We start from the raw sequence: 56,966 nt of genomic DNA on the forward strand, positions 1-56,966 counted from the left end.
TCTGGCGGCATCGCGGATCAGGCGTTCCTCGTCGGTCAGCTGGTCTTCCAGCCGGAACGCGTCTTCCCAGTTGAACGAGCCGAGATCCGGCGCCGTAACATCGCCCATCATATCACCTTCCATGTTCTCATTGGCGGCATCGGCCGCAATCCCGAAGCCCGCCAGGCGGGCCCCGCGCACAAAAGCAACGCCGGTCGCGGCAAGTCAATGACCTGCGATCACGATTTTCGGACAATCCGGCAGGCGCAGGCGACCGGGACCAGCCGCCCCGAAAACTCGAATGAGGTCAGCCTTGCGGGCAGGTCCGGGCCAGGAACGGGATCAAGCCCGATCGGCATCGCGGATGCCCCGCGTCAGCGTGTTCTGGTCGACCATGAACTTGTCGAACAGCGGCAGGCTCGCCGCGCCGATGACGCGCGCTTCCGCGCCGACGATGCCTTCCTCGACGACCGGCAGCCTGATCCCCTCGGCATCGAGTTTCGTCATCGCCGAGCGCACTTCTTCAACGAGGCGCGCGCGGACTTCGACCGGCATCCAGCCGTCGATCACCGCAAGCTCGAACTCGATGACCGCCGAGGCGGACACGATGGCCTGCGCCAGCGGCGGCGCACTGGCTTCCAGCCAGTCGTCGAGCGCGGTTCCGAGGTCGCCCCAGTCCGCAGGCGACAGCCAGATCGGGGCGGACTCTCCCCCCGCCTCGGTCACCAGCTTGTCGAGCGTGTGCAGCGACGCGAGCTCGATCAACTGGCGCGGCTTGCCGTTCTGGTCGGTGACGAGGATCGACCCCAGCGCCCCCGCATTGCCGGTTCGCCCGACAAAGAGGCTTCCGTTCAGCACGACGCCGCCGCCGATGAAGGTACCCAGATAGAAATACAGGAACTCGGAATTCGCCTGGCGCTCGGCGAAGACGAGCTCGGCGCCGCAGGCCGAGGTCGCGTCGTTTTCCACATAGACCGGAAACGGATAATTGGTGCCGAGTTCGGCACGGATATCGGTCTGCCGCCACGCATCCATCTCGTCCTGGCGCGCGCCGATGATGTCGGCCCAGTTCCAGATTTCGAACGGCATGCCGACGCCGAGCCCCGCCACCAGCTTGCGCTTCGACTCGGTCAGGCCGGACAGGATGGCGACGATGCTTTCATTCGCGAACCGGAGGATCGCGTCGGGCACCGGATAGGGGTAGATCAGCTGGCGATGCTGCAGCGGCTTGCCGAGGAAGTCGATCAGCACGACTTCGGCGCTGCGCCTTCCGATCTTGAGGCCTAGAAAATAGGCGCCTTCGGGATTGAGCGAGAACGGAACCGACGGTTGCCCGATGCGGCCGCGCACCGGCTCTCCTCGCACGACCAGCGCGTCCTTTTCCAAGCTGCGCATGATCACCGACGTCGTCTGCGCCGAAAGCCCGGTCAGCCGGGTGAGGTCGGATTTCGCCAGCGCGCCGTTCCTGCGCAGAAGCGTCAGGATCAGCTTCTCGTTATAGGCGCGCATTCCGCTCTGGTTGGTTCCGCGCATCTGCGCCGGACCGCCATCGGCCGGTGAAACGTCGCGCGCGTCTGGCTGTATCGTCATGCAGCCTCCCACTGCCCTGCCCCGGTAGACACGCCGGCTCCTAGCACACGGCGTTGTCCCTGGCGGCAGTTTGTCTGCAAACCGGCGCTTCTGTCAATAATTAAATAAGAGTGAATTAGTTATTGACACGGTCATTTTGTTGGTGTTCCCTGAAGGCAGGTTCGGGCAATGGACGCGTGATGAAGCACCGTCCGCCCGCTTCCTGGCCGGCCCTGACCAGGGGCCGGAAATGTCAACTCTGGGAGGAAAATCGTGAACAAGACCCTTCTCGCAACCACCGTTGCTGCGCTCGCTATCGGCGCCGCCTCCATCGTTCCCGCCAGCGCGCAGGACAAGGTCGGCGCATGCCTGATCACCAAGACCGACACCAACCCCTTTTTCGTGAAAATGCGCGAAGGCGCCACGGCAAAGGCCGAGGAACTCGGCATCGAATTGAACAGCTACGCCGGCAAGGTCGACGGCGACAATGAAACCCAGGTCGCGGCGATCGAAACCTGCATCGCCAATGGCGCCAAGGGCATCCTGCTGACCGCGTCGAGCACCTCGGCGATCGTGCCGTCGGTGCAGAAGGCGCGCGACGCCGGCATCCTCGTGATCGCGCTCGACACCCCGCTCGATCCGGTGGACGCGGCCGACATGACCTTCGCCACCGACAACTTCAAGGCCGGCGAGCTGATCGGCCAGTGGGCAAAGGGCAAGCTCGGCGATGCGGCCGCCGACGCCAAGATCGCCTTTCTTGACCTCGACGTGTCGCAACCGACCGTCGGCGTGTTGCGCGACCAGGGCTTCATGACCGGCTTCGGCATCGACACCAAGGACCCCAACAAATGGGGCGACGAGGACGATCCGCGCATCGTCGGCCACGACGTCACAGCCGGCAACGAGGAAGGCGGCCGCAAGGCGATGGAGAACCTTCTCGCCAAGGATCCGTTCGTCAATGTCGTCTACACCATCAACGAGCCGGCCGCCGCGGGCGGTTACGAGGCGCTCAAGGCCATCGGCCGCGAGGGCGACGTCCTGATCGTGTCGGTCGATGGCGGCTGCCCCGGCGTCCAGAACGTCAAGGAAGGCATCATCGGCGCGACATCGCAGCAATATCCGCTGCTGATGGCGTCCAAGGGCATCGAGGCGATCGCCGCCTACGCCAAGGACGGCACCAAGCCCCAGGCGACCGAGGGCAAGAACTTTTTCGACACCGGCGTGTCCCTGGTGACGGACCAGCCGGTCGAAGGGGTCGACTCGATTTCGGTCGATGAAGGCCTGAAGCTCTGCTGGGGCTGATCGCCGGTTGATCCGGGAGGGCGCGATGCGCCCTCCCCTCGCACCTCGCGACAATTCGCGACAGATCTGTCATTATCCGGCACAGCCGGCGGGACCTGGGCACCTGCCGGAAGGGAGGATGTTACATGTCCACGCCAACCACACATACGGAAAATTTCGAGGCCGCGGCGGCCGGTGCGTCGACCGATGTCGCGGCGTTCGAGGAACGTCACAAGGGCCTGGTGGGCCGCTTCCATGAAGTACTGCACTCGACGCCGGCCATCGTGCCGCTGATCGTCCTTGTTGCGGCCACGCTCATTTTCGGACTGGTTCTGGGCCACAAGTTCTTCTCGCCCTTTGCCCTGACCCTGATCCTTCAGCAGGTCCAGATCGTCGGTGTGCTGGCGGCGGCGCAAACCCTGATCATCCTGACGGCCGGGATCGATCTCAGCGTCGGCGCCCTCGCCGTGTTGTGCTCGGTGATCATGGGACAGTTCACATTCCGCTACGGGCTCCCGCCGCACCTCGCGGTGGTCTGCGGCCTCGCCATCGGGACCGCTATCGGCGGGATCAATGGCTGGCTCGTTTCCCGCGTGAAACTGCCGCCCTTCATCGTCACGCTCGGCATGTGGCAAATCGTGCTGGCGGCGAACTATCTCTACTCGGCAAACGAAACGATACGCTCCCAGGATATCGAGCAACAGGCTCCGTTCCTGCAGTATCTCGGAAACACGGTCAAATTCGGCGGCGCGACATTGACGTTCGGCGTGCTCCTGATGCTGATCCTCGTGCTCGTTCTCGCATACGCACTGCGGTCCACCGCCTGGGGACGGCACGTCTATGCCGTGGGTGACGATCCCGAGGCCGCCGAACTCGCCGGCGTGAACGTGCACAACACGCTGATGTCCGTCTACATGCTGGTGGGCTTCATCTGCGGTCTCGCCGGCTGGGTGATGATCGGCCGCTACGGCTCGGTGTCGCCGTCCGCGACCACCGGTGTCATCGGCAACATCCAGTCGATCACAGCCGTGGTCATTGGCGGCATCTCGCTCTTCGGCGGACGCGGTTCGATCCTGGGCGCCTTCTTCGGCGCGCTGATCGTCGGCGTCTTCGAACTCGGCCTGCGCATGGCAGGCGCCAACCCGCAATGGACCTTCCTGCTCATCGGCGCGCTGATCATCGGCGCCGTCGCGGTGGACCAGTGGATCAGAAAGGTATCGGCATAATGGAACCCATTCTCAAAGCACGCGGTCTCGTCAAGCGCTTCGGCAGGGTCACCGCGCTCAACAGATGCGATTTCGATCTCTATCCGGGCGAAATCCTGGCCGTGATCGGCGATAACGGAGCCGGTAAATCGGTGATGATCAAGTCGCTGTCGGGCGCCGTTCAGCCGGATGAGGGCGAAGTCTGGCTGGACGGCAAGCCGACCCGCTTCGCGTCTCCCATCGAGGCGCGGGGCGCGGGAATCGAGACGGTCTACCAGACGCTCGCCATGTCTCCGGCCCTGTCGATCGCGGACAACATGTTCATGGGCCGCGAAATCCGGCAGCCCGGCGTGATGGGCAAGTGGCTGCGCAGGCTCGACAAGCAGGCGATGGAGAAGTTCTCGCGCGAGAAGCTCTCCGAATTGGGACTGATGACGATCCAGAACATCAACCAGGCGGTCGAAACCCTGTCGGGGGGCCAGCGCCAGGGTATCGCCGTGGCTCGCGCGGCGGCCTTCGGATCGAAGGTCATCATCCTCGACGAGCCGACGGCGGCGCTCGGCGTCAAGGAAGGCCGAAGGGTGCTCGAACTCATTCTCGACGTGCGTTCGCGCGGTATCCCGATCATCCTGATCTCGCACAACATGCCGCATGTCTTCGAGGTCGCCGACCGCATCCATGTCCACCGGCTGGGGCAACGCCTGTGCGTGATCAATCCGAAGGACTACACCATGTCGGACGCGGTGGCCTTCATGACCGGCGCCAAGGAACCGCCCGAGGCCGCGATCGCGGCCTGAATCAGACTGTCGGGAAAACCGCGCAAGCGACTCCGGAACAAGCAGAAAGGGCGGGACCGCATCGCGGCCCCGCCCTTCCCTTTTCGGATCGTCGGCGAACCGGCTCTTACTTGAGAGCCTCGTCGGTGATCGCGTGCGTCCAGGCGCCGGTCGGCTCCTTTTCGATGATCTTCTGGTCGAGAAGAGCCTGGGCGGTGCGCTCGTAGACGTCTTCCTTGAGCACGCCCGAACCGTCGCCGATCAGCTTGGCGACTTCGCCCATCATCCGCTTCTGGTGGTTCTCGTCCTGGCCGCCATTGTCCATGACGATCCCGGCCGCTTCGTCCGGATTTTCCAGAGCGTATTTCCAGCCCTTCATCGAAGCGCGGACGAACTTGACCATGTTTGCCTTGAAGGCCGGATCGGCGAGCTTGTCTTCCATCGCATAGAGGCCGTCCTCGAGCAGATCATTGCCCATTTCCGAGTAGTTGAAGACGATCAGGTCTTCCGGCTTGTAGCCGGCGTCGATCAGCTGCCAGTACTCGTTATAGGTCATGACCGAGATGCAGTCGGCCTGCTTCTGGATCAGCGGCTGCACGTCGAAGGACTGCTTCAGCACGGTCACGCCGTCCGGTCCGCCGTCGGTTGAATAGCCGAGCTTGTTCATCCAGGCGAAGAACGGATATTCGTTGCCGTAGAACCAGACGCCGAGCGTATGGCCCGGGAAGTCATCGGTCGACTTGACCGGTCCATCAGCCGGGCAGACCATTTCCATGCCAGCCTTCTCGTAGGGCTGGGCGATGTTGACCAGCGGAACGCCCTTCTCGCGGGCGACCAGCGCGCCACCCATCCAGTCGACGATCACGTCGGCGCCGCCGCCGGCGATCACCTGTTCCGGCGCGATATCCGGGCCGCCCGGCTTGATCGTGACGTCAAGGCCTTCCTCGTCGTAGAAGCCCTTGTCCTTGGCAACGAAGTAGCCGGCGAACTGCGCCTGGGCCACCCATTTCAGCTGCAGCGTCAGCTTGTCGGCGGCCATCGCCTGTACGGTTGCGAGCGACATCGCACCGACCATCAGGGACATCATTATTTTCTTCATGTCTTTACCCTTTTCGCCTTTCCCTCTGCGTTGTTCCGCGAACCCGCGGGAAGCGGGAACACGATTTGCGTCTAGCCACCACGGATAGACGGATGCCAGAATGTCGTTGCCCTTTCGGCAAGGGCGACGGCACCATAGAAAACCGAACCGGCAAGCGCGGCAACCGCGATCTCGGCCCAGACCATGTCGAGGTTGAGCCGGCCGATTTCGGTCGAGATGCGGAATCCCATGCCGACGATTGGCGTGCCGAAGAATTCCGCGACGATCGCGCCGATCAACGCCAGCGTCGAATTGATCTTGAGGGCGTTGAAAATGAACGGCATCGCCGCCGGCAGGCGCAGCTTGAACAGCGTCTGCCAGTAGTTGGAGGCATAGGTGCGCATCAGGTCGCGCTCCATGTGGCCCGCGGCGGTAAGCCCGGCCACCGTGTTCACCAGCATCGGGAAGAACGTCATGATGATGACGACGGCGGCCTTCGACTGCCAGTCGAAACCGAACCAGATGACCATGATCGGCGCGATGCCGATGATCGGCAGCGCCGAGACGAAATTACCGATCGGCAACAGCCCGCGTCGCAGGAAATCGACGCGGTCGGCGAGGATCGCGACGACGAAACCCGCCCCCGAGCCGACCACGTAACCGAACAGCACCGCCTTGAAGATGGTCTGGCGGACATCGGCAGCCAGAACCGGCAGCGAATTGGCGATACGCGCGCCGATCGCCGACGGCGGCGGCAGCAGGATGAAGGGAATGCCGAACCCGCGCGTCGCCGCCTCCCAGAGGATCAGCACCCAGGCGCCGAAGATCGCCGGAATGAGCAACCGGACAAGCGTGGCGGCCTCGCGCGATTCAGGGCGGAGCGCGGAGAGCTGGGTGACGCAGGCCCAGGCAAGCAGCCAGAGCGCGGCGATCAGCAGGAAGAACGGCGCGCGCGCCTGCCCCTCATTGCCCAACAGGGCGGAGAACAGAAGCCAGGCGCCGGCATGAGCGGTCACGAACAGGATCGCGGCGACGGCCTGCCTCTTCGACACCAGCAGGGCCGAAAAAGCGCCGATGAGGGCGAGGATCACGACTATAGCCAGCGTCGCATTCCCGGGCGGCGTGGTCGCGCCGTCGCCGAACATCGGCAGCCTGATCAGCGCCAGGACCGTCAGGATCACGGCGGCGACGGCCTGCCAGGAGCGTAGCAGCATGCTCATGCCGGCCTTCCCCCCATCATGCGGTTGACGACCCGCGAGACGATGTCGACCGAAAAGACAAGCAGCGCCGCCAGCACCGAGCCCATGACGAGCGCCGCCCACATGTCGACGGTCTGGCTGTAATAGGAGCCGGCGAGCAGCTTGGCGCCGATGCCGGCCACGGCGCCGGTCGGCAGTTCGCCGACGATCGCGCCGACCAGGCTCGCGGCGATCGCGACCTTCATCGACGTGAAGAGATAGGGCACCGACGCCGGCACGCGCAGCTTCCAGAATGTCTGGCCGAGGCTCGCATTGTAGGTCTGCATCAGGTCGAGATGCATCGCCTCCGGCGAGCGCAGCCCCTTCACCATGCCCACCGTGACCGGGAAGAACGACAGATAGGTCGAGATCAGCGCCTTCGGCACGAGGCCGGTGATGTTGATCGCGCCGAGCACCACGATCACCATCGGCGCGATCGCCAGGATCGGCACGGTCTGCGAGGCGATGATCCACGGCATCAGGCTGCGCTCGAGCGATTTGACGTGCACGATGCCGACGGCGATCGCGATGCCCAGAACGGTGCCGAAGGCGAAGCCGGCCAGCGTCGAGGAAAGCGTCACCCAGCCATTGTAGACGAGGCTGCGGTTGCTGGTGAGTTTGCGCTGAAACGTGTTCTCGAAGAAATTGACGGCGATCTGGTGCGGCGCGGGCAGCGTCGGCTTGGCCTGGCTCATGGTCTTTTCGACCAGTTGCCAGGTCGTCGAGGTAACGCCTGCGCGCTTGTCCATGTCGCGCTGCACCGGCGCGTTCATGAACACGGCGGCGACGTACCAGATCGCGACGATTGCCGCGACGACGGCGAGGACGGGGAAAATGCGTGACTTCAGCATGTCGGCGTCGCCTCACTCGTCATAGGCATGCCCTGCCCTGAGGCCCTCGCGCACCCGGTGCGCGATTTTCAGGAATTCCGGCGTCTCGCGGATGTCGAGCGGCCGCTCGGAGCCGAGATCGCAATCGATGACGTCGTGGACGCGGCCCGGGCGCGGGCTCATCACCACGATCCTGGTCGACAGGAAGACAGCCTCGGGGATCGAGTGGGTGACGAAGACCACTGTCTTCTGCGTCGCCGCCCAGAGCTTGAGGAGCTGTTCGTTCAGGTGGTCGCGCACGATCTCGTCGAGCGCGCCGAACGGCTCGTCCATCAACAGCATGTCCGGCTGCACTGCCAACGCGCGGGCGATCGAGGCGCGCTGTTGCATGCCGCCCGAGAGCTGCCAGGGATATTTCTTCCCGAATCCGGCGAGATCGACCAGTTCCAGATTGTCGGAGATGCGCTTGCGGCGCTCGTCGCCGCTCAGCCCCATCACCTCCAGCGGCAGCGCGATATTGTCGGCGATGGTGCGCCAGGGAAACAGCGCCGCCGCCTGGAAGACGTAGCCATAGGCCCGCTTCAGCCGCGCCTCCTCGGGTGTCATGCCATTGACCGTGATCGTGCCACCGGTCGGCTTTTCGAGATCGGCGATCACCCTGAGCAACGTGGTCTTGCCGCAGCCCGACGGACCGATCAGCGAAACGAACTCACCCTTCTCGATCGCGAGATCGATATCCGACAGGGCATGCACCGGCCCGTCATTGGTCTGGAAGGTGAGATTGAGTTTGTCGGCCTGGATGACGGTGTTCATCGGTCTGTCCGGTGCAAGCATGCGCAGGTCACACCCCGCTCGCCGGAATACCGGTACGCTCGACCGGGCGCGGCGCGACCAGTTCCTTCCAGGTCGACAGCGCCTTGTTGACGGCCTGGAACGGCTCGCGCCTGACGAATTTGCCGTGGCCTTCCTCGGTCTTCACCGCGCCGTCGTCGACGACCAGCTTGCCGCGCGAAAGCGTGAACCGCGGCAAGCCCTTCACATGCTTGCCCTCGAAGACGTTGTAGTCGATCGCCGACTGCTGCGTCTTGGCCGAGATGGTTTTTTCCTTTTCCGGATCGAGCACGACGATGTCGGCGTCCGCGCCGACAAGGATCGCACCCTTTTTCGGATACATGTTGAGGATCTTGGCGATGTTGGTCGAGGTAACGGCGACGAACTCGTTCGGCGTCAGCCGGCCGGTCTCGACACCGTAGGTCCACAGCATCGGCAGACGGTCTTCCAGTCCGCCCGTGCCGTTCGGGATCTTGGTGAAATCGCCGACACCGTAACGCTTCTGATCGGTGGTGAACGCGCAGTGGTCGGTAGCCACGCAGGACAGCGAACCGGACTGCAACCCCGCCCACAGCGAATCCTGGTGCTGCTTGTTGCGGAAGGGCGGGCTCATCACGCGGCGCGCCGAGTGGTCCCAGTCCTTGTTGAAATACTCGCTCTCGTCGAGCGTCAGGTGCTGGATCAGCGGCTCGCCATAGACCCGCATCCCGTTCTGGCGCGCACGGCGGATCGCCTCATGCGCCTGTTCGCAGGACGTGTGCACGACATAGAGCGGAACGCCCGCCATGTCGGCGATCATGATGGCGCGGTTGGTCGCCTCGCCCTCGACTTCCGGCGGCCGCGAATAGGCGTGGCCCTCCGGGCCGTTGTTGCCCTCGGCGAGCAGCCTGGCCTGCATCTGCGCGACGACGTCGCCGTTCTCGGCATGGACGAGCGGCAGCGCGCCCAGTTCCGCGCAGCGCTGGAACGAGGCGAACAATTCGTCGTCATTGACCATCAGCGCGCCCTTGTAGGCGAGGAAGTGCTTGAAGGTGTTGATGCCCTTCTCGCGCACCACCGTCTCCATCTCGTTGAAGACCTGCTCGCCCCACCAGGTGATCGCCATGTGGAAGGAGTAGTCGCAATTGGCGCGCGTCGACTTGTTGTCCCACATCTGGATCGCCTCGAGCAGCGACTGGCCCGGCGACGGCAGGCAGAAATCGACGACCATCGTCGTGCCGCCGGCAACCGCCGCGCGGGTGCCGCTCTCGAAATCGTCGGAGGAATAGGTGCCCATGAACGGCATTTCGAGATGGACATGCGGGTCGATGCCGCCCGGCATGACGTAGCAGCCGGTCGCGTCCAGCTCGTGATCGGCATGGAGGTTCGGGCCGATCTCGGTGATCACCCCGTCCTCGATCTTCACATCGGCCTTGTAGGTCAGGTCGGCGGTAACGACGGTTCCGTTCTTGATAATGGTGCTGGTCATCGGCTTTCCCCGTATTCGATTGATCTTGCGCGCTTCCTCAGTCCGCGTAGGACGGATCTTCGTGATCCAGGATGCGCTTCATTTCCGCAAAATGGGCGTGTTCCGCCTCCTTGTAGACGTCCCACTCGCCAGCGGTCGCCTCGGCGAGCGCATCGTCCATCACGTTGAGCTCCCGGCCGGTCGAATAGGCGAGAACCATCGTCCGAGCCGCGCGCTCGAGGTGATACATGGCGTCGAAAGCCTCGGCGACGGTCTCGCCGACGGTGGTGACGCCGTGATTGCCCATCATGACGGCGCGATGGTTGCCGATGGTGGACGCGATCCGCTCGCCCTCGGCTTCCCCGGTGGCAATGCCGCCAAAGGCATTGTCGACGGCAAGGCGGTTGAAGAACCGCGCCGTCACCTGGTCGATCGGCTTGATCGTCGGGTCCTTCAGCGTCGCCAGCGTCGTCGCGTAGGGCGGGTGCAGATGCAGCGCCACGCGGGCATGCGGCAGGCGGCGGTGGATCGCCGAATGGATCGACCATGCCGACGGGTCCGGCGCGTCCGGACGCTTCATCGTGTCGGGATCGTCGGCGTCGACCAGCAGCAATTCCGAGGCCTTCGCCATGGAGAAATGTTTCCAGCGCGGATTGACGAGGAACTGCTTGCCGTCCGCCGACACGGCGGCGGAGAAATGGTTCGCCACGCCCTCGTGCCAGTCGTATCGCGCCGCCAGGCGCAGTGCTGCCGCGAGGTCGATCCTGAGCTGACGCTCGTCCGCAAGCCCGAGCGGGACGACGTTGGATCGCGTCAATTCACTCACTCCGTGATCCCCGCCGTCTCGACCACCGCGTGGAACAACACGTCCGCGCCGGCGCGCGCCCATTCGAGCGAAATGTCCTCGGCCTCGTTGTGCGACAGCCCGTCGACACAGGGGCACATCACCATCGCCGTCGGCGCGACGCGGTTGATCCAGCAGGCATCGTGTCCGGCACCGGAAATCAGGTCGCGATGCGAGTAGCCAAGCCGGTCGGCGGCGTCGCGCACCGCCTTGACGCAGTCCTCGTCGAAGGTCACCGGATCAAACCCGCCGACCTTCTCGAACTCGACCCCGAGGCCCATCTCGTCGCAGATTGCCTTGGCGCCGATCTTCAGGCGCTCTTCCATGTCGGTGATGACGGCGAGATCCGGCGAGCGGAAATCGACCGTGAACACGACCTTGCCCGGAATGACGTTGCGCGAATTCGGGTAGACGTCGATATGGCCGGCCGCGCCGACGGCATGCGGCGCGTGGCTCCAGGCGATCTCGTCGACGAGTTCGAGCACCTTGGCCATGCCGAGCCCGGCATTCTTGCGCATCGGCATCGGCGTCGAGCCGGTATGCGCCTCCTTGCCGGTGATCGTCACCTGCGTCCAGGAAAGCCCCTGCCCGTGCGTGACGACGCCGATATCCTTGCCCTCGGCCTCGAGGATCGGCCCCTGCTCGATATGCAGTTCGAAAAAGGCCTTCATCTTGCGGGCGCCGACTTCCTCGTCGCCCTTCCAGCCGATCCGCTCCAGTTCGTCGCCGAAGGTCTTGCCCTTGGCGTCCTCGCGGTCATAGGCCCAGTCCTGCTCGTGAATGCCGGCGAAGACGCCGGAGGCGAGCATGGCGGGGGCAAAGCGCGTGCCTTCCTCGTTGGTCCAGTTGGTGACGACGATCGGGTGCTTCGTCTTGATGCCGAGATCGTTGAGCGTGCGCACGATTTCGAGACCGGCCAATACGCCAAGCACGCCGTCATATTTTCCGCCGGTCGGCTGGGTATCGAGGTGCGAACCGACATAGACCGGCAAGGCGTCGGGATCGGTGCCCTCGCGGCGCATGAACATGGTGCCCATCTGGTCGACGCCCATGCTGCAGCCGGCATCCTCGCACCATTTCTGGAACAGCTTGCGGCCCTCGCCGTCCTCGTCGGTCACGGTCTGGCGGTTGTTGCCGCCGGCCACGCCCGGGCCGATCCTGGCCATTTCCATCAGCGAGTCCCACAGCCGGTCCCCGTTGATCCTGAGGTTTTCTCCCGGTGCCGCCATGTCTCGCCCTTTCTTCTGCTTATTTCATGCTCGGGAACGTAAAGACCGCTCCCTCGTGGATGTCGTCCGGCCAGCGCGTCGTGATCGTCTTCAGCCGCGTGTAGAAGCGTACACCCTCCGAGCCGTAGATCGAATGGTCGCCGAACAGCGACCGCTTCCAGCCGCCGAAGGAATGATAGGCCACCGGCACCGGGATCGGCACGTTGACGCCGACCATGCCGACCTCGATGCGGTTGGCGAAGTCGCGCGCCGCATCGCCGTTGCGGGTGAAGATCGCGGTGCCGTTGCCGTATTCGTGCTTGTCGATCATGTCGACGGCTTCGTCGTAGGAATTGGTGCGCACCACCGACAGGACCGGCCCAAAGATCTCTTCCTTGTAGATGCGCATGTCGGTCGTCACGCGGTCGAACAGCGTGCCGCCGACGAAATAGCCGTTTTCGTAGCCCTGCAGCGAGAAACCGCGCCCATCGACGACCAGCTCCGCGCCTTCCTTGACGCCCTGGTCGATATAGCCGAGCACCTTTTGCTGGTGCTGCCTGGTGACGACCGGCCCCATCTCGGCATCGGAGTCCGTCGACGGACCGATCTTCAGCGCCTCGACCCGGGGCTTGAGCGCGGCGACCAGCTTGTCCGCCGTCTCCTCGCCGACCGGCACCGCGACCGAGATCGCCATGCAGCGTTCGCCCGCCGAACCGTAGCCCGCGCCCATCAGCGCGTCGGCCGCCTTGTCGATATCGGCGTCCGGCAGCACCACCATGTGGTTCTTCGCGCCGCCCAGCGCCTGCACGCGCTTTCCGGCGGCCGTGCCGCGCGAATAGACATATTCGGCGATCGGCGTGGAGCCGACGAAGGACACCGCCTTGATGTCGGGATGGTCGAGGATCGCGTCGACGACTTCCTTGTCGCCGTGCACGACGTTGAGCACGCCGTCGGGGAAACCCGCTTGCTTGAACAGGTCGTAGACCAGCATCGGCGCGGACGGATCACGCTCCGACGGCTTCAGGATGAAGGTGTTTCCGCAGGCGACCGCGACCGGATACATCCACAGCGGCACCATGGCGGGGAAGTTGAACGGCGTAATGCCGGCGACGACGCCAAGCGGCTGCCGGTCGGCACAGGTGTCGATCGCCGGGCCGACATTGCGCGAGAATTCGCCCTTCAGGAGATGCGGGATGCCGCAGGCGAACTCGACCACCTCGACGCCGCGCGCCACTTCGCCAAGCGCGTCGTCATGCGTCTTGCCGTGTTCCTTCGAGATCGCGCGAGCGATGTCGTCGGCATGCGCGTCGAGCAGTTCCTTGAACTTGAACATGAAGCGCGCGCGCTTCAGCGGCGGCATGTCGCGCCAGGCCGGCAAGGCGGCTTTCGCCGCCTCCACCGCTTCGTTGAGTTCCGCCGCCGTCGAGAGCGGCAGCACCGCCGCCTCCTCGCCCGTTGCCGGATTGAACACCGGCTGCGTGCGCGAGGACGACGAGACTGCCAGATTTCCGTTGATGGCGTTGCGGATCGTTTCCATGTTCTCCTCCCGAAAACGTCCTACTGGATCGACTTGAGCACGGTGCGCAGCGTGTCGATCAGGACGTCGATCTCGCCCTTTTCGATGATCAGCGGCGGCGACATCGCGATAATGTCTCCGGTCGTGCGGATCATGATGTTGCGCTCATAGGCATCGAGGAACGCCGAGAAGGCGCGCTTGGTCGGCTCGCCGGCGATCGGCTCCAGTTCGACGGCGCCGATCAGGCCGAGATTGCGGACGTCGATGACATTCGGGCAATCCTTCAGCGAATGCACCGCATCTTCCCAGTAACCAGCAAGCTCCGCGCCGCGCGTCAGCAGGCCTTCCTCCTCGTAGGTGTCGAGCGTGGCGAGCGCGGCCGCGCAGGCCAGCGGGTGGGCCGAATAGGTGTAGCCGTGGAACAGCTCGATCATGTTTTCCGGCCCGGTCATGAAGGCGTCGTAGATCGTCGACGAGCAGAACACCGCGCCCATCGGCACCGTGCCGCTGGTGATCCCCTTGGCGGTGGTGATCATGTCGGGAACGACATCGAAATAATCGGTCGCGAACGGCGTGCCGAGGCGGCCGAAACCGGTGATGACCTCGTCGAAGATCAGCAGGATGCCGTGCTTGTCGCAGATCTCGCGCAGGCGCTTCAGATAGCCCTTCGGCGGGATCAGCACGCCGGTCGATCCGGCGACCGGCTCGACGATGACGGCGGCGATGGTCGACGGATCGTGCAGGTTGATCACGCTGATCAAATCGTCGGCGAACTCGGCGCCATGCTCCGGCTCGCCGCGGGTGAACGCATTGCGTGCGATGTCATGCGTGTGGCGGATATGGTCGACGCCGGTCAGCATCGTGCCGAAGGTGCGGCGGTTGGCGACGATGCCGCCGACCGAGATGCCGCCGAAGCCGACGCCGTGATAGCCGCGCTCGCGGCCGATCAGGCGCGTGCGCGTGCCCTGGCCGATCTGGCGCTGGTAGGCGAGCGCGATCTTCAGCGCCGTATCGACGCTTTCCGAACCGGAATTGGTGAAGAAGACGTGGTCGAGCGGAGATGGCAGTTTCGCCGCCAGCCGCGCCGCCAGTTCGAAGGCCTTCGGATGCCCCATCTGGAACGCCGGAGCGTAATCGAGTTCGGCGGCCTGTTTCTGGATCGCCTCGACGATCTTCGGCCGTCCGTGGCCGGCGTTGCAGCACCACAGCCCGGCCGTGCCGTCGAGCACCTTGCGACCGTCCGAGGTGAGGTAATGCATGCCTTCCGCGCCGACGAGCATGCGCGGGTTCTTCTTGAATTGGCGGTTCGCCGTGAACGGCATCCAGAATGCTTCGAGATTGTTCGGAGCCACTGCTCGATCTGACATTATTTTCACCTCTGACCCGTGACCGGGCTCTCTGTTGCTTTACAGATCGCTTATACCGCCGATCGACGCGTTTGGCTCTGTCGAAAAGCGTCACACAATTGCTTGACCGTTTGGTCAAAATGAACGCTAAAAGAGCTTTCGAAGCCGGTCAAGTGGCTTTACATTCATATGACAAGCCGCGAAGAAGGGGGCGAATGAAGATCGACATGCCCCAGAGCAAAAACAAAGCCGTAAAAGAGGCGAAACCCCTTTCGCGCATCCAGGAAGCCAACCGCAAGGCGATCCTCGACGCCGCGGTGGACGTGTTCGCCGTGTCGGGCTTTCGCGGCGCGACCATCGACGAGATCGCGTCGCGCGCCGGCATGTCGAAGCCGAACCTCCTCTATTATTTCAAGAGCAAGCAGCAGATCTACCAGCAGGTGCTGGAGCAGACGCTGGAGGACTGGCTCGCGCCTTTCGCCGCCATCGATCCGGAAGGCGATCCCATCGAGGAATTGCGCCGCTACATCACGGCCAAGCTGGAAATGTCGGCGAAGCGGCCCGAGGCCTCCAAGCTATTCGCCAACGAGATCATCCATGGCGCGCCCGTCATCGGCACGTTCCTCCAGACCACGCTGAAGGATCTCGTCGACGAGAAGACCAAGGTCATCCGCCACTGGGTCGGCCAGGGCAAGCTCGCGCCGATCGATCCCTACCACCTGATCTTCCTGATCTGGGCAACGACCCAGCATTACGCCGATTTCGACGTCCAGATCCGCGCCGTCGCCGGCACCCAGGCCGGCCGGCCGGGCTTCGCAGAACAGGCCGCCCAGGCCGTGCTGTCGATCATCCTGAACGGCATCCGGCCGCGCTGATCAGCCATCCGGCGCGAGCGCCAGGATCGCCAGCCCCGCGACGATCACCACGGCGCCGGCGAGCACCGCGCCGCTCGCCCAGCCATGGCCGAGCAGGCCTTCCAGGACGATGATGAAGGCCGGGGTCAGGTAGCCATAGGCAAAGACCTTCGCCGCCGGCAGGCGCAGCGAGGCGAATTGCAGCAGGAAGAACGTCGTCGCCGTCGCGAAGATCGAGAGATAGCCGATGGCGAGCCACACGACCGGCGGCATTGCCGTCCAGTCGGTCGCGACAATCTCGCCCGCGCCGTAAAGCGCGATGCAGACCGTGGTGAAGAAAAGCACCCAGAACGTCGAGACGATCACCGGTTCGCCGCGCGCCATGCGCCGGAACAGCGGCGCGTAGAGCGCATGGCAGGCGACCCCGACCGAGAAGATCGCCTCGCCGCGGCCAATCCTCAAGCCCAGAAACGCTTCGAGATCACCGCGAAAGATCACCCACAACGCGCCGGCGCCGGCAACGAACAGGCTCGCGATCACCACCGGCCGCGCCCGCTGCCCGAGGACGAACACGCCGAACAGGGCGGCCAGCAGCGGATTGAGCGTGAAGACGGCGCCGACCGAGACCGGCTTCGCGATGCCGAGCGCCACGAACATGGTAACGAAATAGACCGCCATCAGCGCGCCGAGCACGAGATAGCGCCAGGGCGCGTCGGGAATGCGCACGGGCTGGCGGCGGACGCCGAAGGCGATCACCGCGATGACGGCGGCGGCGAGCGTGAAACGCACCGCATTGAGCGGCGCCGAGCCGATATGCGGCGCGGTCAGCGCGCCGAAAGAAAATGATCCCGCGATCAGCAGCGCGAACGACACCATGGCGAGATGGCCGAGAAGTTTCTCCCGGCCCGTCGCATGCGTCGTCCTGGACAGGATCGCGCCATTGCCCGACCCCGTGACCGCCCCCTGTCCGCGCAACGCCCTTGCCTATTCCGCCGCCTGTTTCGACCAGACCGCCGGATTGTTCGGATGCGTCGTCCAGTTGGCGTAATCGGGATCGATCGGTTTTTTGGTGCGCGGATCGACGCCGGAGATCGGCTCCATGGTGATGCAGTCCTCGACCGGACAGACATTGACGCACAGGTTGCAGCCGACGCATTCCTCCTCGATCACCTCGAAATGGCGCTGGCCGTCGACCATGCTGGTGATCGCCTGGTGCGACGTGTCCTCGCAGGCGATATGGCAACGTCCGCACTGGATACAGGCTTCCTGGTTGATCTTCGCCTTGGTGACGTAATTCAGGTTGAGATACTGCCAGTCGGTGACGTTCGGCACGGCCATGCCGCGGAAATCCTCGATCGTCGCGAAGCCCTTCTCGTCCATGTAATTCTCAAGCCCGGCAATCATTTCCTGCACGATCTTGAATCCGTATGTCATCGCCGCGGTGCAGACCTGGACGGTGCCGCAGCCGAGCGCGATGAACTCGGCCGCGTCGCGCCACGTCGTCACGCCGCCGATGCCGGAGATCGGAAGTCCCTTCGTCTCGGGATAGCGCGCGATTTCCGAAACCATCGAAAGCGCGATCGGCTTGACCGCCGGGCCGCAATAGCCGCCATGCGATCCCTTGCCGTCGATCGACGGCTCAGGCGAGAACGTGTCGAGATCGACTGCGGTGATCGAGTTGATCGTGTTGATCAGGCTCACAGCGTCCGCGCCGCCGCGCATCGCGGCTTCGGCGGGCTTGCGGATGTCGGTGATGTTCGGCGTCAGCTTGACGATCACCGGCATCGAGGAATGCTGCTTGCACCAGCGCGCCACCATCTCGATATATTCCGGCACCTGGCCGACAGCGGCGCCCATGCCGCGTTCGCTCATGCCGTGCGGGCAGCCGAAATTCAGTTCCACGCCGTCGGCGCCGGTCTCCTCGACGCGGGCCAGGATCTTCTTCCACGGCTCTTCCTCGCAGGGCACCATCAGCGACACGACGACCGCGCGGTCGGGCCATTTCTTCTTCACCTCGGCGATCTCGCGCAGGTTGATCTCGAGATCGCGGTCGGTGATCAGCTCGATATTGTTGAGACCGAGAAGACGGCGGTCGGCGCCCCAGATCGCGCCGTAGCGCGGGCCGTTGACGTTGACGACCGGCGGCCCCGCCTCGCCCAGCGTCTTCCACACGACGCCGCCCCAGCCCGCCTCGAAGGCGCGCTCGACATTGTATTGCTTGTCCGTCGGCGGCGCGGATGCGAGCCAGAACGGGTTCGGCGACTTGATGCCGAGGAAATTCGTCGAAAGATCAGCCATGGCGCGTCCTCCTTGCCACGTGGTGTCCGTCAGGCGCCGAGCGCGCGGTGAATGCTTTCGGCCGCGTCGCGGCCCTGCGCGACAGCGGTCACCGTCAGGTCGTCGCCGGCATTGACGCAGTCGCCGCCGGCCCAGACCCTGGCCATCGAGGTCTTTCCTTCGTCATCGACCCTGATGCGCCCGCCATCGAGCGCGATGGCCGCACCCGAACCGTTCAGGCTCTCGGCGGCGAAGGACTGGCCGATCGCCTTCATCACCTCGTCGCAGGCGATCGTCACCGTCTCGCCATTGCGGTCGAATTCCATGCCGGTGACGGCGCCGTCCTGGGTCAGCATGCGCATCGGGTTCATGTTGTAACGGATCGTCACGCCGCGAATCTTGGCGAGTTCCTGCTCGTAGTCCGACGCCTTCATGCGCTCCTTCGGGCCACGATAGCAGATCGTCACCTCGTCGGCGCCGAGCCCCTTGGCCTGCACGGCCGCATCGACAGCAGTCATGCCGCCGCCGATCACGACCACGCGGGAACCAACCGGGATCTTGGAAATATCGGCCGCCTGGCGCAGTTTCCCGATCCACTCCACCGCATCGAGGCTGCCTTCGGCCTCGGCGTCGGCCGCGCCGAGCGCGTTGACGCCGGCCAGTCCGGTGCCGAGGAAGACGGCGTCATAGTCGCCGGCCAACTTCTCCAGCGAGATGTCGCGCCCGAGCGCCTTGCCGTAATGCATGGAAATGCCGCCGATCGCCGTGATGTAATCCACCTCTTTCTGCGCGAAACCGCCCGGCGTCTTGTAGCTGGCGATGCCGAACTCGTTCAGCCCGCCGGGTTTCTCGCGCGCCTCGAAGACGTCGACGTCATGGCCCTTCATGGCGAGACGGTGCGCACAGGCAAGGCCGGACGGCCCTGCCCCGACGACGGCGACGCGTTTGCCGGTCGACGCGGCGCGCTCGAAAAACTGCTTGCCGGCCTGCATCGCGGTGTCGGTGGCGTAGCGCTGCAGCAGGCCGATCTTGACCGGCTTGCCTTCCGCCGTCTCGCGCACGCAGACTTCCTCGCACAGCGTTTCGGTCGGGCAGACGCGGGCGCACATGCCGCCGAAGATGTTCTGGTCGAAGATCGTCTTTGCCGCGCCGAGCGGATTGTCGGTCGCGATCTCGCGGATGAACATCGGAATGTCGATCGAGGTCGGACACGCCGTCATGCAGGGCGCGTCGTAGCAGAAGTAGCACCGGTCCGCCTCGACCCGGGCCTCGTGATGATCGAGCGGCGGATGAAGGTCCGAAAAGAGTTCGCCATAGGCTCGCGCATCGAGGCGGCCCGCCTTCACGTCCCGGACACTTTGTTTGGCGTTCATGCGGCACTCCCTCCACACCATGTTGCCCTGCGGCCCTGTCCGCGCCGCTATAAAAAAGATGACTGAATTTTATCAAAAGGTCAAATTTGAAAATCGCGCCGCGAGAAATCGCCAAACGCCTGTCACGCGCCACTGTCAGGGTTGCGGCGAACGAACGTATTTTCGCTTCCCGGCGGGAACGGAACTGCAACTATTATCTGAAAGAAAGAAGCGGGCGAAGGTCGACACCGCCGCCCCGGAAAGCGATCGAGATTGCCGAGACGAAAGCGAATGACGATTTACACCAATACGCCTTATGACAAGCTGACCGTCGGCATGGAGGCCGAAATCAAGCGTCTTTGCCGGACGGAGGATTTCATCATCTTCGCCAATTCGTCGGGCAACCACAATCCCGCACACCTGCCGCATGAGGATTACGACGGCGACGGCGTCCCGGATGAAGCCGTCGCCCCGTCGATGTGGGTCGCATCCCTGATTTCGGCGGTGCTCGGAAACCAGCTCCCCGGGCCGGGAACGCTCTACAAGAGCCAGACGCTGCGTTTCCTGGGCCGCACGCGTGACGGCGACGAACTCACCGCGAAGATACGCCTGACCGCGAAGGAGGAAGGGCGCATCGCCCGTTTCGACACCTGGATCGAAACGTCCGATGGCCGCCGGATCGTCGAGGGCGAAGCCGAGGTGATCGCCCCGGAGCGCTGCTTCACCTTCGACGGTGACGATCTGCCCGGCCTGACCGTGCGCCGCCACGTGCATTTCGACCGCCTGCTCGAACTCGCCGAACCGCTCGACCCGATACCGACCGCCGTTGCCGTCCCGGAGGAGGAGAATGCGCTTGCCGGCGCCCTCCTCGCCGCCAAGCACACGCTGATCAAGCCGATCCTGGTCGGCGACCGCAAGAAGATCGCGCGTGTCGCAAAAGCGCTCGACGCCGATCTCACGAATTACGAAATCATCGACGTCCCGGATCATGACCAGGCGGCCGCCGAGGCTGTCCGCCTCGTCCATGAGGGCCGCGCCAAGGCGATCATGAAGGGTCACCTGCACACGAACCAGTTGCTGCATCATGTCGTCAAGCGCGACGGCGGGTTGCGCACGGCACGCCGCATCAGCCATGTCTTCATCATGGACGTGCCCGGACTCGACCACCTGCTGATGGTCACCGATGCCGCGATCAACATCGCGCCGACGCTCGACGAAAAGGTCGACATCACCCAGAACGCCATCGATCTCGCCATTGCACTCGGAATCCAGAAACCGAAGGTCGGCATCCTGTCGGCCGTCGAGACCGTCGATCCGAGGATCCCCTCGACGATCGACGCAGCCGTCCTTTCCAAGATGGCCGATCGCGGCCAGATCAAGGGCGGCATTGTCGATGGCCCGCTCGCCATGGACAACGCCGTCGACGTCGAGGCGGCGAAGACAAAAGGCATCCGCTCGCTCGTCGCCGGTCACGCCGACATCCTCGTCGTGCCGAACATGGAGGCCGGCAACATGCTGGCCAAGGAACTGTCCTTCGTCGCCCATGCCGAGGCGGCAGGCGTGGTGATGGGCGCGATGTGCCCGATCATACTCAACAGCCGCGCCGACAATGACAAGGCCCGCCTCGCTTCCTGCGCCGTCGCCGCGCTCTATCACGACTGGAGAAAACGCCCGTGACGCCCGGCGCGATCCTGACCATCAACGCCGGCTCGTCCTCGATAAAATTCTCCATCTACAGCGCCGGCGAAGAACCCGTGGAGCGCGTGCGCGGAGAAGTTGAGGACATCGGCGACGACGCGATCCTCGAAATCGGCGACCATGGCGGCGAGAAAAGGCGCATCGGGATCGGACGTGTCAGCCACGAAGCCGCCCTCACCGCCATCCTCGATCACGCCGACGACTTCCTCGACGGGCAGGCCGTGACCGGCATCGGCCACCGCGTCGTCCACGGCGGCGTCGACTTTGCCAGACCGGTGCGCCTCGACGACGCGACGATCGCGCGCCTTGTGGAGCTGGAACCGCTGGCGCCGCTCCACCAGCCGCACAATCTCGCCGCCGTGCGCGCGGCGCGCAGAGCCTTTCCGGACGCTGTCCAGATCGCCTGTTTCGACACGGCCTTCCACCGCGCCCATCCCTGGGTCAACGACACCTTCGCCCTGCCGCGCGAATGGTACGACCGCGGCGTGCGCCGTTACGGATTTCACGGCCTGTCCTACGAATACGTGTCCGGCGAGATCGCCCGCATCGCGCCGGAGCTGCAACACGGCCGCGTCGTCATCGCCCATCTCGGCAACGGCGCCTCGATGTGCGCGGTGCGCGACGGCAGAAGTGTCGCCTCGACGATGGGTTTCACTGCGCTGGACGGCCTGCCGATGGGCACGCGCTGCGGCCAGCTCGATCCCGGCGTCCTGCTCTACATGATGGACCACGAGAAGATGACGTCCGACCAGATCACCGATTTGCTCTACAGGAAGAGCGGATTGAAGGGGCTCTCGGGCATGACGAACGACATGCGTGAACTGGAGGCCTCCGACCGGCCGGAAGCGGCCGAGGCCATCGACTATTTCGTCTTCCGCATCCGCCGCGAACTCGGCGCGATGGCCGCCAGCCAGGGCGGGATCGACGCGCTCGTCTTCTGCGGCGGTATCGGCGAGAACTCGGCCCTCGTGCGGCGCAAGGTCTGCGAGGGCATGGAATGGCTCGGAATCGCGATCGACGAGACGGCGAATGCCGAAAACGCGCTGGAACTTGCAACCGGCAAGACCCGTGTCATGGTGATCCGGACCGACGAGGAACGCGTCATCGCCCGCGCGGTCAACGCCGCGCTGAACGGTTAGGCGGACGCCATGCTGTCCGGCTTGCCACACGCCTTGCATTTGATGGAGTCGCCATGCTGTCTCGCCTGATCACCATGATTTGCGCCGTGCTGCTGCTGTCCGCCCCGGCCATGGCCGGCGCCAGGGAGAAGATCGAGGCGCTGGCGCCTTCGGGGCTGGTGCTCGTGCTGGACAAGGACGGCAACGAGCTGATCGCGCAGAATGCCGGGAAGCCCTTTGTCCCGGCCTCCGTCGCCAAGGTCGTTACCGCATGGCTGGCCATGGAGGTTCTGGGCGGCGGCTACCGCTTCGAGACCCGCTTCTACCTGGACAAGGACCGGGTGCTTTATGTGCGCGGCGGCGGCGATCCCTTCCTGGTCTCCGAGGAACTGGCGCTGCTCGCGCCGAAGCTCCTCGCCGCGACCGGTAAGGAACCGTTTGCCGGCATCGTGGTCGACGGAAGCTACTACCCTGCCGATCTCCGCATCCCGGGCATCGAGGGCACCGGCGAAGCCTATGACGCGCTGAACTCGGCTTTCGCTGTGAATTTCAACACGATCCACGCCGTGCGCAACGGCAAGACCGTCCGCTCCGCCGAGAAACAGACCCCGATCACGCCGCTGGCGATCAGCCAGTTCCGGGCGCGCGGTCCCAACGGCCGGGGCCGCATCAGCCTCGCCCAGGAAGACCCGAGCGTGAGCGTACGATATGCCGGCGAATTGCTCGCCGCCTTCGTCGAGCAGGCCGGCGGCAGCGTCGAGGGCGGGATTTCGACCGGTTCCGTCCCTGCCGGACTAAAGCCGGTCTATGTCCACCGTCAGTCGCGCAGCCTCTCGGAAATCCTGCGGCAGCTGCTCCTCGGCTCGAACAACTATATCGCCAACCAGGTCTTCCTGGAAATCGGCGCCCACGGCATGGGCGGACCGGTCAGTCTCGACAAGTCGAGGCTGGTCGCCAACGCGTTCCTCGCCAAACACGGCCTCGCCGACGCCATTCATCTTGTCGAGGGGTCGGGGATCAGCCGCGACAACCGTTTCACGGCCCGCGGCCTCGCCGGGGTGCTCGACCTCTTCGCGCCCCATGCCGGGCTGATGCGCAAAACCAAGAGCGGCTCCCGGTTCAAGACGGGGACGTTCTCCGGCGTCCGCACGCTGACGGGCTACGCGAAGACCGCCAAGCATGGCGATGTGCGTTTCGTGATCTCGCTGGGCGGCGGCACGGGGACGTTGCGATACCGGCTGCTCCACGCCATCGAGCGCGAGCTGTAGAAGCCGTTCTCGCGCAGGCAACGGGCTGTCGGAAAATCCGGTTCTTCTTAACCGGCAGACGCGCTGGAATTGCCTTCGCCTGCCGACATGAGCAGCATGGAACTTGCCACCCGGTTCCGCCCTTCATGCTTGGCTTGGTACAGGGCGTGATCCACGGCCATGAGAAGGCCTTCCGGCATCGCTATCCGGCCACCGACGCGGGAAAATGCGGTCGCAACGCCAATGCTGACCGTGACGACCCCGCTGCCTTCATGATTGTCCTGATTGGGTATTCTGAGTGCTTGTACGGATTGCCTTAGCGTCTCGGCAATCTGCAGTGCACCTTCCTGATCGGTATCCGGCAGGACAACCCCGATTTCCTCGCCGCCATAGCGGGCAACGAGATCCGCGGGGCGAGATATGAGGGATTGGACAGTCTGCGCGACAGACCGGAGACAATCGTCACCGACCTGATGACCATACCGGTCATTCACCCCCTTGAAATGATCTATATCCAGAAGAAGCAGAGACATGTGGCCCTGGCTGCGAAGGCATCGTTGCCATTCGTTTTCCAAAACCTCGTCGAATTTCCGCCGGTTGGCAATGCCAGTGAGCTTGTCCCGGAAAGCCAGCTCGCCGAGTTCCTCCTCCATGCGTTTGCGTTCGGAAATATCTCGCATCACGACGACCATGTCTCCGGACGACTCAGCGTCGCGTATGATGCTGGCCGAGCCCTCCATCCAGGCCCAATCACCATCCTTGCGCTTTACCCTGAATGAAATTTGCTCCCTTGGTGCGCCTGCAACCAGTCGCAGCATGGATGCCTCGATCCGGGGCCGGTCATCGGAGTTCAACAGGTTCACCTGCTGATGAAGCATTTCTTCGGGCGTCCACCCGAGAATGGCTTTCGCCGAGGGAGACACGTACCGAAGTTTGAAGTCTTGGCCGACCTGCACAATGAGATCGCCGCTGTGTTCCGTCAATGCCTTGAAGTCCACCGGCCCGGGATTTTCGACAGCGGCGGAGGCTCCGAAGAGTTTTCTGTAGAGTTTTTTCATTTTAGCACCCGGCTATGTTGCCGACATCCAAGCACTTCCTCCTTTACGTGGCGTTAAGTTGTTGCTTGGGCACTCCGGTCTGACCGGCCTTCGCTGTCGGCGTGACTTGCTCGGGTCTGGTGGATCGAAGCCGGCTCAACGGAACTGTGCGCTGGCTTCTGCGCGAAGATCCGTTTCGGTCGACCGTGTCGTGATAACCGCCACTTCGGAGCGCCATCAGGTGGCGACCAACCAATGGCCCCGCGTTCAGGCATTCGCCGCCAGCAGCGCCGCGTTGCCGCCCGCCGCCGTCGTGTCGATGCAGACATGGCGCTCCAGGATCAGGCGGTCACCCGGCTCGGCTTCCGCGACCAGCGGGATGATCGGCCCCGGGCGCTTGGCCAACGCAATGCGGGCGGCGCGCAGGTCGTCCGCGTCGCTCCACAGCAGGACCGCGTCGAACCCCTTCAGCGTGGCGAGCGTCTCGCGTTCCAGGAAGAACGGGATAGCGTCCGATCCCGTCGCATCCGGCGCCACGATCAGCGGCACACAACCCTGCGCCCTGGCAAGACCCGCCTGCGCTTCCACCGCATCCGCACCGGGACCGAGGCACAAGACGACACCGCGCGCATAGCTGGACAACCGGTTGGACTCCCCCGTCACGCCGGGCATGGCCTGAGTCGTGAGCGCCGCCCGCGCCGGGCGCCTGGTCTGGTCGATACGCGATTGCACCGCCAACGGATCGGCGGCGATACCGCGTGACACGGCGCCGGACTTCGTTTCCGCGCGCACGAACCGGCCGAGATAATGCGGACCGCCGGCCTTCGGGCCGGTGCCCGACAGGCACTCGCCGCCGAAAGGCTGCGAGCAGACGACCGCGCCGATCTGGTTGCGGTTGATGTAGATGTTGCCGACCGCAAGCCGCGAGGTGACGTGCTCGACGCGGTCGTCGATGCGGCTGTGCAGGCCGAATGTCAGCCCGTAGCCCGACGCGTTGATGTCGGCGATCACCCGATCGATCTGCGACGCCTTGAAGGTCGCGACATGCAGCACCGGCCCGAAGATCTCGCGTTCGAGATCGCCGATTCCGCCGACGCGAATGACCGCCGGCGCGACGAAGGTCCCCTGATTCGGTTTCTCAAGCTCCTTCAGCAATCGATTCTCTGCGCGGGCCTTTTCGACATGGCGGACGATGACCTGCCGCGCCTCCTCGTCGATCACCGGACCGGTATCGGTCGAAAGCAGCCACGGATCGCCGGGACGCAATTCGTCCATCGCGCCGAACAGCATTTCCAGAACCGTGTCGGCGACATCCTGCTGCAGGTAAAGCACCCGAAGCGCCGAACAGCGCTGACCGGCCGACTGGAAGGCGGAGGCGACGATATCCTTCACCGCCTGTTCCGGCAGTGCCGTCGAATCGACGATCATCGCGTTCAGACCGCCGGTTTCCGCGATCAGGGGCGCGTCGGGCGCGAGATTTGCCGCCATGGCGCGGTTGATCGCCTGCGCGGTCTCCGTCGATCCCGTGAAGCAGACGCCGCCGATGCGCGGATCGGAGGTGAGCGCCGCGCCGACCGTCGCGCCGTCGCCCGGCAGCAGTTGCAGCACGTTCTCCGGCACGCCCGCCGCGTGCAGGAGCTTCACGGCGCGCGCCGCGATCAGCGGGGTCTGCTCGGCGGGCTTCGCCAGGACGCCGTTGCCGGCGGCAAGCGCCGCCGCGATCTGGCCGGTGAAGATCGCCAGCGGGAAGTTCCACGGCGAGATGCAGGCGAACAGCCCGCGCGGCCGCGCTTCGCCGAGACCTTCCGCCTGCCCGGCGTAATAGCGCAGGAAATCGGCGGCCTCGCGCAATTCGCCGACCGCGTCGAGCAGCGTTTTGCCCGCCTCGCGCGCCAGAATCGCAAAAAACGCCCCGAATTCCTTCTCGTAGAGATCGGCGGCACGCCGCAGTACGTCGGCCCGCGCGCCGGCCGGACAATCCGACCAGTCGCGCGCCACTTCGAGCGCGCTTCGCACGTCCGCTTCGGTCGCTTCGGCGACCATGCCGACAATGTCCTCCGGGTCGGCGGGGTTGACCGCCTCGCGCGCCGGACCGCCTCCATTCGGCGCATCGAGGACCGGCGCGGCTTCGAAACGCTGCTTGCGGAACGGCGCGCGCGCCGCCTCGATCGCATCGAGGTCGGATGTGTTGCGCAGGTCGAAGCCGCGCGAATTGCCCCGCTCGGGCAGGAAGACGTCCGCCGGCTTGCGGATGCGCGGATTGGATGTCGGATCGGCGGCCCATTCGGCGAACGGATCGGCGACGATCTCGGCGACCGGAACCGCCGGATTGACGATCTGGTTGACGAAGGAGGAATTGGCGCCGTTTTCGAGCAGGCGGCGCACCAGATAGGCCAGCAGGTCGCGATGCGCCCCGACCGGCGCGTAGATCCGGCACTTCGTCTTCTCGCCGTTCAGCACGAGGCGGTGCAGCGCCTCGCCCATGCCGTGCAGCCGCTGGAATTCGAAACTGTCGCGGTCGTCCGCCATCTCCAGGATCGCGCCGACGGTATGCGCGTTATGCGTGGCGAATTGCGGATAGATCCGGTCCGTCATCGACAGCAGTTTGCGCGCGCAGCAGATATAGGAGACATCCGTCGCTTCCTTGCGCGTATAGACCGGGAAATCCTCGACGCCGTCGATCTGAGCCCGCTTGATCTCGGTGTCCCAATACGCGCCCTTCACCAGCCGCACCATGATGCGCCGGTCGAGCCGCTCCGCCAGGGCGTGCAGCCAGTCGATGACCGGACGCGCGCGCTTGCCATAGGCCTGCACGACGACGCCGAACCCGTCCCATCCGGCAAGACGCGGATCGGCGAGAACCGCTTCGATCACGTCCAGCGACAGGTCCAGCCGGTCGGCCTCTTCGGCGTCGATGTTGAAGCCCATCCGCCCTTCCGCCGCCATTGCGGCGAGATTGGCGACGCGCGGCACCAGTTCCGCCATGACGCGCGCGCCCTGCGCCACCTCGTAGCGCGGATGCAGTGCCGACAGCTTGACCGAAATGCCCGGATTGCGCCGGATGTCGTCCGCCCGGCATCGCGTCGCGATCGCCTTGATCGCGGCCGCATAGGCGTCGAAATAATCGCCCGCATCCGCCGCCGTCAGCGCCGCTTCGCCCAGCATGTCGTAGGAATAGCTGTAGCCCTTCGCCTCCATCGCCGAGCCGCGATGCATCGCGCTCTCGATCGTTTCGCCGAGCACGAACTGGCTGCCGAGCTCCTTCATCGCCTGGCGCACCGCCGTCCGGATAACCGGCTCGCCGAGCCGTTTCACCGCTCCGTGCAACAGCCCCGCCATACCCTGCGACCGGTCGGCGTCGAGCACCTTGCCGGTCAGCATCAGCGCCCAGGTCGAGGCATTGACCAGCGAGGAGTTGGACTTGCCCAGATGCACGCCCCATTTCGACGGCGCGATCTTGTCCTCGATGAGGTCGTCGATCGTCGTGGAATCCGGCACCCGCAGCAGCGCTTCCGCAAGGCACATCAGCGCGACGCCCTCTTCGGTCGACAGGCCGTATTCGGCGAGAAACACCTCCATCAGGCCCGGCCGGTCCTCGGCGCGGATCGCCTCGACGAGCCCGGCGGCGCGCGCATTGATCCTGGCGCGCATCGCTGCCTCCGGTCCGAAATCGGCGATCAACCGGTCCAGAACCCCGGCTTCGTCGGCGCGGTGCGCCTCGCGCATGTCTTTGCGTGCGGAAGAAAGCCTGTCCATTTCGCGCAACTGCCTCCTGTCGCGGTACAATGCGCGATCATAGCATTCGCTGGAAAGGCGATATTCCCTTGTTTGCGGAAAATCCGGGACAAATTCCCTAATAGCTTGTATTCTGCAGATCAAATGGAAGAAACAGCCCCCGCATCCAACCGATTGGACCGCTACGACAGGCGGATCATCTCTATCCTCGAAACCGAGGGACGCCTGCCGGTGACCGAACTCGCCAAGCGGGTCGGCCTGTCGAAAAGCCCGTGTCAGGTCCGGCTCAAGCGGCTGGTCGACGATGGCTACATTCTCGGTTTCAAGGCCGTGCTGGACATGGCCAAGATCGGCCGCGAACATGTCGCCTTCACCGAGGTCAAGCTGTCCGACACGACCGAAAAGGCGCTCGCTGCCTTCAACGCCGCGGTCAAGCGGATCCCCGAGGTCGAGCAATGCCACATGATCGCCGGGCCGTTCGATTTCCTGCTGAAGGTACGCACCCGCGACATCACCGCCTACCGGCGCATATTGGGCGAATCCATTTCCGCCCTTCCCCACGTCGCCAACACCTCGACCTATGTGTCGATGCAGGCCGTCAAGGACGGGCCGTTGGACGATTAGGCGGAGACTGCCGGTGTCAGGCCGAATTCACGCTGAAGCAGCGCCATGAGCGCTTCGCCTGCCCGCTCGACCGGTCCGCTGTTGTCGATCTCGACCGTGCGGCAATCGACCGGCAACGCCTCGTCGCTGCGGGCCAGCCGTCTGGCGATCTCGTCTTCCGTCTCGCGGCCGCGCCGGGCGAGCCGTTGCGCGAGAACGTCGCGCTCGACCGTCAGGCGGACGACCAGCAGGTTCCCGAAGACCCGTTCGATCTCTCCGAGCGCGCGGCGCGACCCGTTGGCGATAGCGATCCCGCCCTTTTCGATGTGATGCAGCGCCTCGGCCGGTATGCCGTAGCGCAGTCCGTGCGCCTCCCAGGCGACCGCGTAGCGCCCCGCCTCCTCGGCCAGCGCGAACGTCTCGCGGTCGAGCGCATCATGGTCCTCGGTGGTGCCGTCGGCGTCGCGCGTGACGGCCCGGCGCACGAACATCACGTCAGGCGCCGATGCAAGCCGGGGCCTCAGCCAGTTGATGAGCGTATCCTTGCCCGATCCGCTCGGGCCGACGATGGCAACGAAGCAGCCAGCGCGCGCCACTCAGGCCACCCTGCGGCCGCCGCGCCACACGCCGCGAATGACCGGTACGTGTTCGGGATGATCCGGATCGTGATGCACACGCACGACATCGGCGCGCTTGCCAATCGCGATCTCGCCGCGATCCGTCAGACCGACCGTCTCCGCCGGCGATTTTGTCACCATTTTCAGCGCCTTGGGCAGATCGATTGAATCAAGATCGCGGGCAAGAACGAAGGTCGCGTGCAGCAGGCTGAACGGGATGTAGTCCGACGACAGCACGTCGAGGATGCCGAGACGCGCCAGGTCGATGGCCGCGACATTGCCGGAATGCGACCCGCCGCGAACGATGTTCGGCGCGCCCATCAGCACGCTCATGCCGGCCTCGTGCGAAGCCTTCGCCGCCTCGATCGAGGTCGGGAACTCGGCAAGCTTGATGCCCTGGCGGATGGCTTCCTCGACATGCTCCAGCGTCGCGTCGTCATGCGAGGCGAGCGTGACGCCCATGGCGTGGCAGTGCTCGGCTATTTCCTCGCGGTGCTTCGCCGAATATATCGCCGATTCTTCCTGGCGCCGTTTCACGAAGGCCTCGAACTCGGCATCGTTCAGGCCGCGTTTCTTCTTGTAGTAGAGCACGTATTTGTCGAGCGTCTGGAACTGCCGCTGGCCCGGCGCATGGTCCATCAGCGACGCAAGGCCGACCAGCTCCTCGTCGCGGAACTCGTCCAGTTCCTCGATGACATTGTCCGACGACACCTCGCAACGCAGGTGGATGCGGTGGTCGGCGCGCAGCCTCCCGGCCGCCTGCGCCGCCTTCAGCGCATCGGCGAGCCGGCGCATCTCGCCGGCTTCGTAGCCATTGTCCTCGTCGCTCCCCATCCGGAAGCAGTCGAACACGGTCGTGATCCCGGAGGTCGCGATCTGCGCGTCATAAGCCTGAACGGAGGCCATCAGGCTCCAGACCACGCCGGGGCGCGGGTTGTAATGCGTTTCGAGATGGTCGGTATGCAGTTCGACCAGGCCTGGGATCAGGTAGTCGCCTTCCATGTCGCCGGCAGGAACGGCCGTGCGGCCGGGCTGCACGTCGACGATCGCGCCGTCGCGCACGACCACGGTCCCGTCGATGATTTCGTCGGCGAGGACGACATGCGCGTTGGTGAAGACTTCTTCCGGCCGCGCATCGGTAAAGGCCGATGCTCCCCGAATCTCGTTCATGTAGATACTTTCCGTTGTTCTCGTGTCAGTCCTGCGCGGCCGGTTCGGTCAGCCGGCTGCGAAGCGCGTTGGAAATATTGTCGAAAACGAAGACCACAATGAGGATCAGTATCACCATATAGGCCACATTTTCCCAATCCTGATTTGTCCGCATCGCTTCCCACAGTTTCAGCCCGATACCGCCCGCGCCGACGGCGCCGATGATGGTGGCAGAGCGTGTGTTCGATTCCCAGAAATAGAGCGCCTGGGAGATGAAGACGGGCAGCACCTGCGGCACCACGCCGAAACGCTGCACCGCCGCCGGCGAAGCGCCGACCGAGCGCACGCCCTCGCGCTGCTTGTCGTCGATGTTTTCCAGCGACTCGGAATAGAGCTTTCCGAACGTGCCGGTGTCGGTGAAGAAAATCGCCGATATGCCTGCCAGCGGCCCCGGTCCGAAGGCGCGGGTGAAGAACAGCGCCCAGATCAGCATGTCGACCGAGCGCTGGAAGTCGAAGAAACGCTTCAGGATCTGGTTGAGGACGGGGTTTGGCGTGATGTTGCGCGCCGCGAGAAACGACAGCGGAAACGCCAGCGTCACGGCAAACAACGTGCCGACGAAGGCCATCACGATGGTCTGCAAAAGCTTGATCCAGACATCACCATGCTGCCACTCGGCATTGTTGACGATGTTGTCCCACATCACGGCGAGGTTGGAACGGCCCGGTTCGATCCGGTCGCCGGAAAACGCCAGCGCCATCACCTGCGGGAAGGTCTTGCCCCAATAGGGCGAACGGGTGTCGAACCAGAAATTCTCCCAACCGAGGAAGCGCTTGCTGACCTTGGTCACGTCGGCGCGGATTTCCACCCGTCCGGCGAAGCCGAAATAGGCATAGACCTTCGAACCGGGTTTGCGCTGGCTTATCCAGTCCGGAAGCGTCGCCGGCGCCTCGACCCGATGGTTTTCCGGGTCCGTCTTCAGCGTCACCGACTGGCCGCCGCGCGTCACGACGACCGCGCCCGGAACGATCTCGACATGCGACGTGCCCGAAATCTTCACGTCGACCCTGGCCGTTCCGTCCCGAACCTCGGTCACCGACGCGGTGTCCCCGCTGCCGGATCCGGTGCCGGCACTTGCCCCCATGCTCGTCGCAGACGAGCTCGGCGACATGAATGAGTTGGCAACACCGCCGTCTCCGGTGCTCGTCGCGGGCGAGGATGGCGACATGAAGGAGGTGGTGGCGGCGGCGCCCGTACTGGTCGCGGGCGCTCCTCCGCCCGCGTCCGGCCTGGTGACGGTCACGGTCACCTTGCCCGGCGTCTCCTTGACCCAGTCCGGATGGGGATCGGAACCGAGCGGAGAGTATTTCGGAAATGTCACCTTGAGATCGCCGGTCTCGTAATCGACCTCCGGCCGAACCTCGTAGGACACCCAGTCGGCCAGATAGGCGCCCGCGATGTCCCAGTGCCCGTTGGTGAGTACCGCGCCGATCGAGAAGAACCACCACGCATAAACCGTGTAGAGCGCCAGGCCCACAACGCCGAGCGGGTAGGCGAAACGCCTCAGAAACGATTGCCGGAAGGCATCCGGATGACGCCGGGCGATATCGTCGATTTGTTCAGCTGTCAGCGTCGTCATGGTCACCGTCCGAATTCGAAGGCCTGTTTGCCGACGAGCTTCTTGCGCAGCCAGGCCGAGAACTGGTCGACACAGACGATCGTCGCGAACAGGAGAAGGATGATGGCGAGCGTCTTGGCCTCGTGCCCGCGGCTGATCGACAGGCGCAACACCTCGCCGATGCCACCGGCGCCCACCGCGCCGAGGATGGTCGAGGCGCGCACATTGATCTCGAAACGCAGCAGCGCGTAGCTGAGAAAGTTCGGCATGACCTGCGGCACGATGCCGAACCACACGCGCTCGAGCCAGTTGCCGCCGACGGCGCGCAAGCCCTCGTCCGCCTTCATGTCGGCGTTCTCGACGACTTCGAAGAACATCTTGCCGAGCGCGCCGATCGTGTGAATCGAAACGGCGATGATCGCCGGGATCGGCCCGAGGGAGAAGATGGCCAGGAAAAACCCGGCGATCACGATCTCCGGGAAGGCGCGCAGGATTTCCATGAACCGGCGGACCGTGAAGCGCAGCCAGCGCGAGGCCGTCAGGTTCTTGGCGGCAAGGAAGCAGAGCGCGAAACCGAAGGTGAAGCCGATGAACGTGGCCAGAAGCGCGATATTCAGCGTTTCCAGCATCTTGTAGAAATATTCCGGGATGTAGAACGTATCGGTGACGTAGACGCGTCCGACCGGGTAATTGTATTGCAGGCTGCCGGTGTCGTAGGGGCTCGGCCGGTCGAACAGCGCGCGCCACATTTCCCAGCCGTCGCGCGGGATCAGGTCGCCGGCGAAGTCGAACAGATGGGGCAGCCGGTCGATGAACTTGCCGGCATTCGTCTCGTTGGCGAACCAGAGCGAGGCGACCAGGGCGACCGCCAGCAATATCAGGCCGCCGATCGTGTAGAGGCGGCGAGTCGCATTCAGGTCGCGCCAGTGGCGCTCCACGTCATAGCGTCCGTCCCTGATGTAGGAATCGCGACCGGTCGCGTCTGCCAGGGCCATGAAGACCATCCTCTGAAGTCGAGAAAGCGCCGCGGCCATGGCCGCGGCGCCAGGAAGTCACGAAGGCGATTAGCCGCCGATCGTTGCCTTGCGGGCTGCGATGATCGTCTCGTAGAACGAGGCGTCGACATCGACGAAGCCCTTGTAGTCGCCGCCCTGGATGGCGGAGAAGCATTCCGGATCGGATTCCGGAAGGGCTTTCATGTAGGAAATGAACTTCGCGCGCACGTCCTGGTCCAGCTTGTTGGAAACGACGATCGGACCGTTCGGGATCAGCGGCGATTCCCACAGCTGCACCAGATCGTCCATGTCGAGGATGCCCTTTTCGACCATTTTGCGCAGGTTGCCCGAGGTGTAGCCGTCGGCGAAGTCGCCAACGCCGGAAGCCCAGGTCGTGCCGGCATCGAAGGTGCCCTTCACGACTTCGAGAACGAGGTTCTCATGACCGCCGCCGAAACCGGTTTCGGAGAAGAAGTCGGCGATCGGCATGCCGATGACCGGCGGCAGGGCGACGTTCGGGACGAGGAAGCCCGAGGTCGAATCGGGATCGGCGAAGCCGAGCTTCTTGCCCTTCATGTCTTCCAGCTTGGTCATGCCGCTGTCCTTGCGGGCGACCATGACGGAGTGGTAGCCGGTGGAACCGTCGGTCTGGACGGTCGTCAACACCGGATCGACGGCCTTCGGATCGGTCAGGTAGACCTTGGCGTAGCCGGAAGCGCCGAGCTCGGCATAATCGAGCGTGCCGCCGAGAAGGCCCTGGATGACGCCGTCATAGTCGGCGGCGGGGAAGAGTTTGACTTCCTTGACGCCGATGGCTTTCGGAAGCTGGTCGACCATGCACTGGAAGCTGCGCAGGCGGTCGGCCTCGTTTTCGCCGCCGAGAATGCCGACGCGGAACACGTCCTGGGCCTGGGCCGAACCGGTGGCGACGGCAACGGTCGCAACCGTTGCGAGAAGGACTTTCTTGAGCATTTCGTCTCTCCTGTATGCGGGGAGTTGTCCCCGTTTTGATGTGGTCGTTCGAAAAAAGCATCCGCGCGACGCGACCGACATCGCGCGGAATTCCGTGCCGCCGCTCAAATTCGGGCCGCGGCGACCTCCGGCTCGGGTTTGGGCGTGGCCTTTTCCCGGCCGGCGCCGAAGCTGGTCGAGGTGACCGCCTCGGAAAACGCTTCTTCCAGCGCGTCGGCGCCGTAAATCCGGCGCGCCGCGGCCTCGGTCAGGTCGTCCGGCGAGCCGTCGAAGACCACCTCCCCGCCCGCCATGCCGACGATCCGCTCGCAATAGGTGCGGGCCGTATCCAGCGTGTGCAGGTTGGTGATGACCGTGATGCCGTCATTCTTGTTGATGTCGTGCAGCGACTGCATGACCACTTGCGCATTGCGCGGGTCGAGCGAGGCGATCGGCTCGTCGGCGAGGATCACCTTCGGCTGCTGCATCAGCGCCCTTGCGATGGCGACGCGCTGCTGCTGCCCGCCGGACAGCGTGCCGGCGCGCTGCATGGCCGTCTTGGCGATATCGAGCCGCTCGAGCGCGGCGATGGCCATCGCCCTCTCCTCGCGGGTGAACATGCCGAGCACGCTCGACACCGTGGAGCGGTGGTTCAGCCGCCCGAGAAGCACGTTCGTCAACACGTCGACGCGCGGCACGAGGTTGAATTGCTGGAAGATCATCGCGCAGTCGCGCTGCCAGTTGCGCAGCGCCTGACCCTTGAGCGACGAGACCTCGGCGCCGTGAAAGGCGATCCGCCCCTCGGACGGATCGATCAGCCGGTTGATCATGCGCAGCAGCGTCGACTTGCCGGCGCCGGATGCGCCGATGACGCCGACCATCTGCCCGGACGGGATGTGCAGATCGACCGACTTGACCGCCGCGTTGGAACCGAAACGGCGGGTCACGTTCGTAATTTCGAGCATAAGCAACCCCGGGGACTGTTTGCGTCAATGGCGGGTCTATGCGGCTTCGATCACCGAAAAATGTCAGTTCGGTCTCAGTTTGATGACACGTTGCAGAGGGCTGTGGACGGTTCGCCCCCTGCCCGTTTTTCAAGCAATCCGGGCGTTTTCCGGCGCCGCGCGCGGCGCCGCGGCGGCCGGTGTCATCCAACTGTCAACAAGAGCGGAAGAAACGGAGCCCGGACGGCGACCGGGTTCAGGCGGATTCGTACTTTTCCAGAAACGCCTCGATATCGAGCGCCCGGAAATCGTCCAGCGCGGCACGCAGCAATGCGTGATCCCAGTCCCACCACGCAAGCGCCTGAAGCCGGTCGGCGACCGCTTTCGGGAACCGTTCGCGGATCGGTTTCGCCGGCACGCCGCCGACGATCATGTAGGGGGCGACGTCCTTCGAGACGACCGCGCCCGCGCCGATGGCCGCCCCGTCGCCGACGGTCACGCCCGGCAGGATCGTCGCGCCGTGGCCGATCCAGGTGTCGTGGCCGATCACGACGCGGTTGCCGCGCCGCCACTCGAAGAATTCGTCCTCGTGGCTGGCGTCCTCGAAATAGTCACCCGCCCGGTAGACGAAATGGTGCTGCGTCGCCCGCCATGTCGGATGGTTGGTCGCGTTGATGCGCACGTGACTGGCGATATTCGCGAATTTGCCGATCGTCGCGCACCACGCCTCGGTCTCGCGGATCAGGTAGGAATAGTCGCCGATCTCGCATTCGGAGACGATGCAGCGCTCGTCGATCTCGGTATAGCGGCCGAGCGTCGAGTTGGTCACCTCGGCGGTCGGATGGATATAGGGTTCGGTGCCGAGCGTCTTGGTCATCGTCGCTTCACGCCGCCTTCGAGGACGCGAACCGGGTTACGTCGATGATCGCGTCGGCGACCTCGTCGCGCACGTCCTGGTCGTGGAAGATGCCGAGTAGTGCGACGCCGGCCTTCTTCTTTTCGGCGATCATCTCGATGACCACCGCGCGGTTCTTCGCGTCGAGCGAGGCCGTCGGTTCGTCAAGCAGCAGCACCGGGTGATCGGTGATGAAACCGCGCGCGATATTGACGCGCTGCTGTTCGCCGCCGGAGAAGGTCGCCGGCGGCAGGTTCCACAGCGTCTCCGGCAGGTTCAGCCGCGAAAACAGTTCCGCGGCGCGCGCGCGCGCCTTGTCCGGATCGGCGCCGCGCTGCGCCAGCGGTTCCGCCGCCACATCGAGCGCCGAGACACGCGGCACGACGCGCAGGAATTGGCTGACATAGCCGATCGTGTCGCGCCGGATCGCGATCACCGTGCGCGGATCGGCGCTGGCGAGATCGACATAGTCGCCATTGTGCCTGACGAGGATCTGCCCTTTTTCGACGCCGTAATTGCCGTAGAGCATTTTCAGGATCGAGCTCTTGCCCGCCCCCGACGGCCCGCCAAGCACGGCGCACTGCCCCGCCTTCAGCGAGAAATCGACATGCTCGACGACGGGAATGACGATCCCGCCGCGCAGATGCATGGTGAAATTCTTGGCGACATCGGAAACGACGACCGGAGTGGGCATGGCTACGCTCCCTTTTCTAAACTTGCAGGATCGAGGATACGAGGAGTTGCGTGTAGGGCGCGCGCGGATCGTCGAGCACCCGGTCGGTCAGCCCCGTCTCGACCACCGCGCCATCCTTCATCACCATCATGCGGTGCGACAAAAGCCGCGCCACCGCGAGATCGTGGGTGACGACGACGACGGCGAGGCCGAGATCGTTGACCAGTCCGCGCAACAGGTCGAGCAGGCGCGCCTGCACCGAGACGTCGAGACCGCCGGTCGGCTCGTCCATGAAGACGAGACGCGGGCCGGTGACGAGATTGCGCGCAATCTGCAGCCGCTGGCGCATGCCGCCCGAGAAGGCGCGCGGCTGGTCGTCGATACGGTCGGCGTCGATCTCGACCCGGCCGAGCCAGTCCGTGGCGGTCTCGCGGATGTTGCCGTAATGACGCTCGCCGACGGCCATCAGCCGCTCGCCGACATTGGCGCCGGCAGACACGCTCATACGCAGCCCGTCGGCGGGATTCTGATGCACGAAGCCCCAGTCGGTGCGCATCAGGAAGCGCCGTTCGGCCTCGCCCATGCGGTAGAGATCGCGGAACTGGCCGTCGCGCATGCGGTAGCTCACCGTGCCCGCCGTCGGCATCAGCCGCGTCGAGATGCAGTTGAGCAGCGTCGTCTTGCCGGAGCCGGATTCGCCGACGATCGCCAGAACCTCGCCCGGCCACAGGTCGAACGAGACGTCCTTGCAGCCGATCCGGTTGCCGTAGAACTTGGATACGCCGCTGACGCGCAGCAGAGGTTGATCACTCATTCCGCAGCCTCCATCGCATCGCCGGCCAGATGGCCTCGATGTCCGTCTTCGCGCCGTTTTTCGCAGTAATCGGTGTCGGAACAGACGAACATCCGCCCGCCCCGGTCGTCGAGGATCACCTCGTCGAGATAGACGCCCTGCGCGCCGCACATCGCGCACGGCTCCTCGAATGTCTGGATCTCGAACGGGTAGTCCTCGAAGTCGAGGCTGACGACCTTCGTGTGCGGCGGCACGGCATAGATGCGCTTCTCGCGCCCCGCCCCGAACAACTGCAATGCATCCGACATGTGCATCTTCGGATTGTCGAATTTCGGCGTCGGCGACGGGTCCATCACGTAGCGATCCTCGACCTTCACCGGATAGGCGTAAGTCGTTGCGATATGGCCATTTTTGGCGATGTCCTCGTAGAGCTTCACATGCATCAGCCCGTATTCGGCAAGCGCGTGCATCTTGCGCGTCTCGGTCTCGCGCGGCTCGAGGAAGCGCAGCGGCTCGGGGATCGGCACCTGGTAGACGAGGATCTGGCCGTCCTTCAGCTTTTCCTCCGGAATGCGGTGGCGCGTCTGGATGATCGAGGCTTTCGCCGTCTCCGTCGTCGTCTCGACATCGGCGACCTTGGCGAAGAAGGCGCGGATCGAAACGGCGTTGGTGGTGTCGTCGGCGCCCTGATCGATGACCTTCAGCACATCATCAGGCCCGATGATCGACGCCGTCACCTGCACGCCGCCGGTGCCCCAGCCATACGGCATCGGCATTTCGCGGCTCGCGAACGGCACCTGGTAGCCCGGAATGGCGATCCCCTTGAGGATCGCGCGCCGGATCATGCGTTTCGTCTGTTCGTCCAGATAGGCGAAATTGTAGGTCGCCAGCCCGTCATCGGTCCCGATCGTCATTCCGCCGCCTCCGGCATGTTGTCTTGCGTGTCGCGCCGCCTGGTGTGTTCGCCGCGCATCCGGCGCACGAGGTCGAGTTCCGCCTGGAAGTCGACATAATGCGGCAGTTTCAGGTGCTCGACGAAGCCCGTCGCCTGGACATTGTCCGAATGCGAAATCACGAACTCCTCGTCCTGTGCCGGCGCGACGATGTCTTCTCCAAGCTCGGCGGCCCGCAAAGCCCGGTCGCACAGCGCCATCGCCATCGCCTTCCTCTCCGACTGGCCGAAGACCAGCCCGTAACCGCGCGTGAACTGCGGCGGCGCCTTGGCCGATCCCTGGAACTGGTTGACCATCTGGCACTCGGTCACGCGGATGCGCCCGAGCGTGATCGCGAAGCCCAGTTCCGGCACATGGAACTCGACATCCACCTCGCCGATGCGGATTTCGCCGGCAAAGGGGTGCGAGCGCGCATAGCCGCGCTGCGTCGAATAGCCGAGCGCCAGCAGGAAACCCTCGTCGCCGCGCGCCAGCGCCTGCAGGCGCGTGTCGCGGGCCATCGGGAATTCCATCGGCGTGCGGGTCAGGTCGCCGACCTCCTCGCTGTCGACCTCGCCGTCGGCTTCGATCAGCCCTTCCTCGGCGAGAATGTCGGAGACGCGCATCGCCGGCGTATCATCGCCGTCGCGCCGTTCCGGTTCGTCGACGGTCTCGTCGCGCGCCAGCGACGGATCGAGCAGGCGATGCGTGTAGTCGAAGGTCGGCCCGAGCATCTGTCCGCCCGGCAGGTCCTTGTAGGTCGCCGAAATGCGCCGCTCGACCTGCATCTTGGCCGTGTCGACCGGCTCGGAATAGCCGAAGCGCGGCAGCGTCGTGCGATAGGCGCGCAGCAGGAAGATCGCCTCGATCAGGTCGCCCCGCGCCTGCTTGATGGCGAGCGCGGCGAGATCGCGGTCATGGACCGATCCCTCGGCCATGACCCGGTCGCAGGCCAGCGCCAGTTGTTCGACGATCTGCTCCAGCGTCAGCGCCGGGACGGAGCGGTCGCCCCGCCGGCGGTCGGCGAGCAGCCGGTGCGCGTTGCGAATGGCGGCTTCGCCGCCCTTGACCGCGACATACATGTCAGAGCTCCTCGTTTCCGATCCGCGCCGTGCGCGGCAGGCAGATGACGGCGTCGGGCGCCGCCAGGATGAGATCGAGACCGCGCGGATAAAGCCCGTTGATCTCGCGCCACTGCACCTCGAAATGCCCCGGCAACGGCCTCGGCGCGATGGCTTGCGTCGTTTCGATGCCCGGCCCGGTCAGCGTCAGCACCGGTCCGCCGGTCAGCGACTCCACCTGCACGATCAGCGTCGTCGAGCGGTCCGGATATTCCTGCGTACCGAGCGCGAAGCCGGTCAGCGGCGGCACGGCGGCCGGATTGGCCGCGAGCGCGAAGACGGCATCCGACGGCGTGCCCGCCAGCGGCGCTCCGGTGTGAAAGGCAAGCCATCCCCTGACCGCTTCGCTTTTCGCCAGTTCCGCATCGAGCCAGAGCGGCGTGTCGGAATCGGCAAGCGCCAGCACGACCGCGGCCGCAGCCGCGTTGAGCGGCGCCGGCGGCATCGCGTCGGTCGCGATCGCCTGAACCGTGCCCGGCCGCGCCATCGCGTCCATCACTGCGCGAAACACCGATTGCGACGCAAAGACCGGATCGCCAAATCCGCCTTCGACAACCTGTCCGGTTACGGCCATCAGTCGTCTCCCCTGACCATTGTGAAGAAATCGACCTTGGTCGCCGCCGTCTCAGACCGGCGCTTGCTGTCGCGCTCGGCCAGCGACGCCTGCAGCGGCCGGACAATCATCTCGTCGATTTTGGATTCCATCGCGGCGTCCTGCGCCAGCGCGTCGAGTATGGCGATCAGCTTCGCCTTGAGGCGATCGCGTCCAAGCGTCAGCGAATGGCCGATTGCGCCGTTTTCCAGCCGCACCGTCGCGCGCGTCGCCGTCGCCTCGCCGAAATTGAACGGCGCACCGCCGCCGCCGATGCGTCCGCGCAGCGCGATCAGCCCGGTTTCGGGCCCGCGCACCATTTCGCAGGCGGGATCGATGCCGAGCTTTTCCCACAACGCCAGGATGTCGCGGCCGTCGGCCGAAGCGAGCGCCGACAGGCGCTTCTGGCGCGCGGCATGGGCCGCCTTGTCTTCCGTTCCTTGCATGCGATTTTCCGTTGCTGACTAACTTGTCTATTGTTATAGACAACTAAACATATTATTCTTCTAACCGTGAGGAATGACAAGAGTGTGACAGACACGCGAAAAAGAGGCGGGAATCATTGGCCGGAGCATTGCTTGAACGAAAGACCGGCGTCGCGCTGTGGCGCCAGATCGCGGACCTGATCCGCTCCGATATCGCGACGGGCGCAACCGCGCGCGAAGGCAGGCTTCCGCCCGAAATGGAGCTTGCCAGGCGCTATGGCGTCAACCGCCACACCGTGCGCTCGGCCATTGCCGCACTGGAACAGGAAGGCGTGCTGCGCTCTGAACAGGGCCGCGGCACCTTCGTCCGGCGGCGCGCGCGGCTGAGCTATCCGATCGCCAAACGCACCCGTTTTTCCGCCGGAATCGGCGGTCAGGCCGGGTCGACCCGGACGCGGCTATTGAAAAGCGGGCGCGAAGACGCAAGCGACACGGTCGCGGAAAATCTGGACATCCGTCCCGGCAGCGAAGTCGTCCGCCTCGAGACCGTCAGCGAGGCAGACGGCGTGCCGGTATCGCGCGCTACCTCATGGTTCGACGCGGCGCGGTTCCCCGATATCGACACCGCCTTCGGGCAGCACGCCTCGATCACCAAGGCGCTTGCCGCCTGCGGTGTGGCAGACTATGTGCGAAAATCGACGGTCATCGAGGCGCGGCACGCGTCCGCCGAGGACATCGAGCTGCTCCGCCTGTCGGCCGGCGCCATCGTGCTGGTCACCCGCGCCAGCAACGCCGACGCCGACGGCAGACCGATCCAGTACGCCGAATCGCGTTTCGCCGCCGACCGGGTCGAACTGAAGATCGAGAACGATTGAGGCTCAGGCCCCTTTCGGCTCCTCGCCGGAAACGACTTCCGCGAATTTGGTGAAGAACATGCCGGCGAGCTTGCGCGAGGTCGACGTGACCAGACGGCTGCCGAGCTGCGCCAGCTTGCCGCCGATATCGGCCTTGGCGTCGTAGCGCAGGATCGTCTCGCCGCCGTCCTCGACCAGCTCCACATCGGCACCGCCCTTGGCGAAACCGGCCGCGCCGCCGCTGCCCTCGCCGCTCAGCGAGAAGCGCTCCGGCGCCTGGCTCGGATCAAGCGTCACCTTGCCGCCGAACCGCGCCTTCACCGGCCCGATCTTCAGCAGAACCTTGGCTTCCAGTTCGGTATCGGAATGCTTGATCAGTTCCTCGCAGCCCGGGATGCATTCCTTGAGGATCTCGGGATCGTTCAGCGCCGCATAGACGCGGTCACGTGGCGCGGCGATGCGCACTTCGTCCTTCAGTTCCATTGTCAAATGATCTCCCTAAGCGACTGGTCAGACTCTTCGTTCCGGACATGGAATAGCGGTTGCCGGCGTGTTTTCCAACCATTGCGACGGCGTCATTCGCCGATGCCTTGCAGCGACGGGTATTGCGAATGACTTGTCCCGGACGCTTGATTACGCGCGGCGCCATCCATAATTCGAGGGCACCGCAAATGACAAAGACAGGACGCCGCAAGCCATGGTCCCCTATTCGCTTCTCGACCTGTCCCCCATCCCCGAAGGATTCGAAGCATCCGATGCGGTACGCAACACGCTCGACCTCGCCCGCAACGCCGAGACTTGGGGCTACAAGCGCTACTGGCTCGCCGAGCATCACAACTCCCCCGGCATCGCCAGTGCCGCGACATCGGTGCTGATCGGTCACGTGGCCGGTGGAACGAAGACGATCCGCGTCGGAGCGGGCGGCATCATGCTGCCGAACCATGCCCCGCTCGTCATCGCCGAGCAGTTCGGCACGCTCGCGACGCTCTATCCCGGCCGCATCGATCTCGGTCTTGGCCGCGCGCCCGGAACCGACATGAATACCGCGAGAGCGTTGCGCCGCGGGATGGAAGGCGCGGACCGCTTTCCCTCAGACGTCGTGGAACTGATCACCTATCTCGACGATCCCGATCCCGAGGCAAAGGTGCGGGCGATTCCCGGCAGTGGCACGAAGGTGCCCGTGTGGATCCTCGGTTCAAGCCTTTACGGCGCGCAACTCGCGGCCCATCTCGGCCTGCCCTACGCCTTCGCGTCGCATTTCGCGCCGGCGGCGCTCGAAGATGCGTCCGAGATCTACCGCCAGACCTTCCGGCCCTCCGTATTCCTCGACAAGCCGCATTTCATGCTGGCGATCAACCTCTTCGCCGCGCCGACGGACGAAGAAGGCCATTTCATCCGGACATCGATGCAGCTCGGATTTGCGCGGCTTCGCACCGGTAAGCCCGGCAAGCTGCCGCGTCCGGTCGAAGACATCGACGCCGCGATCGACCCGATGGTGCGCCCCATGGTCGACGAGGCGCTGCAGATCACCGCCGTCGGATCGCCGGAAAGCGTCAAGAGCCAGCTCGCCGGCTTCATCGCGGCCCACCAGCCCGACGAAGTCATCCTGACGGGCCACATTCACGATCACCAGGCGCGGCTGCAATCGTTCCGCATCGGCGCCGAAGCGATGCAGGCGCTGAACGGCGACGCCGGCGCTCGCTAAGCGGCAAACGGAGCCTGTATCATTCGGAACGCCACGGCGGCGTTTCCTTGGCGAAGAACGCGGCGATGCCCGCCAGCGCCTCGTCGGTTTCCCAGCGGTCGGCGAGCGCGTTCGCGGTCATTTCGGCCTGATTCAGCGGATCGGGTCCGCCGAGTTCGCGGGCGAGCGCCTTGGCGTCGGCGACGGCGCCCGGCGCGCAGCCGAGGATCGCGGCGCACTCCTCCGCGATCGCCTCGTCGAGGCTTTCCGCCGCGCATACCCGAGCGACCAGCCCGCTGCGCAGCGCGAAATCGGTGCCGAACGGCTTGGCGTTGAAGAAGACCTGCCGCGCGAAGCCCTCGCCGAGGCGGCGCACGACGAACGGCCCGATCGTCGCCGGGATGAGCCCCAGCCGGGTTTCGGTCAGTGCGAATTTCGCGGTATCGGCGGCGACGACGATATCGGAGACCGCCATCAGGCCGAGACCACCGCCATAGGCCGCGCCCTGCACCCGCGCGATCACCGGTTTCGGCAGCGCGTTCCATGCGCCGAGCATGGCGGCAAGCGCCCGCGCCTCGGCCATCTTGCCAGCGCGGTCCTTTTCGGCCTGCTCGCGCATCCAGCCCAGATCGCCGCCGGCGCAGAACGACTTGCCTTCGGCGGCAAGCACAACTCCACGCACCGAACTGTCCTCGCCCAGCACATGCGCCGCGCCGGTCAGTTCGGCGATCATCTGCGCGTTCATCGCATTGTGCTTGTCGCCACGCGCGAGCGTCACGGTCGTGATGCCGCGCGCGTCGATCTCGACCCTGATCGTCTGCATGCTCATCGCCCTACTCCCCTGCCCGCGCCGGAACCGCGACGATCTCGTTCGCCAGATAGGCCTCTGCCGCCGCCAGCCGCTCGAAATCGAGCCCGGTCCGCCAGCCCTCCGCCTCCAGCATCCGTGCCAGCGCCGTCGTCGACACGTTGCCTTTCGCGCCCGGCGCATAGGGACAGCCGCCGAGCCCGCCGACCGCGCTGTCGAAGACACGCAGCCCGAAGCCGAGGCTGGCGCGCACATTGTCGAGCGCCCGGTTGTTGGTGTCGTGATAATGCCCGGCGAGCCTGTCCGCCGGAACCGCTTCGAGCACGGCCTTCAGCATCGCCGAGATCGTCTCCGGCGTGCCTTTCCCAATCGTGTCGCCCAGCGAGATCTCGTAGCAGCCCATCGCCAGCAACCTTTCGGCCACGTCGCGCACGGCGGACGGCGCGATGTCGCCCTCATAGGGACAACCGGCGACGCAGGAGATGTAGCCGCGCACCGGAATGCCCGCCGCCGATGCCGCGTCCATGATCGGCCCGAACCGTTCCAGGCTCTCGGCGATCGAGCAGTTGATGTTCTTCCGGCTGAAGGTTTCCGACGCCGCGCCGAAGATCGCCACCTCGTCGGCGCCCGCCGCCAGCGCCCGCTCGAAGCCCTTCAGATTCGGCGTCAGCGCCGCATAGGTCACGCCCGGCGCGCGCCTGATCCCGGCGAGCACCTCCTCGGCGTCGGCCAGCTGCGGCACCCATTTCGGCGATACGAAGCTGGTCGCCTCGATTGTCTCGAACCCCGTCAGCGACAACAGGTCGATCAGCGCGATCTTCTTTTCGGTCGGGATGATCGCCTTTTCGTTCTGCAGCCCGTCGCGCGGCCCGACCTCGTAGATGCGCACATGCGTCACGGCCCGGTCTCCTCGAATAGCACCAGCACCGCGCCGCCCTCGACCGTCTCGCCCTCGGCGCAGAAGACTTCCGCCACCAGCCCGGCGCGCGGCGCGGTGAGGCTCGTTTCCATCTTCATCGCTTCCATGACGATCAGCTTGTCGCCCTTGTCGACGGCGACGCCCGCCCGGACCGCGACCGTGCGCACGATGCCGGTCATCGGCGCCAGGATCGCATCGCCGTGATCGCCGTGATGCGCCGCGACCGCCAGCGGGTCGGGCGCGAGTAGGACATGCGCCGCGCCATCGCACAGCACCGAAACGGCCGTTCCCTCGATGCCCGGATAGGTAACGATGTCGGCCTCCACCCGCGCGCCGGTCTCACCGGTACGCGCGGTCACCCTGGTCCCGTCGCGCGTCAGGTCGCGCGCAAACACGCTCTCCGCGCCGCCTTCGAGAGAGAATGCGCCGTCGCCATGCAGGACCAGCCGCCGTTCCAGTGCCTCGCCGGCATGAATGAAGCGCAGCTTGTGGCTCGCCTCGCCCCACAGCCGCCAGCCGGAAAACCGCGCCGCCGGATCGATGCCCAGCGCGACGACTGCCGCCAGCGCGATCACCGTTTCCGGGAGCGCGACCGGCGCGATCAGCGCATCGAGATCGCGGCCGATCACGCCCGTGTCCACTTCGCCCCGGGCGAAGCCCTCATGCGAAGCCAGCGCGGCAAGGAACGCGGCGTTGGTGACGGTTCCCGCGACATGGGTGGATTTGAGCGCCGCGGCGAGCTTCGCGAGCGCCTCTTCGCGCGTTGCGCCACGGGTGATGATCTTGGCGATCATCGGGTCGTAGAACGGCGTGATCGCGTCACCCGACCGCACGCCCGTGTCGTTGCGGGCCTCGTTGCTGAAGGCGAGATGATGCAGTGTCCCGGTCGCCGGCAGGAAACCGTTGGCCGGGTCTTCCGCGTATAGCCGCGCCTCGAAGGCATGGCCGGATATCGACAGGTCAGCCTGCGCCAGCGGCAGTTTTTCGCCGGCCGCCACCCGCAACTGCCATTCGACGAGATCCTGGCCGGTGATCGCCTCGGTCACCGGATGCTCGACCTGCAGCCGCGTGTTCATTTCCATGAACCAGAACCCGTCCGGCCGGAGCGGCCCCGACCCGTCGGCGATGAACTCGATGGTGCCCGCGCCGGAATAGTCGATCGCTTGTGCCGCCTTGACCGCGGCATCGGTCATCGCCGCGCGCACTTCGTCCGTCATCCCCGGCGCCGGCGCCTCCTCGATCACCTTCTGGTGGCGGCGCTGCAGCGAGCAGTCGCGCTCGAACAGATGCACGACATTGCCGTGATTGTCGCCGAAGACCTGCACCTCGATATGGCGCGGCGAGACGACGAATTTCTCGACCAGCACCCGGTCGTCGCCGAAGGCGGATTTCGCCTCGCGCTTGGCCGCCGCCAGCGCATCCTTGAATTCTTTCGGGTCGTCGACCTTGCGCATGCCCTTGCCGCCGCCGCCCGCGCGCGCCTTGATCAGCACCGGATAGCCGATCTCGTTTGCCTTGGCGGCGAGCACCACGACCTCCTGCGCCTCGCCGTGATAGCCGGGCACGACCGGCACGCCGGCCTTCTCCATCAGCCGCTTGGCAGCGTCCTTCAGCCCCATGGCGCGTATTGACGCCGCCGACGGCCCGACGAATATCATCCCGGCCGCTTCGACCGCCTCGACGAAACCCGGATTTTCCGACAGGAACCCGTAACCCGGATGCACCGCCTGCGCGCCGGTCTTTCGCGCCGCCGCGATGATCGCATCGGTGTCCAGATAGCTTTCCGCGGCCGGCGGCGGTCCGATCCGCACGGCCTCGTCGGCCATGCCGACATGCAGGGCGCCGGCATCGGCGTCCGAATAGACGGCGACAGTCCTGACGCCCAGGCGCCGGGCGGTGCGGATGATCCGGCAGGCGATTTCCCCGCGGTTGGCGATGAGAAGCTTGGAAATTGAAATCGTCATGCCCGTCATCCTTAGTTCCTTTCGCGCACGATGGAAGCCACCCTTGCGGATGCAACGGATAAGCCGGCGACCGGCACATGCACGACCGCGGTCATCGCGGCGATGCGACGACGACACATGACGTCACCCCCCATGCCGCAACCGTGCCCGAATGCGCGATCGACCACTGTTCCGGCGCGAACATGGCCGGCAGGTCGACCGGCCTGCATCCGCCTGTGAGCACCGGCGAGATGCGATGGATGGCGCTCCAGACCGAACTCACGGTCGACGCCGCGAATCCGGCCCCCGGCGCGATACTGGCGGCGCACAGAAATCCGCCGGGCGCCAGCGCGTCCCGCGATGCCTCAAGGAAGATTTCGATTTGATCCTCCGGCAAAAGATCGAGCACGTAACTCGTGACGATCCGGTTGAACTTCATCTCGCCGAACAGGGAACGCAGCGCGCCGGTATGCTCGAACACGCGCGCACGCGGTCCGAACCGTTGCAGACGCTTGCCCGCCAGCGCGACCATTTTCGGGCTGATGTCGCAGGCGGTATAACGGGCATCGTCCGGCAACTCGTCCCTGAGCAGGCGTCCCGCGAGCCGGCCGGTACCGCAGCCGAATTCGAACACCGAGGCGGCCGAATCGAACCGTCCCTCGCGGATCAGCCGTTTCAGGGCGGGATCCTCGTAGAAGGCCTGGCTGTCCTCCAGCGAACCCACGAGGTCGTAGAAACGCCGGGCGCCCTTCGGCGACAGAAATCGTCTCATGGCGAATACCTCACGTGACAAGACGGCATGTCAGAGCACCGCCATGGCCGACCGGTGAAGTTCGGCCGAGTCCCGGCTGAAGCAGCAGAACGTCACGATCTCGATTTCGGGATGGGAGGCAAGCGTGTCCGCCACGGTCACGACGGCAATCCGCGCCGCTTCGTCGGCCGGATAGCCGTAAATACCGGTCGAGATCGCCGGGAAAGCGATTGTCGAACAATCATTTGCGGCGGCAAGTTGAATCGAATTGCGATAGCACGATGCGAGCAGATCCGCCTCGCCGCGGCTACCGCCATGCCAGACCGGGCCGACCGTGTGGATGACAAAGCGCGCCGGCAAGCGATAGCCCTTGGTGATCTTCGCCTGCCCGGTCTCGCAGCCGCCGAGTGTGCGGCATTCGGCCAGAAGCTCCGGCCCCGCCGCGCGGTGGATCGCGCCATCCACCCCGCCGCCGCCGAGAAGCGAGGAATTTGCCGCGTTGACGATGGCGTCGACGTCGAGCGTCGTGATGTCGCCCTGCCAGACCCGCATCATCGCCGCCATCCCCCGCCCAGAAGCGCCTCCGCGTCCGCGGCGATGCGCGTCACGATCTCGCCCGCCGGCGCGATATCGCGGATCAGTCCTGCGGCCTCGCCGACGATGGCCGGCGCGCCCTCGGCGTCACCCGCCGCGATCGCTTCGGCGTAACCGCCGCCATCGGCCTGGCGCAGCCCTTCGGGGTCGTCCTGCCACCGGTCGGTGAAGGCGTTGCGCAGCGTCCGGATGGTGAAGGGCGCGGGCCAGTCGAGTTTCCGGGCGATGTCCGGAAGCGAGGAACGCAGCGTCGCGTCGCCATCGGCCCGAACGGCGGCCGACTGGAAACCGTCGGCAACCAGCGCCTCCCGGCTGGCCCAGAGCCGCGTTCCGACGAGAACCCCGTCCGCGCCGAGCATCAGCGCTGCCGCGAGACCCCGGCCGTCGGCGATGCCGCCCGCCGCCAGCAGCAACACGTCCGGCGCCTGCGCGGCCAGCAGATCGGCCACCTCGGGAACCAGCGTCATCGTCGCCCGCGTCGCGCCATGGCCGCCCGCTTCGCCGCCTTGCGCGACGATCGCCGTGGCGCCTGCCTCCAGCGCGCGCCGGGCGTGATCGAGCGTCTGCACCTGGCAGATCAGCGGCACGCCCGCCGCGCGGATTTCGTCGGCAAAAGGCACCGGATCGCCAAAGGACAGGAACAGCGCCTTCGGCTTGCGCGCCAGCGTTTCGGTCAGGAGTTCCGGCTTCTCGGCCAGTTTCCAGGTAATGAAGCCGCAGCCCACAGCCGCGTTGCCAGCCGCGCGGAACTGTTTTTCCAGCCATTCCGGATCGCCATAACCGCCGCCGATCAGGCCGAGGCCGCCGGCGCCCGTAACCGCCGCGGCGAGCGCGCCGCCCCCGGCGATCGCCATCGGCGCCGAAACGATCGGATGGTCGAGCCCGAAGGCGCGTGTCAATCGCGTTTCGATCATCGGTCTTCCTCCTCGCCGGCCCTTACATCCTGAAGACGCCGAACTTCGTTTCATCGACCGGCGCGTTGAGCGCGGCCTTCAGGCTGAGCGCGACCACGTCGCGGGTCTTGCGCGGGTCGATGATGCCGTCGTCCCAGAGCCGCGCCGAAGCATAGAGCGGGTGCGACTGGCGCTCGAACATTTCCAGCGTCGGCCGCTTGAACTCCATTTCCTCCTCTGCCGACCACGTGCCGCCCTTCGCCTCGATGCCCGCGCGTTTGACGTTTGCGAGCACGCCCGCCGCCTGCGGCCCGCCCATCACGGCGATGCGCGCATTCGGCCACATCCACAGGAAGCGTGGGCTATAGGCGCGCCCGCACATGCCGTAGTTCCCCGCCCCGTAGGAGCCGCCGATGATAACCGTCACCTTCGGGACCGCCGCCGTCGAGACCGCCGTCACCAGCTTGGCGCCGTCGCGCGCAATGCCGCCGGCCTCGTATTTCGAGCCGACCATGAAGCCGGTGATGTTCTGCAGGAAGAGAAGCGGGATCTTCCTCTGGCAGCACAGTTCGATGAAATGCGCGCCCTTGAGCGAACTTTCCGAAAACAGCACGCCATTGTTGGCGAGGATGCCGACCGGCACGCCGTCGATATGGGCGAAGCCGGTCACCAGCGTCGTGCCGTAGCGCGGCTTGAATTCGGCAAAGTCGGAGCCGTCGACGAGCCGCGCAATGATCTCGCGCACGTCATAGGGCGTCTTCGTGTCGGCCGGCACGATGCCCATGATGTCGTCGGCGGAAAAAAGCGGCGCGTGCGGTTCGGCAAGCGCGATGTTAGGCGCGGGCGCGGGCCCGAGATTGCGCACGATCTCGCGCGCCAGCGCCAGCGCGTGGTCGTCATTGTCGGCGAGATAGTCGGCGACGCCGGACAGTCTCGTATGGGTGTCGCCGCCGCCCAGCGTCTCGGCGTCGACCACCTCGCCCGTCGCCTCCTTCACCAGCGGCGGCCCGGCGAGAAAGATCGTGCCCTGTTCCTTGACGATGATGGTCTGGTCGCTCATCGCCGGGACATAGGCGCCGCCCGCCGTACACGACCCCATCACCACGGCGATCTGCGCGATCCCCTTGGCGCTCATGTTCGCCTGGTTGAAGAAGATGCGTCCGAAATGGTCGCGGTCCGGGAAGACCTCGTCCTGGTTCGGCAGGTTCGCCCCGCCCGAGTCGACCAGGTAGATGCAGGGCAGCCGGTTCTCCTCGGCGATCTCCTGGGCGCGCAGATGCTTCTTGACCGTCAGCGGATAATAGGTTCCGCCCTTCACCGTCGCGTCATTGCACAGGATCATGCAATCGCGCCCCTCGACCCGGCCGATCCCGGCAATCGCGCCCGCCGCAGGGATGTCGTCGCCATAAACGCCGCGCGCCGCGAAAAGCCCGATCTCGAGAAACGGCGAACCGGGATCGATCAGCCCGGCGATGCGGTCGCGCGGCAAGAGCTTGCCGCGGGAAACATGCCGCTCGCGCGAAGACTGCGATCCGCCCTGCATGACGCGTTCCGCCTCGACGGCGACGACCGCGCATTGCGCCTCCATCGCTTCGCGGTTGGCCGCGAAATCGGAGGAGGAATGGGAGATGGCTGAGGAAAGGACTGTCATCGGTACTCCGGATTGGGATGATCGAAACGCCGGCCCTCGTTCCATTCGGGAACCGAATTGCCCTGCGCCGGGATGCCGCCGGCATCGGCGAGCATCTTCGCGATATGCATCAGGTTCCATGTCATGAAGGTCAGGTTTCGCTTGGTGAAATCATTATCGAAGCCGGCACGGCTGCCGTCGTCCAGTTCGTCGCCGTAGGACGGCCCCGGCCCGGCCTCTCCGATCCAGCCACAATCGGCCTGCGGCGGGACCGTGTAGCCGACATGCGCCATCGCGTACTGGCAGGTCATGGCCGCATGCTTGACGCCGTCCTCGTTGCCGGTGACGATGCAGCCGCCGGTCCTGCCGTAGAAAATGTACTGCCCCTTGTCGTTGCGTTGCCCCGAATGGGCATAAAGCCGCTCGATGATGACGCGGCAGATCGATGATTCCTCGCCCAGCCAGAGCGGCGTCCCGATGACGAGAATGTTCGCGGCCTTCACTTGCGGCCAGAAAATGTCCGGCCACTCGTCGGTTTCGGCGCCGTAATCGCGCATGTCGGGATAGACGCCGAAGGCGATCCGGTAGTCGGCGGCACGCAGATAGGACACCTCGACGCCGTTGGCTTCCATGATCGCCATGGAATCCTGCATCAGCGTTTCGGTATGCGAGATGCCCTGCGCGCTCGTCTTTAGCGTGCAGTTGATGAACAGGGCCTTGAGGCCCTTGAAGTCGGTTCCCGGCATGTCGCACCTCCCTTTCGCCGATCGAATTGCAGGTTACTTCGTCTCCGCAAACAATTCCCGCCCGATCAGCATGCGGCGGATCTCGCTGGTGCCCGCGCCGATCTCGTAGAGCTTGGCGTCGCGCAGCAGCCGACCGGTCGGGTATTCGCTGGTGTAGCCGTTGCCGCCGAGGCACTGGATCGAATCGAGCGCGACCTGGGTCGCCTTTTCCGCCGCGTAGAGGATGCAGCCCGCCGCATCCTGCCTCGTCGTCTCACCACGGTCGCAGGCCGCCGCCACGGCATAGACATAGGCCCGGCAGGCATTCATCGTGGTGTACATGTCGGCGAGCTTGCCCTGCATCAGCTGGAACGTGCCGATCGGCTGGCCGAACTGCTGGCGCTCATGCACATAGGGCATGACCACGTCGAGCGCCGCCGCCATGATGCCGACCGGGCCGCCGGCCAGCACGACGCGCTCGTAGTCGAGGCCGGACATCAGCACGTTTACGCCCTTGCCCTCGTCGCCAAGCACGTTCTCGAACGGCACCTCGCAATCCTCGAACACCAGTTCGCAGGTGTTGGAGCCGCGCATGCCGAGCTTGTCGAGCTTCTGCGCCGTGGAAAATCCCTTCATCCCCTTCTCGACCAGGAAGGCCGTGATGCCGCGCGGCCCCGCGTCCGGGTCGGTCTTGGCGTAGACAATCAGCGTCGAGGCATCCGGCCCGTTGGTGATCCACATCTTGTTGCCGTTGAGGACGTAGCGGTCGTTGCGCTTCTCGGCCCTGAGCTTCATCGACACGACGTCGGAGCCGGCGCCCGGCTCGCTCATCGCAAGCGAGCCGACATGCTCGCCCGACAGCAGTTTCGGCAGGTATTTCGCCTTCTGCTCCGGCGTCGCCCAGCGGTTGATCTGGTTGACGCAGAGATTGGAATGGGCGCCGTAGGACAGCCCGACCGAGGCCGACGCCCGGCTGATCTCCTCCACCGCGACCGTATGGGCGAGATAGCCCATCGCCGCGCCGCCGTCGGCCTCCGGCACCGTAATTCCGTGCAGGCCGAGCGCGCCCATCTTTTCCCAGAGATCCATCGGGAAGTCATTCGTCGCGTCGATCTCCGCGGCGCGCGGCGCGATCTCGTCCTGCGCGAAACGCCGCACCGTGTCGCGCAGCGCCTCGATCTCCTCGCCGAGCCCGAAAGTCATCGTCTTGTCAAACATGTTCCACTCGCTCCCTCCGGCAGCCGACGCTGCCCAGAACCATTGATACGTAGATATCCTCGATCTTCGCCTGCGACAGCCGCCCGCCGGAACGGTACCATGTGTTGACGCCGGTGATCATGGCAAGAATCGCCATCGCCGCGACATGCGGGTCGGCGATGGCGAATACGCCGTTCTCCATCCCGCGCCGCAGAATATCGCGCAGGATCGCTTCATATTTTCCGCGCAAGCGGCTGATATCGCGAAAGCCTTCCCCTTCGAGCGACCGCAGCTCCATGTAGGAAATGAACACCGCGTCCGGCCTCTTGATGTGGTAGCCGATATGGAACCGGGCGAAGCGGTCGAGCGCCGCGACGCTCTCCTCGCCCGGCTGCCGTTCGGCGTCCCAGGCCTCCAGCAACTGCTCCATGTGGTCGCGCATGATGTCGACCAGCAATTGCTGCTTGTTGGCGTGATACTTGTAGAGCGCGCCGGCCTGCACGCCGACGCGGTCGGCGATCTGGCGCATCGACACCGCCTCGTAGCCGTAGCGGGCGAACAGCGCGAGACTGGCCTCGCGGATCGCCCGCGCGGTCGCTTCGCCATCGGAGCCTGCCGTTCGCGCCAAGCCGTACCTCCTTAATTAAACGCTTGTTCATTTAATTGCATGATCCCCCTCGCCGGTCAATCACCAGCCGGACGCGAACTTGCGCCGCGGGTTCTTGCCCGCGTAACATTCCGGTCCATCTAATGGCGACACCGGAAGCAAGGAACCGCCCATGTCCCGCCGAACCTATCTGCTCGCCGCTCTCGGCCTCGGGGCGCTGGCGATCGCCGCCGTCGCGCAGGAAGCCTCCGACACGGTCGCGCCCGAATCCGGCACGGCGGGAACGGTGCTCGTCACCTCCGACGCGATTCGCAATGCGCAGGATGCCAAGCTTGCCGGCAAACCCGTCAAGGCGAAGAAATGGATGGTAGCCGCAGCCAATCCGCTGGCCGTCGAAGCGGGCGCGAAAGTGCTGCGCGCCGGTGGCAGCGCCGCCGACGCCATGGTCGCGGTCCAGTCGGTCCTCGGCCTGGTCGAACCGCAGTCGTCCGGCTTCGGCGGCGGCGCCTTCCTGGTCTGGTACGACGCCGCGACGGGCAAGGTGACGACGCTCGACGGACGCGAGACCGCACCGCTGGAGGCGACCCCGACGCTCTTCCAGGACGAGAACGGCGAGCCGCTGAAATTTTTCGACGCTGTCGTCGGTGGCCGGTCCGTCGGTACGCCGGGCACGCCGATGCTGATGGAGGAAGCCTGGAAGCGCTGGGGCAGGAAGGACTGGGCCAGCCTGTTCGGCGACGCCATTACGCTCGCCGACCAGGGATTTCCGATCTCGCCGCGTCTCGCCGGCCTGATCGCCGCCGACACCGAGAGGCTGGCCCGCTTCAAGACCACGGCGAATTATTTCATGCCCGGCGGCCAGCCGCTCGAGGCCGGCATCCGCCTGCAGAACCCGGCCTATGCCGACACACTGCGCACATTCTCCGAAGGCGGCGCCGACGTCTTCTATTCGGGATCGATCGCCCGCGACATCGTCGACACCGTGCGCAACGCGCCGGGTAATCCCGGCGTCTTGTCGATGAAGGATTTCGCGACCTACTCGGTCAGGGAACGCGAGCCCGTCTGCGCGCCCTATCTCGGCACGCAGGTCTGCGGCATGGGACCGCCCTCCTCCGGCGCGCTCACCGTCGGCCAGATCCTCGGCATCGTCGGCAACTTCGCGCTCGGCACGCTCGGACCGGACGACCCCGAGTCCTGGCGCCTGATCGGCGACGCCTCGCGCCTCGCCTTCGCCGACCGTGGCCGTTACATGGCCGACAGCGACTTCGTGCCCGTCCCGGTTAAAGGCCTCGTCGATCCGGCCTATCTCGAGGAGCGCGCCGGCCTGATCGAGGGCGACAGGACGGACCCGGGCAAGGCGCTGAAGGATGTCTCGCCCGGCGAACCCGCCTTCGACCATGCGATGCTGCTCGGCGACGACATCTCGATCGAACTCCCCTCGACGAGCCACATCTCCATCGTCGACGCCGACGGCAACGTCCTGTCGATGACGACCACGATCGAGAACGGTTTCGGCTCGCGCCTGATGACGAACGGCTTCCTGCTGAACAACGAACTGACCGACTTCTCCTTTGCGACCCAGAACAACGGCCGTCCGATCGCCAACCGCGTCGAGCCGGGCAAGAGGCCGCGCTCCTCGATGTCACCGACGATCGTGCTGCGCGACGGCAAGCCGGTTCTCGCCATCGGCTCGCCCGGCGGCAGCCGCATCATCGGTTACGTCGCGCAGGCGATCATCGCCCATCTCGCCTGGGGCATGGACGTCCAGCAGGCGGTCTCCATGCCGCACCGCGTCAACCGCTTCGGCACCTACGACCTGGAGGAAGGGACCGACGCGGCCGCCATGCAGCCCGATCTCGAACAGATGGGCTACAAGGTTTCGGTTACCGGCCTGAACTCCGGATTGCAGGCCATCGCGATCACGCCGGACGGGCTCGAAGGCGGCGCCGATCCGCGCCGCGAGGGAATTGCCTTGGGAGAATGAGACGCGCCGGGTCCGGCCTGCCGCTCACCAGGCCTGGCCATAGCCGCCGGGCAGCGTCGAGACCGGCGGCTGGCCGGCGGCGGCCGCGGCGAACGCACGCGACATCGCGCCGCCGGTGACGATCATCAGCGCGAGATCGGTGACGTCGACGCGCGACAGCGGTTGCCGGCCCGCGCCTTCCGTCTGCACGCGCAGGGCGACTTTGGTGCGAAGGGCCTCGTCCTCGAGCGCGAGGAACATCTCCTCGATCCCGGTTTCGCCGGCTGCCGCAATCGACTGCGCGCCGGCGCCGGGGCGCATGCCATATCCATCGAAAATGGATGCAATCGCGTTCAAGACCTGTCTCCTGTTTCGGACAGGATGCCCGCCGAACCTCAAAAACAGCCTGACGGAAGAGGCGGAATTTTCGTCAATATCGAACGATTGCTCTTATCCGGGAGGACGGCTATCCCGCCATGCCGAACGCCTTGGCGATGTCGTCGCGCGCCATGGTCGGACTGAATTCGATTACCTCGTAGTCGGCGAGACCTTCGCGGTGGAACGGGTCTTCCGCCAGCACCCGGTCGAGCGCATCCCGGTCGAGGCCGTCGGCGAGGATGACGCCGCCGGTGCGCGGAACCTTGCGCCCCGAGGCGAGAAAGTGGCCGGCATCGTAGTGCCGGTTGAGAAAGGCGACATGTTCCCCGATCGCCGCGTCGATGCGCTCGAGCGGCACGCGGTAGGTGAGCGAGACGATGAACATCGCGATGTCTCCCTGGAAAATGAAACGGTCTCCTGATGTCCGATTCCGGCTGGGAGCGTCAATGCCAGGCGGCAACCGGCGTGCGCCGCCGCACCGTAACGAAGAGCGTGCCCGCCAATACGAGGTTGATTACCCCGGCCAGCGCCGCATTGGCGAAGCTCACCGTGTAGCCGCCGGTAATGTCGAAAAACAGGCCGCCCTGGTAACCGCCGAGGCCATGCCCCAGCCAGGCGAAGGCGAGGATGATCCCCGTCGAGATGCCGCGCCGCGAGGCCGGCGTCAGTGACCGTATCGTGATCAGCACTCCTGTCATCACCCCGGCATAGCCGAAGCCGTATATCGGCGCGAAGATGTAGAACGAGGAAAGATCGTTGATCTGCGTGAAGCCGAACACCAGGAGCGTCTGCCACAGCGACGCCGTCATGTAGGCGGGGATCGCGCCCACCATGTCGGCGAAGCGGCCGAAGGCGACGCGGCCGAGAATCGCGACCAGCAGCATCACGAACAGGACGCTGCCCGCTTCCGGGGCGGAGATGCCGCGCCCCTCGATGAGCGGCACCAGATGCATCAACGGCACGGACATGCAGGTGCAGCAGCCGAGGACCGCGGCCGAAAGCCAGGCGACGATCACCGGAGTCGGCAGCGGCGCACCGTCGTCGCCCGCATCGGACGAAGCGGCCGCGCCGGTGGCGGCACGGACCGGCGGTTCGCGGGTCAACAGCGCGAGCGGCACCAGCGTCGCCAGCGAGATTGCGCCGAGCCCCAGCATCGCGCCGCGCCAGCCGAATGCGTTGATCAGATAGGCAGAACCAAACGGCACGCCGCCCTGCCCGACCGCCTGGCCGGCGGATGCGATGCCGA

General features: G+C 65.3%; 53 protein-coding genes (1 of these 53 running past the window's edge). 11 read left to right on the forward strand and 42 right to left on the reverse strand.

Annotation, left to right across the window (positions count from 1 at the left end; all coding sequences use genetic code 11):
- Positions 1 to 321: 321 nt before the first annotated feature.
- Positions 322 to 1,569, reverse strand: coding sequence for an ROK family transcriptional regulator (locus IG169_RS23170; RefSeq protein ID WP_246717546.1), 1,248 nt, complete (start codon positions 1,567 to 1,569; stop codon positions 322 to 324).
- Positions 1,570 to 1,821: 252 nt separating this feature from the next.
- Here IG169_RS23170 and IG169_RS23175 point away from each other — a divergent pair, with 252 nt between their 5' ends.
- The 3 genes from IG169_RS23175 (at position 1,822) to IG169_RS23185 (ending at position 4,831) form a co-directional block, all read left to right on the forward strand.
- On the forward strand, positions 1,822 to 2,850 hold the full coding sequence (locus IG169_RS23175) for a substrate-binding domain-containing protein (protein ID WP_193178654.1): 1,029 nt from the start codon (positions 1,822 to 1,824) through the stop codon (positions 2,848 to 2,850).
- A gap of 125 nt (positions 2,851 to 2,975) precedes the next feature.
- Entirely contained in the window at positions 2,976 to 4,055 is a 1,080-nt protein-coding gene (locus IG169_RS23180) for an ABC transporter permease (protein ID WP_193178655.1), read from the forward strand.
- Positions 4,055 to 4,831 carry an ATP-binding cassette domain-containing protein gene (locus IG169_RS23185; RefSeq protein WP_246717547.1) on the forward strand — a complete coding sequence of 259 codons (777 nt, stop codon included), beginning with the start codon at positions 4,055 to 4,057 and terminating at the stop codon, positions 4,829 to 4,831. The genes IG169_RS23180 and IG169_RS23185 overlap by 1 nt, the downstream gene beginning before the upstream one ends.
- Positions 4,832 to 4,937: 106 nt before the next feature.
- On the opposite strand, the gene IG169_RS23190 is transcribed toward IG169_RS23185, so the two are convergent.
- The 9 genes from IG169_RS23190 to aptA form a co-directional block, all read right to left on the reverse strand.
- A complete protein-coding gene (locus IG169_RS23190; protein WP_193178657.1) occupies positions 4,938 to 5,909 on the reverse strand; it encodes an ABC transporter substrate-binding protein in 972 nt (323 codons plus the stop codon).
- Positions 5,910 to 5,980: 71 nt separating this feature from the next.
- Complete coding sequence (locus IG169_RS23195; RefSeq protein ID WP_193178658.1) at positions 5,981 to 7,108, reverse strand: ABC transporter permease; 1,128 nt, start codon at positions 7,106 to 7,108, stop codon at positions 5,981 to 5,983.
- Positions 7,105 to 7,977, reverse strand: a complete 873-nt coding sequence (locus tag IG169_RS23200) for an ABC transporter permease (protein ID WP_193178659.1) — start codon at positions 7,975 to 7,977, stop codon at positions 7,105 to 7,107. The genes IG169_RS23195 and IG169_RS23200 overlap by 4 nt, the downstream gene beginning before the upstream one ends.
- A gap of 12 nt (positions 7,978 to 7,989) precedes the next feature.
- Positions 7,990 to 8,769 (reverse strand): ABC transporter ATP-binding protein, encoded by a 780-nt coding sequence (locus IG169_RS23205; RefSeq protein WP_193178660.1) that lies wholly within the window; start codon positions 8,767 to 8,769, stop codon positions 7,990 to 7,992.
- Between the two features lie 28 nt (positions 8,770 to 8,797).
- Positions 8,798 to 10,255 carry a dihydropyrimidinase gene (gene hydA / locus IG169_RS23210; RefSeq protein ID WP_193178661.1) on the reverse strand — a complete coding sequence of 486 codons (1,458 nt, stop codon included), beginning with the start codon at positions 10,253 to 10,255 and terminating at the stop codon, positions 8,798 to 8,800.
- Positions 10,256 to 10,292: 37 nt separating this feature from the next.
- Positions 10,293 to 11,051, reverse strand: a complete 759-nt coding sequence (locus IG169_RS23215) for a class II aldolase/adducin family protein (protein WP_246717548.1) — start codon at positions 11,049 to 11,051, stop codon at positions 10,293 to 10,295.
- A gap of 5 nt (positions 11,052 to 11,056) precedes the next feature.
- A complete protein-coding gene (locus tag IG169_RS23220; protein WP_193178663.1) occupies positions 11,057 to 12,307 on the reverse strand; it encodes a Zn-dependent hydrolase in 1,251 nt (416 codons plus the stop codon).
- A 19-nt stretch (positions 12,308 to 12,326) separates the two neighbouring features.
- Positions 12,327 to 13,823, reverse strand: a complete 1,497-nt coding sequence (locus IG169_RS23225) for a CoA-acylating methylmalonate-semialdehyde dehydrogenase (RefSeq protein ID WP_193178664.1) — start codon at positions 13,821 to 13,823, stop codon at positions 12,327 to 12,329.
- A gap of 20 nt (positions 13,824 to 13,843) precedes the next feature.
- Positions 13,844 to 15,169 carry an omega-aminotransferase AptA gene (gene aptA / locus IG169_RS23230; RefSeq protein WP_193178665.1) on the reverse strand — a complete coding sequence of 442 codons (1,326 nt, stop codon included), beginning with the start codon at positions 15,167 to 15,169 and terminating at the stop codon, positions 13,844 to 13,846.
- A 206-nt stretch (positions 15,170 to 15,375) separates the two neighbouring features.
- Between aptA and IG169_RS23235 the strand changes: the two genes are divergently transcribed.
- A complete protein-coding gene (locus IG169_RS23235; protein ID WP_246717549.1) occupies positions 15,376 to 16,023 on the forward strand; it encodes a TetR family transcriptional regulator C-terminal domain-containing protein in 648 nt (215 codons plus the stop codon).
- Here the strand turns inward: IG169_RS23235 and IG169_RS23240 are convergent, their stop codons facing one another.
- Genes IG169_RS23240 through IG169_RS23250 form a run of 3 tightly spaced genes read right to left on the reverse strand, consistent with a single transcriptional unit; the run spans position 16,024 to position 19,652 of the window.
- Positions 16,024 to 16,977: a DMT family transporter gene (locus IG169_RS23240; protein WP_246717550.1), complete on the reverse strand. Its 954-nt coding sequence runs from the start codon at positions 16,975 to 16,977 to the stop codon at positions 16,024 to 16,026. It abuts the gene before it with no gap.
- Between the two features lie 9 nt (positions 16,978 to 16,986).
- Entirely contained in the window at positions 16,987 to 18,300 is a 1,314-nt protein-coding gene (gene preA, locus IG169_RS23245) for an NAD-dependent dihydropyrimidine dehydrogenase subunit PreA (protein WP_193178667.1), read from the reverse strand.
- A gap of 29 nt (positions 18,301 to 18,329) precedes the next feature.
- Entirely contained in the window at positions 18,330 to 19,652 is a 1,323-nt protein-coding gene (locus IG169_RS23250) for an NAD(P)-dependent oxidoreductase (RefSeq protein WP_193178668.1), read from the reverse strand.
- 270 nt (positions 19,653 to 19,922) lie between these two features.
- On the opposite strand from IG169_RS23250, the gene IG169_RS23255 reads away from it, so the two are divergent.
- Genes IG169_RS23255 through IG169_RS23265 form a run of 3 tightly spaced genes read left to right on the forward strand, consistent with a single transcriptional unit; the run spans position 19,923 to position 23,715 of the window.
- Entirely contained in the window at positions 19,923 to 21,308 is a 1,386-nt protein-coding gene (locus IG169_RS23255) for a bifunctional enoyl-CoA hydratase/phosphate acetyltransferase (RefSeq protein ID WP_193178669.1), read from the forward strand.
- Positions 21,305 to 22,468 (forward strand): acetate/propionate family kinase, encoded by a 1,164-nt coding sequence (locus IG169_RS23260; protein ID WP_193178670.1) that lies wholly within the window; start codon positions 21,305 to 21,307, stop codon positions 22,466 to 22,468. The genes IG169_RS23255 and IG169_RS23260 overlap by 4 nt, the downstream gene beginning before the upstream one ends.
- Before the next feature lie 53 nt (positions 22,469 to 22,521).
- Complete coding sequence (locus IG169_RS23265; RefSeq protein WP_193178671.1) at positions 22,522 to 23,715, forward strand: D-alanyl-D-alanine carboxypeptidase/D-alanyl-D-alanine-endopeptidase; 1,194 nt, start codon at positions 22,522 to 22,524, stop codon at positions 23,713 to 23,715.
- 47 nt (positions 23,716 to 23,762) lie between these two features.
- Here the strand turns inward: IG169_RS23265 and IG169_RS23270 are convergent, their stop codons facing one another.
- Together IG169_RS23270 and putA are read right to left on the reverse strand one after the other, a co-directional pair.
- The gene (locus tag IG169_RS23270) at positions 23,763 to 24,752 is read right to left on the reverse strand and encodes a GGDEF domain-containing protein (RefSeq protein ID WP_193178672.1); all 990 of its coding nucleotides are present in this window, start codon (positions 24,750 to 24,752) and stop codon (positions 23,763 to 23,765) included.
- Positions 24,753 to 24,998: 246 nt separating this feature from the next.
- Positions 24,999 to 28,487: a bifunctional proline dehydrogenase/L-glutamate gamma-semialdehyde dehydrogenase PutA gene (gene putA / locus IG169_RS23275; RefSeq protein ID WP_193178673.1), complete on the reverse strand. Its 3,489-nt coding sequence runs from the start codon at positions 28,485 to 28,487 to the stop codon at positions 24,999 to 25,001.
- A 123-nt stretch (positions 28,488 to 28,610) separates the two neighbouring features.
- Here putA and IG169_RS23280 point away from each other — a divergent pair, with 123 nt between their 5' ends.
- A complete protein-coding gene (locus IG169_RS23280; RefSeq protein WP_193178674.1) occupies positions 28,611 to 29,090 on the forward strand; it encodes an Lrp/AsnC family transcriptional regulator in 480 nt (159 codons plus the stop codon).
- Here the strand turns inward: IG169_RS23280 and phnN are convergent.
- The 13 genes from phnN to phnG form a co-directional block, all read right to left on the reverse strand.
- On the reverse strand, positions 29,087 to 29,665 hold the full coding sequence (gene phnN / locus IG169_RS23285; RefSeq protein WP_193178675.1) for a phosphonate metabolism protein/1,5-bisphosphokinase (PRPP-forming) PhnN: 579 nt from the start codon (positions 29,663 to 29,665) through the stop codon (positions 29,087 to 29,089). The genes IG169_RS23280 and phnN overlap by 4 nt on opposite strands.
- Positions 29,666 to 30,856, reverse strand: coding sequence for an alpha-D-ribose 1-methylphosphonate 5-triphosphate diphosphatase (locus tag IG169_RS23290; RefSeq protein WP_193178676.1), 1,191 nt, complete (start codon positions 30,854 to 30,856; stop codon positions 29,666 to 29,668).
- 25 nt (positions 30,857 to 30,881) lie between these two features.
- Positions 30,882 to 32,474: a phosphonate ABC transporter, permease protein PhnE gene (phnE, locus tag IG169_RS23295; protein ID WP_193178677.1), complete on the reverse strand. Its 1,593-nt coding sequence runs from the start codon at positions 32,472 to 32,474 to the stop codon at positions 30,882 to 30,884.
- 2 nt (positions 32,475 to 32,476) lie between these two features.
- Positions 32,477 to 33,448 (reverse strand): phosphonate ABC transporter, permease protein PhnE, encoded by a 972-nt coding sequence (gene phnE, locus IG169_RS23300; protein ID WP_246717551.1) that lies wholly within the window; start codon positions 33,446 to 33,448, stop codon positions 32,477 to 32,479.
- A gap of 69 nt (positions 33,449 to 33,517) precedes the next feature.
- Positions 33,518 to 34,420 (reverse strand): phosphonate ABC transporter substrate-binding protein, encoded by a 903-nt coding sequence (gene phnD, locus IG169_RS23305; RefSeq protein ID WP_193178679.1) that lies wholly within the window; start codon positions 34,418 to 34,420, stop codon positions 33,518 to 33,520.
- 104 nt (positions 34,421 to 34,524) lie between these two features.
- The gene (gene phnC / locus IG169_RS23310) at positions 34,525 to 35,364 is read right to left on the reverse strand and encodes a phosphonate ABC transporter ATP-binding protein (RefSeq protein ID WP_193178680.1); all 840 of its coding nucleotides are present in this window, start codon (positions 35,362 to 35,364) and stop codon (positions 34,525 to 34,527) included.
- Positions 35,365 to 35,599: 235 nt separating this feature from the next.
- Entirely contained in the window at positions 35,600 to 36,220 is a 621-nt protein-coding gene (locus tag IG169_RS23315; RefSeq protein WP_193178681.1) for a DapH/DapD/GlmU-related protein, read from the reverse strand.
- 7 nt (positions 36,221 to 36,227) lie between these two features.
- On the reverse strand, positions 36,228 to 36,932 hold the full coding sequence (gene phnL / locus IG169_RS23320) for a phosphonate C-P lyase system protein PhnL (RefSeq protein WP_193178682.1): 705 nt from the start codon (positions 36,930 to 36,932) through the stop codon (positions 36,228 to 36,230).
- 16 nt (positions 36,933 to 36,948) lie between these two features.
- Positions 36,949 to 37,725 carry a phosphonate C-P lyase system protein PhnK gene (gene phnK / locus IG169_RS23325; protein WP_193178683.1) on the reverse strand — a complete coding sequence of 259 codons (777 nt, stop codon included), beginning with the start codon at positions 37,723 to 37,725 and terminating at the stop codon, positions 36,949 to 36,951.
- Positions 37,722 to 38,618, reverse strand: coding sequence for an alpha-D-ribose 1-methylphosphonate 5-phosphate C-P-lyase PhnJ (locus tag IG169_RS23330; protein ID WP_193178684.1), 897 nt, complete (start codon positions 38,616 to 38,618; stop codon positions 37,722 to 37,724). Before IG169_RS23330 ends, phnK begins: the two co-directional genes overlap by 4 nt.
- Entirely contained in the window at positions 38,615 to 39,718 is a 1,104-nt protein-coding gene (locus tag IG169_RS23335) for a carbon-phosphorus lyase complex subunit (protein ID WP_193178685.1), read from the reverse strand. The genes IG169_RS23330 and IG169_RS23335 overlap by 4 nt, the downstream gene beginning before the upstream one ends.
- Position 39,719: 1 nt before the next feature.
- Positions 39,720 to 40,331 carry a phosphonate C-P lyase system protein PhnH gene (phnH, locus tag IG169_RS23340; RefSeq protein WP_193178686.1) on the reverse strand — a complete coding sequence of 204 codons (612 nt, stop codon included), beginning with the start codon at positions 40,329 to 40,331 and terminating at the stop codon, positions 39,720 to 39,722.
- Positions 40,331 to 40,795: a phosphonate C-P lyase system protein PhnG gene (gene phnG, locus IG169_RS23345; RefSeq protein ID WP_193178687.1), complete on the reverse strand. Its 465-nt coding sequence runs from the start codon at positions 40,793 to 40,795 to the stop codon at positions 40,331 to 40,333. The genes phnH and phnG overlap by 1 nt, the downstream gene beginning before the upstream one ends.
- 128 nt (positions 40,796 to 40,923) lie before the next feature.
- Here phnG and phnF point away from each other — a divergent pair, with 128 nt between their 5' ends.
- Positions 40,924 to 41,649, forward strand: a complete 726-nt coding sequence (gene phnF, locus IG169_RS23350; protein ID WP_246717552.1) for a phosphonate metabolism transcriptional regulator PhnF — start codon at positions 40,924 to 40,926, stop codon at positions 41,647 to 41,649.
- Between the two features lie 3 nt (positions 41,650 to 41,652).
- On the opposite strand, the gene IG169_RS23355 is transcribed toward phnF, so the two are convergent.
- A complete protein-coding gene (locus tag IG169_RS23355; protein WP_193178689.1) occupies positions 41,653 to 42,111 on the reverse strand; it encodes an SRPBCC family protein in 459 nt (152 codons plus the stop codon).
- A gap of 214 nt (positions 42,112 to 42,325) precedes the next feature.
- Here IG169_RS23355 and IG169_RS23360 point away from each other — a divergent pair, with 214 nt between their 5' ends.
- Positions 42,326 to 43,333: an LLM class flavin-dependent oxidoreductase gene (locus IG169_RS23360; protein WP_193178690.1), complete on the forward strand. Its 1,008-nt coding sequence runs from the start codon at positions 42,326 to 42,328 to the stop codon at positions 43,331 to 43,333.
- A 19-nt stretch (positions 43,334 to 43,352) separates the two neighbouring features.
- Here the strand turns inward: IG169_RS23360 and IG169_RS23365 are convergent, their stop codons facing one another.
- The 10 genes from IG169_RS23365 to IG169_RS23410 form a co-directional block, all read right to left on the reverse strand.
- Positions 43,353 to 44,141, reverse strand: a complete 789-nt coding sequence (locus IG169_RS23365; RefSeq protein ID WP_193178691.1) for a crotonase/enoyl-CoA hydratase family protein — start codon at positions 44,139 to 44,141, stop codon at positions 43,353 to 43,355.
- A 4-nt stretch (positions 44,142 to 44,145) separates the two neighbouring features.
- Positions 44,146 to 45,018, reverse strand: coding sequence for a hydroxymethylglutaryl-CoA lyase (locus tag IG169_RS23370; protein WP_193178692.1), 873 nt, complete (start codon positions 45,016 to 45,018; stop codon positions 44,146 to 44,148).
- Complete coding sequence (locus IG169_RS23375) at positions 45,015 to 47,003, reverse strand: acetyl/propionyl/methylcrotonyl-CoA carboxylase subunit alpha (RefSeq protein WP_193178693.1); 1,989 nt, start codon at positions 47,001 to 47,003, stop codon at positions 45,015 to 45,017. The genes IG169_RS23370 and IG169_RS23375 overlap by 4 nt, the downstream gene beginning before the upstream one ends.
- Before the next feature lie 91 nt (positions 47,004 to 47,094).
- The gene (locus tag IG169_RS23380; protein ID WP_193178694.1) at positions 47,095 to 47,754 is read right to left on the reverse strand and encodes a class I SAM-dependent methyltransferase; all 660 of its coding nucleotides are present in this window, start codon (positions 47,752 to 47,754) and stop codon (positions 47,095 to 47,097) included.
- Positions 47,755 to 47,784: 30 nt separating this feature from the next.
- Positions 47,785 to 48,297 (reverse strand): O-acetyl-ADP-ribose deacetylase, encoded by a 513-nt coding sequence (locus tag IG169_RS23385; RefSeq protein WP_193178695.1) that lies wholly within the window; start codon positions 48,295 to 48,297, stop codon positions 47,785 to 47,787.
- Entirely contained in the window at positions 48,285 to 49,241 is a 957-nt protein-coding gene (locus IG169_RS23390) for an NAD(P)H-dependent flavin oxidoreductase (protein ID WP_193178696.1), read from the reverse strand. Before IG169_RS23390 ends, IG169_RS23385 begins: the two co-directional genes overlap by 13 nt.
- A gap of 22 nt (positions 49,242 to 49,263) precedes the next feature.
- Positions 49,264 to 50,871: a carboxyl transferase domain-containing protein gene (locus tag IG169_RS23395; RefSeq protein ID WP_193178697.1), complete on the reverse strand. Its 1,608-nt coding sequence runs from the start codon at positions 50,869 to 50,871 to the stop codon at positions 49,264 to 49,266.
- A complete protein-coding gene (locus IG169_RS23400) occupies positions 50,868 to 51,596 on the reverse strand; it encodes a flavodoxin family protein (protein WP_193178698.1) in 729 nt (242 codons plus the stop codon). The genes IG169_RS23395 and IG169_RS23400 overlap by 4 nt, the downstream gene beginning before the upstream one ends.
- A gap of 33 nt (positions 51,597 to 51,629) precedes the next feature.
- Entirely contained in the window at positions 51,630 to 52,778 is a 1,149-nt protein-coding gene (locus IG169_RS23405) for an isovaleryl-CoA dehydrogenase (protein ID WP_487345384.1), read from the reverse strand.
- Between the two features lie 7 nt (positions 52,779 to 52,785).
- Complete coding sequence (locus tag IG169_RS23410) at positions 52,786 to 53,400, reverse strand: TetR/AcrR family transcriptional regulator (protein ID WP_193178700.1); 615 nt, start codon at positions 53,398 to 53,400, stop codon at positions 52,786 to 52,788.
- A gap of 151 nt (positions 53,401 to 53,551) precedes the next feature.
- Here IG169_RS23410 and ggt point away from each other — a divergent pair, with 151 nt between their 5' ends.
- Positions 53,552 to 55,363 carry a gamma-glutamyltransferase gene (gene ggt / locus IG169_RS23415; protein WP_193178701.1) on the forward strand — a complete coding sequence of 604 codons (1,812 nt, stop codon included), beginning with the start codon at positions 53,552 to 53,554 and terminating at the stop codon, positions 55,361 to 55,363.
- A 24-nt stretch (positions 55,364 to 55,387) separates the two neighbouring features.
- Here the strand turns inward: ggt and IG169_RS23420 are convergent, their stop codons facing one another.
- From IG169_RS23420 to IG169_RS23430, 3 genes are all read right to left on the reverse strand, one after another.
- Positions 55,388 to 55,699, reverse strand: a complete 312-nt coding sequence (locus tag IG169_RS23420; RefSeq protein ID WP_193178702.1) for a hypothetical protein — start codon at positions 55,697 to 55,699, stop codon at positions 55,388 to 55,390.
- 109 nt (positions 55,700 to 55,808) lie between these two features.
- Positions 55,809 to 56,105, reverse strand: a complete 297-nt coding sequence (locus IG169_RS23425) for a YciI family protein (RefSeq protein ID WP_193178703.1) — start codon at positions 56,103 to 56,105, stop codon at positions 55,809 to 55,811.
- A 58-nt stretch (positions 56,106 to 56,163) separates the two neighbouring features.
- Positions 56,164 to 56,966, reverse strand: partial view of an MFS transporter gene (locus tag IG169_RS23430; protein ID WP_193178704.1) — the 3' portion only. It continues 424 nt past the right edge of the window; only the last 803 of its 1,227 coding nucleotides appear in the window; the start codon falls outside the window, past its right edge — the gene reads right to left on this strand; it ends in the stop codon at positions 56,164 to 56,166.

It is taken from the genome of Oricola nitratireducens, from assembly GCF_014904745.1.
GTDB lineage: Bacteria > Pseudomonadota > Alphaproteobacteria > Rhizobiales > Rhizobiaceae > Oricola > Oricola nitratireducens.

Coding starts and splice junctions, on each gene's coding strand:
- IG169_RS23220 (WP_193178663.1), bottom strand. CDS start 12,307: ATGGCGGCACCGGGAGAAAACCTCAGGATCAACGGGGACCGGCTGTGG.
- IG169_RS23365 (WP_193178691.1), bottom strand. CDS start 44,141: ATGAGCATGCAGACGATCAGGGTCGAGATCGACGCGCGCGGCATCACG.
- IG169_RS23190 (WP_193178657.1), bottom strand. CDS start 5,909: ATGAAGAAAATAATGATGTCCCTGATGGTCGGTGCGATGTCGCTCGCA.
- IG169_RS23380 (WP_193178694.1), bottom strand. CDS start 47,754: ATGAGACGATTTCTGTCGCCGAAGGGCGCCCGGCGTTTCTACGACCTC.
- IG169_RS23265 (WP_193178671.1), top strand. CDS start 22,522: ATGCTGTCTCGCCTGATCACCATGATTTGCGCCGTGCTGCTGCTGTCC.
- IG169_RS23185 (WP_246717547.1), top strand. CDS start 4,055: ATGGAACCCATTCTCAAAGCACGCGGTCTCGTCAAGCGCTTCGGCAGG.
- phnL (WP_193178682.1), bottom strand. CDS start 36,932: ATGCCCACTCCGGTCGTCGTTTCCGATGTCGCCAAGAATTTCACCATG.
- IG169_RS23330 (WP_193178684.1), bottom strand. CDS start 38,618: ATGACGATCGGGACCGATGACGGGCTGGCGACCTACAATTTCGCCTAT.
- IG169_RS23335 (WP_193178685.1), bottom strand. CDS start 39,718: ATGTATGTCGCGGTCAAGGGCGGCGAAGCCGCCATTCGCAACGCGCAC.
- hydA (WP_193178661.1), bottom strand. CDS start 10,255: ATGACCAGCACCATTATCAAGAACGGAACCGTCGTTACCGCCGACCTG.
- phnE (WP_193178677.1), bottom strand. CDS start 32,474: ATGACGACGCTGACAGCTGAACAAATCGACGATATCGCCCGGCGTCAT.
- IG169_RS23385 (WP_193178695.1), bottom strand. CDS start 48,297: ATGGCGGCGATGATGCGGGTCTGGCAGGGCGACATCACGACGCTCGAC.
- IG169_RS23235 (WP_246717549.1), top strand. CDS start 15,376: ATGCCCCAGAGCAAAAACAAAGCCGTAAAAGAGGCGAAACCCCTTTCG.
- IG169_RS23255 (WP_193178669.1), top strand. CDS start 19,923: ATGACGATTTACACCAATACGCCTTATGACAAGCTGACCGTCGGCATG.
- IG169_RS23270 (WP_193178672.1), bottom strand. CDS start 24,752: ATGAAAAAACTCTACAGAAAACTCTTCGGAGCCTCCGCCGCTGTCGAA.
- IG169_RS23360 (WP_193178690.1), top strand. CDS start 42,326: ATGGTCCCCTATTCGCTTCTCGACCTGTCCCCCATCCCCGAAGGATTC.
- phnD (WP_193178679.1), bottom strand. CDS start 34,420: ATGCTCAAGAAAGTCCTTCTCGCAACGGTTGCGACCGTTGCCGTCGCC.
- IG169_RS23225 (WP_193178664.1), bottom strand. CDS start 13,823: ATGGAAACGATCCGCAACGCCATCAACGGAAATCTGGCAGTCTCGTCG.
- IG169_RS23290 (WP_193178676.1), bottom strand. CDS start 30,856: ATGAACGAGATTCGGGGAGCATCGGCCTTTACCGATGCGCGGCCGGAA.
- IG169_RS23400 (WP_193178698.1), bottom strand. CDS start 51,596: ATGCCGGGAACCGACTTCAAGGGCCTCAAGGCCCTGTTCATCAACTGC.
- IG169_RS23375 (WP_193178693.1), bottom strand. CDS start 47,003: ATGACGATTTCAATTTCCAAGCTTCTCATCGCCAACCGCGGGGAAATC.
- IG169_RS23395 (WP_193178697.1), bottom strand. CDS start 50,871: ATGACAGTCCTTTCCTCAGCCATCTCCCATTCCTCCTCCGATTTCGCG.
- IG169_RS23315 (WP_193178681.1), bottom strand. CDS start 36,220: ATGACCAAGACGCTCGGCACCGAACCCTATATCCATCCGACCGCCGAG.
- IG169_RS23405 (WP_487345384.1), bottom strand. CDS start 52,778: ATGACTTTCGGGCTCGGCGAGGAGATCGAGGCGCTGCGCGACACGGTG.
- IG169_RS23200 (WP_193178659.1), bottom strand. CDS start 7,977: ATGCTGAAGTCACGCATTTTCCCCGTCCTCGCCGTCGTCGCGGCAATC.
- phnK (WP_193178683.1), bottom strand. CDS start 37,725: ATGAGTGATCAACCTCTGCTGCGCGTCAGCGGCGTATCCAAGTTCTAC.
- preA (WP_193178667.1), bottom strand. CDS start 18,300: ATGGCTGATCTTTCGACGAATTTCCTCGGCATCAAGTCGCCGAACCCG.
- IG169_RS23280 (WP_193178674.1), top strand. CDS start 28,611: ATGGAAGAAACAGCCCCCGCATCCAACCGATTGGACCGCTACGACAGG.
- aptA (WP_193178665.1), bottom strand. CDS start 15,169: ATGTCAGATCGAGCAGTGGCTCCGAACAATCTCGAAGCATTCTGGATG.
- phnE (WP_246717551.1), bottom strand. CDS start 33,448: ATGGCCCTGGCAGACGCGACCGGTCGCGATTCCTACATCAGGGACGGA.
- IG169_RS23180 (WP_193178655.1), top strand. CDS start 2,976: ATGTCCACGCCAACCACACATACGGAAAATTTCGAGGCCGCGGCGGCC.
- IG169_RS23250 (WP_193178668.1), bottom strand. CDS start 19,652: ATGAACGCCAAACAAAGTGTCCGGGACGTGAAGGCGGGCCGCCTCGAT.
- IG169_RS23390 (WP_193178696.1), bottom strand. CDS start 49,241: ATGATCGAAACGCGATTGACACGCGCCTTCGGGCTCGACCATCCGATC.
- phnC (WP_193178680.1), bottom strand. CDS start 35,364: ATGCTCGAAATTACGAACGTGACCCGCCGTTTCGGTTCCAACGCGGCG.
- ggt (WP_193178701.1), top strand. CDS start 53,552: ATGTCCCGCCGAACCTATCTGCTCGCCGCTCTCGGCCTCGGGGCGCTG.
- putA (WP_193178673.1), bottom strand. CDS start 28,487: ATGGACAGGCTTTCTTCCGCACGCAAAGACATGCGCGAGGCGCACCGC.
- phnG (WP_193178687.1), bottom strand. CDS start 40,795: ATGCAAGGAACGGAAGACAAGGCGGCCCATGCCGCGCGCCAGAAGCGC.
- IG169_RS23195 (WP_193178658.1), bottom strand. CDS start 7,108: ATGAGCATGCTGCTACGCTCCTGGCAGGCCGTCGCCGCCGTGATCCTG.
- IG169_RS23355 (WP_193178689.1), bottom strand. CDS start 42,111: ATGGAACTGAAGGACGAAGTGCGCATCGCCGCGCCACGTGACCGCGTC.
- phnH (WP_193178686.1), bottom strand. CDS start 40,331: ATGGCCGTAACCGGACAGGTTGTCGAAGGCGGATTTGGCGATCCGGTC.
- IG169_RS23425 (WP_193178703.1), bottom strand. CDS start 56,105: ATGTTCATCGTCTCGCTCACCTACCGCGTGCCGCTCGAGCGCATCGAC.
- IG169_RS23205 (WP_193178660.1), bottom strand. CDS start 8,769: ATGAACACCGTCATCCAGGCCGACAAACTCAATCTCACCTTCCAGACC.
- IG169_RS23170 (WP_246717546.1), bottom strand. CDS start 1,569: ATGACGATACAGCCAGACGCGCGCGACGTTTCACCGGCCGATGGCGGT.